Here is a 57,671-nt window from a genome sequence, read left to right as displayed (position 1 = left end):
AAATTGATTCCCTCGATGATTTCGTTGTGTTATGCAGTTCCACCAGTTTACTCGCCACGCAAAAAATTTTCACACTATCTCACTATTATGCATTACCCCATGCCGTATATGGCCACAGCGATATTCAGGCAAAAAAGCTCATTTCGATAAATAACCCTCATACCCACAGTGATAATTTCAACACAAGAAAAGTCGTCTATTACTCATCGTCACTCAACGGGATCATCGCTGCTATCGAGCGCAGTGAGATGATCGCGATATTCCCCACCAAAGTGGCGGAATATTTTATTGATAAGCGCCACAGTAAATTAACGACTTTTGCGTTACCTGATGATATTCACCACGAAGCATTAAAAACATATGCAAACTTTGTCACCCGCACGACTAAAATTCGCGGCGTGAACAACATCATTTCATCACTGAAATCCGTAGAGGTCTGTCAATAAAATTCATTAATTTAATTAGCACGCAGGGAAACATCATCGGTAATTTTATATAAAAATGTTCTTATTTTAATCGTTAATTCATCAGGTGAGCACTAGTCTTGAAATGTTAGTTAACCCCTAACAGATATAACACCCACTCGCAGAGCGTCGTATTTCTGTATTTAATGTAATCCATTAAGAGTATTGACTATGCAAAGATTAAAGCCGAATTTCAGCCTCAATATAATGACTATTTTCTGTCTTCTGGCAATCGCTTCGATGGCGCATGCAGAAGAAACCCCGACCGCTTCAGAACCCTACGTAATTAAGGAAAGTGATCTGGTTAAAAAAGAAAATTCACTGACACAAAACCCGTTAATGCAGGAAGTCAAAGCATCTATCCGCACCCTTGATAACGACTCCGTTGAAAAAATTGCCCCCGCGCGGGCGGCGAACCCGGATAATGTGAAACGGGTAGAGAAAATCCTCAGCAAAGCGCAGTGGGATTACATCTTCCCGCTTCGCGCCCCCGAATACAGTTATGAAAACTTCCTCAAAGCGATAGGTAAATTCCCGGCAGTCTGTGGGACGTATACCGACGGACGTGATTCCGACGCCATTTGCCGCAAAGGTCTGGCAACGATGTTTGCTCACTTCGCTCAGGAAACCGGCGGGCATGAAAGCTGGAGACCTGAGGCGGAATGGCGACAGGGATTGGTGTGGCTGCGTGAAATGGGCTGGGCCGAGGGCCAGAAAGGCGGTTACAACGGCGAATGTAATCCTGATGTCTGGCAGGGGCAGACATGGCCTTGCGGTAAAGATGCTCAGGGAGATTTCGTCAGTTACTTTGGTCGTGGCGCGAAACAGCTTTCCTATAACTACAACTACGGTCCGTTCTCCGACGCCATGTTTGGCACCGTCAGAACCCTGCTCGATAAACCGGAACTGGTGGCCGATACCTGGCTGAACCTGGCCAGCGCCGTGTTCTTCTACGTAACCCCGCAGGCACCTAAACCGAGCATGTTGCATGTGATCGACGGCACCTGGAAGCCAAACGATCATGACAAAGCCAACGGCCTGGTTCCGGGTTTCGGCGTCACCATCCAGATTATTAATGGCGGCGTGGAATGCGGCGGGCCGACCGAAATTGCTCAGGGCGAAAACCGTATCTCTTACTACAAAAGTGAAGCGGAATATCTGAAAGTCCCAGTCGCTGCCAGTGAAGTGCTGGGTTGTAAGAACATGAAACAGTTCGATGAGGGCGGTTCGGGCGCGCTGCCGCAATATTGGGAACAGGACTGGGGATGGGATCCAAACACGCCAACGGGTTCAACGTATTCGTGCCAGTTGGTCGGTTACCAGACACCGTTCTCCGCCTTCAAAGAAGGGGATTATAAACGCTGCGTCCAGCACTTCTTCAATGTCTCTATTGTCGATGATGCAGGCAAAGTGGAGCCAGTACCGGTACCAGATCCAACGCCGGATACAACCCCGGTCCCAGATACCACACCGGTTACGGATACCAACGCTGCGCCGGTCGCCAGATTAACCGGGCCGATTGGTGATGTGGAAAGTCAGGCTAACGTAACGCTTAACGCCGCAGCCTCCAGCGATGCTAACGGTGACAAACTGTCTTATACGTGGCTGCTGCCAAACGGCACCACGCTGGCGGGCACCGACCGGGACAGCATCAGTTTTGTGGCTCCAACCGTGACCGTGAAAAAACAGTACACCTTCACACTGACGGTCTCTGACGGTAAGAAAAGTGATGTGACCTCTTATACGCTGACGGTAACACCACAAGTTCAGCCATTGCCTGACAGCGGCACGGGAAAAACGTGCGCGAACAACTGGGACGCACAGAAAATTTATTACGGTGGTGAAAGCGTTGTGTGGAAAGGCAAGGAGTATCTGGCTAACTATTGGACCCAAAACAATGAACCCGGAGACCCCGAGTTCACTGGCGAATGGTCACAATGGAAGGAAATTAAAGCCTGTAAGTAGTTGCAGTTATTGATACTGCGGTCAATCCTGACCCGGGAAAATCAAATGGGCGATCGGTGATCGCCCATTTTTTCCTCCTCAGCTTGCCGCCAGCAGCGGTTCCCGTTCCGTCGTGGCCTGCTCAAAGACAAGCGACAACAGAATTTTCTTCACTGCCGCCGCTTCCTGCGACAGGGCCAGCGTTTCTGAAACGCACAGTGAAAGTGGAACCTGAATCGCCGGACTGCTGATGCACGACATCCACGCTTTCGCCGGGCCAATCATGGCGCGGGCGGCGGATCCCGGCAAAATGGTGGCGCCCAGACCGCTGGCAACGGCGGCCGTCAGCGTGGCGGAAGACTCAATTTCACCAATGATATTCGCCGTCAGGCGGCGGACGGCCATCGCATCGTCCACCAGACGGCGCATCACGTTATATGAACGCGGCATGAACAGGTTGAGCTTCGCGACATCGCTCAGCTCGACATATTTCCCCGGATTGGGTACGGCATGCGTCCCGACCAGATACAAATCTTCTTTCATCAGGGGCTGACTGCTCAGCCCGACATCGTTATTGCTGCCGTACAGCACCGCCATATCCATGCGGCCGTTGAGCACTGAATCCCCGAGCGCTGTGCCGAAATTTTCGTTGAGATACAACAAAATGCCCGGATGTTGTTTGCGTACGGCCTGCAATAACGGCAGCGCAAGTTGTGAAGCCGCCGTGCCCGGCGCAAGTCCGACAGAAACCTGCCCGCTCAGCGACTGGCCTGCGCTGTTCACCGCGCTGTGAACTTGATCGCACTGACGCAAAATTGCCTGCGCATGGGAATAAAGAATGTTTCCTGCCTCGGTGGGCGTCACGCCGCGCTTGGTGCGAATCAGCAATTGTTGCTGCAATTCCCCTTCCAGCGTCGCCAGTTGCTGGCTCAGTGCCGGTTGTGCAATATGCAGAACATCGGCGGCCTGCGTCAGGCTGCCGATATCGACGATTTTCACGAAGTACTTCAGACGTCTGAGATTCATCTCTGTCTCCATTTGGCCCGGAAAGGGAACACCCTACGGTAATGATTAGCGTGACTGATAAAAGCAAGATCTACGCCAATCTCCGTCGTGCAGATGAAATAGCCGCTTGCCGCGCGCTAATGCCACGAAACATAAGAAAAAACGATTGCAGAACGCGGCGAGACAACCGGCGGGGTTCAAAAACTTAAGTTAAATAAAACCGAAGCGTCCGTTTCGGTGCACCAACATAACGCATACTTATGGGCCACGCGGCAAGATTAGCCGGGTTAATATCAGCAAAAGCCACGAGAAAATACCTGGCCTTTGCCGCTGACCCGCGTCACCCGGCTTTGCTGACTTTATTAAGCACCATCTGGTAAGCCGATTGCAGGTGGCTGCGCATCATTTCTGCCGCCTCCTGCATCCGCCCTTCCAGCACGGCATCGATGATAGCGACGTGTTCGCCGCACCATTCGCGCACACGCTGTTTATTGGTGTAACTGCCGAATTCGAGCAGGCGTCGCAGCCGGTTTTGCTGCTGAATTGACTGTAAGACAAAAATATTGCCGCTGAATTCCGCCAGCATTTCGTGGAACGTGGCGTCCGTTTCGAAAATCTGACGGCCATCAACAGCGAGAATATCCGGGTGAGTAATCAGATAGATATGCTGCATCCGCAACCGCCGCAGCGCACTTTTATCGGCGTGAAAGCTCGCGCCCAGCATCGCGCCCGGCTCAATCATCAGGCGGAATCCGTAGCCGTTACTCAGCGCCACGTCGGTGTTTAGCGTCGGTAAAAATGACCAACCGTGCCCCTTGTTGCGGGCGATCAGCCCGTCCTCAGACAACCGCAGCAACGTGCGCGCCAGTACGCCGCGGTCGGCGTCGTAGCGCTGGGCGATTTCCGTTTGCGTCAGGGAATCCGGCAATTTTCCGGCGATACGGTCTTTCACCAGTTGCTCGTACAAGTCCTGATCGCTGGTGGCCGGGATATCAATGCTGATGCGCTGAAGCTCATCGAAGGCTTTCAGCAGGAAAAAACCCTGATTGCGGCGCGCCTCGATAATTCCCAGTTCACACAACAATTTCAACGCGGTACGCACCGGTGTGCGGGAAACACCGAGCATATCGGCTAATTGTTGCTCCCGCAGATGATGACCTGGCTCAAATTTTGCTTCACGTATCAGGTCAAGGATTTGGTTTGCCAGACGCCTTCCGCTGGCTGTCGTAGTTTGGGTCATGGAAGAGCAACACCTGAAAGTATTTATTGTTTAGGTTTGTACAATATCACAAGCCTTGAGGATGGTGAAGCCTGGTTAAAAAGCCCCCAAATCGTGCAACAAATGCACCAAAAAAGAGCCTTGACTCACAAACTTAATTGTATTTAATGAGACACAAAGAGCAATCCTGCTCGTGGGAAACTGGAGTCTGTCATGTCAAAAAAAGCTTTTTTGCGCCGATACGCCACCGTCTCTCTGGCTGCAATTTGCCTGAGTGCCCCGCTGTTCAGCCAGGCCGCCGCGCCTGCTCTGGTCACTAAAGGTCATCTGACCTACGGCACCGCCGCCACGTTCATGCCGTTTGAATTTACGAAAGACGGCAAACTGACCGGTTTCGATATCGACCTCATCACCGCTTTGTCGAAAAAACTGGCGCTGACCCCGGAACCGATGTCGATGGAATTCAAAGGACTGATCCCCGCGTTGCAGGGCAAACGTCTGGATATCATCAACTCGGCGATGTACATCAACCCGACCCGCGCTGAGCAGGTTGATTTCGTGCCTTACCTGAAAATCGGCAGCCGCGTGATTGTGGTGAAAGGGAATCCGCAAAAAATCACTGGCCGCGATTTATCCCTGTGCGGCAAAAACATCGCCGTCACACTCGGCGGTATCGAAGAAAGTCAGGCGCGGGCGGATAACCAGAAATGTCTGGATGCCAAAAAACCGGCCATTACCGTGCTGACCTTCCCGGCAGCAACGGATTCTGCGGTGGCTGTCGCGCAGAAACGGGCTGACGCCGAATTTATCTCCACGCCGGGCGCCGTTGCGCTGCTGAGCGAAAAAGGCGACACCTTCGAAGCCGTCGGCGCGGAGTTTGAAACCGACACGCACATTGGTTTTGCCGTGCGTAAAGGCGATGCAGAAATGAAATCCCTGCTCGAGAAAGGCTTGCAGGACGTAGTGAAAGACGGCACGTACCAGAAGCTCATTACCAAATGGCAGTTCCCGGCTTCAGTGTCTATTTTCTGAGGTTGTGAAGTCCGGCCTTAAAGCGTTGCCCTGACGTTGAGGAAAGTTCATGTCGCTTGATCTTGTTTGGCAGTACCTGTTCTCACCGGCGTTCTTTCAGGGCGCATTAATGACCTTGTTGTTAACGGTGTGCTCGTTGTTCTTCGGCATTATTGCAGGGCTGATCCTGGCCCTGCTTCAGGAATCCCGCTTCCGGGCGGGTTCCGTTCTGGCGTTCTTTTATCTGTGGCTGTTTCGCGGCACGCCGGTGCTGTTCCAGATTATTTTCGTCTACAACGTTCTGCCGACTTTTGGCCTGCGTTTTTCGGCGTTCACCTGCGCCGTCATGGCGCTCTCCTTAAATGAAGGCGCGTACATGGCTGAAATTCTGCGATCCGGTTTGCAGGCCGTGCGCAGCGGGCAGCGCACCGCCGGGATGGCACTCGGCATGACCCAAAGCCAGATCATGCGCAAAATTGTGTTGCCGCAGGCCGCGCGCATTGTGCTGCCGCCGATGGGCAACCAGATGATCAGCATGTTGAAATCCAGCGCGCTGGTTTCGGTGATTGCCGTGCAGGAGTTGCTGCTCATCGCTAACCAGACCGCCAGCGCCAGTTTCCGTTATTTCGAGGCGCTGTGCGCCGCCGGGATTTATTACCTGGTGCTGACCTCCATTTTCATGGTCGGACAGGCCTGGCTGGAACGCTCGCTTGACCCGAAAAAGCGCAAGAAACCTGCGCTGTCTTTGACCGAACGCCTGCTGCGCAGCAGCACGCCAAACTGAGGAGAAGCCCGTGAGTAAATCCAAACCGGTTCTGGAAATCATCGGCGTCGATAAACATTTTGGCTCGCAGCACGTTCTGAAAAACTGCTCCCTGAACGTGTCACAAGGGGAAACCGTGGTGCTGATTGGCCCGTCGGGCTCCGGGAAATCCACCCTGCTGCGCTGCATTAATTTGCTGGAGCCGGTTCAGGGCGGTGCGATTTTCTTCCGCAATAAAGACATCACGCACGCCAGCGTTCAGCCACACAAACTCCGGCAGGACATTGGCATGGTGTTCCAGAACTATGAACTGTTCTCGCACCTGACGGCAGCGGAAAACATCATGCTCGCGCCGATGACCGTGCTCGGCGTCAGCCGCAGCGAGGCCGAAGCGCAGGCGCTGGAACTGCTGATCAAAGTGCGCATTCCCGACAAAGCCGATGCGTTCCCCGATGAACTTTCCGGCGGCCAGCAGCAGCGTGTGGCAATTGCCAGAGCCTTAGCCATGAAACCGAAACTGATGCTGTTTGATGAGCCGACATCGGCGCTGGACCCGGAGATGATCCGCGAAGTCCTCGACGTGATGGCCGATCTCAGCGCGGAAGGCATGACCAGTATTGTCGTCACGCATGAAATGGGTTTTGCGAAACGTGCCGCCAATCAGATCGTCTTTATGGAAAACGGCGAGATTATCGAAAACGCGACCGGCGAAAAATTCTTCGGCGGCGACGTCAGCCTTCGGGCACAACGCTTCTTAGATCAGATTTTACATTGATCCTTTAACCCGCATCACCGCCGTATTGCGCCCTCACCAGGGGCCAGTTTTGCCAAAAAAAAGATATTCCAGGAGACATCGATGAGCCTTTCATCGCCCGATATCAGCAGAATGAAACGCGATCTGGCCGCACTGGTCGCGATCAACACCGAAAACCCGCCGGGGCGCGAACGTGAAGCCGCCGAACTCATCAGCCAGATGCTGAGTGAAATCGGCTTCGACTTGACGCTCAGCGAATACGCGCCGGGGCGCACCAACGTCATTGGCCGTCTGGAAAACGGGTCGGGCCCCTGTTTTGCGTTTAACACACATATTGATGTGGTGCCCGCCGGTGACGGCTGGGCACAGGATCCGTTCACGCTGACCGAGCGCGACGGCAAGTTATTTGGCCGCGGCGCCTGCGACGCCAAGGGCCCGCTTGTCGCCATGATTGAAGCCATGCGCTGGCTGGCGGCCAACCGTAACGACTGGCGCGGCACGCTGATGGCGATTTTTGTCGCCGATGAGGAAGTCGCCAGCGAGGGCGCGAAGTTTTATGTCCGCGAAGCGCCTGCTCATATCGATTACGTGGTGATTGGCGAACCGACCTCCAACACGACTTATTCCGCGCACAAAGGCAGTTTGCGCCCGCTGGTTCGCGTTCATGGAGTGACCGCACATTCCGGCACCCCGGATCTGGGTGAAAACGCCATTTTCCGCGCCGCGCAGTTACTCGGTCTGGTCGAAGAAACCCACAAGCAGAGCGTACGCTGCCACTGTCATCCGCTGGTGGGTAACGCCAGTCTGACCGTCACCCGCATCAGCGGCGGACACGCCGATAACGTATTGCCGGGGGCCTGCGAATTACTGCTCGACCGCCGTATGGTGCCGGGCGAAGACGAAGACGCGGTAAAACAGGAAATTCAGGATTTGCTGCAACTGGCTCACGAGAGATTTGGCGTGCGCAGCGAAATCATCACCTTTAAACCGACCACCGGCGGCGCCACCGAGACCGATTCCGAAGATCCGATTGTGCTGGCGGGCGTTGAAGCCTGCGCCGCGCAAGGCAACCCGGAACCCGGCCCGTTCGGCTTCCAGGGCGGTTGCGATCTGGTGCATTTTCGCAGTCTCGGCACCAAAGGCATCATCATCGGCCCCGGTTCTCTGGCAGTGGCACATAAGCCCGATGAATTTATCCCGATCGACGAATTCATTGCGGGCAGCAAAATCTACTGCGACGTCGCACTGAAAATGCTGAAACGCTGAGGAGCCGCCGGTGAAAGCCACCCTGTACCGCGCCGATTTACGCTATCCGCACCTGCAATTGCACACGGCGTCCTCCGGCCATGTTCCGGGATTAGACACGTTGTATCTGTTACTCGAGGAGAAAAACTTCAACGGCATCGGCGAAGTGCGCATCAACATTGCTTACCTCAACGGCTACAGCGCCGAAGGGGTGTTAAGCGATGTGATCCGCGCCCTGCGTCAACTCGATCTCAGCCAGTCTGCCAGCACGTTACTGCTCAATCTTACGGCGCTGCTGGCCGATTTTCTGGCGCCGACGCGGATGCTGATCGACATCGCGCTGCATGACCTGATTGCGCGACAGAACGGGCTCAGCGTGGCAGAACTGGCGGGCGCAGAAAACGCTGAAACGGTGAGTTATCACACGAATCAAACGCTGTTCTGGACGCCCATGCATGACATGCTCGAACAGGCGACGGGGTATGTCGAACGGGGCTTTACGCAACTGAAACTGCGCGTCGGCGTCGCGTCATTTCACGAGGACGAAGCCCGGCTCAGCGCCCTGCGCCGCCGTTTCGGCCATGAAATCAGCTTATCGGCGGATGCGAACGGCCAGTGGCAGCCGGAAGAAGCGCGCCACCATTTGCAGGCGCTGGCGAAGTTCGAGATGCGCTACCTCGAACAGCCGGTTTCTGATGCCAACGCGCACTTTTATCCGGCACTGGCCGCCGCCAGCCCGGTGCCGCTGATGCTCGATGAAAGCATGAGCAGCGAGACCGATTTAGAACGCATTTTGCAGCTCGAAGGCAAAATCATGGCACATCTGAAACTGGTCAAAATGGGCGGCATTGCCCCCACGCTGGCGGCCGCCAAACGGCTGACCGCCGCCGGTGTGCCGTTCATGATCGGCCAGATGAATGAAGGCGGCGCCGCGACTGCCGCTGCCCTGCACGTCGCCCGCGCCAGTCAGCCGCGTTACGCCGAACTTTACGGCGCCGACGGACTGGGTAATGACCCGGTTCACGGCCTTTCCTATCACCAGGGGATGCTCAGCAGCCCGTCCGGCGCAGGGCTCGGCGTCAGTTTTACCCCTTCTCAGGCAGAATTTATTCAGGAGTTTGCACAATGAAAGCACAGCCAGTTTCTCTTCCCGATCTCGGCAGCGTCATCCCCGGCGCAGAATCCGCATTTCAGGAAGCCGAATATCAACAGCGCATTGCGCGGGCGCGTCAGTTGCTGGTGAAAGCCGGTCTCGACGTCATGGTCATCACCGGCCCGGAAAACATCTTTTATCTGACCGGCCAGCAGACGCCGGGCTATTACACCTTCCAGACGCTGGTGTTGCCGGTTGAAGGCGATCCGGTGTTTGTTATCCGCCAGCTGGAATATTTTAACTTCATCTCCAACACCTTTATCCGCGACGCGGCGATTTACACTGACGGCGATAATCCGGTGAATTTCCTGCTCGATGTGCTCAAAGCGCGTGGCTGGATGAAGAGCCGGATTGGCATCGACAAACGCGGCTGGTTCCTGCCGATTGCGGTTTATGAAGCCTTGCAGGCTGAGATCGGCACAATCCACGACGCCGCGGGCGTTATCGAACAACTGCGCGCGGTGAAATCCGCCGCCGAGCTGGAAAAAATGGCACATGCCGCCCGTTACGTTGATGCCGGAATGCTCGCCGGACGCGCCGCGATTGCCGCCGGAGCCACAGAAAACGATCTGGTTTCGGCCATGATGGGCGCGGCCATTGCCGCCGGTTCAGAATACATGGGCATGGAACCGCTGGTTTCCACCGGTCCGCGCACCGGCGTGCCGCACGGAACCTGGCGTCGCCGCAAAATCCTCGACAATGACCCGATTTTCCTCGAAATGGCCGCTACGCATGACCGCTATCACGCGGCGCTGATGCGTTCCGCCTGGCTGGGCAAACCGCCCGTCGTTGCACTGGAAATGGAAAAAGTGTGTCAGGAAGCGCTGCAAGCCGCACTCGACGCCATCCGTCCGGGTGCCACTTGCGAAGCCCCGCATCTGGCCTGTCAGGCCGTGATTGACCGCGCCGGATACACCGATAATTTCAAGAAACGCACCGGTTATTCCATCGGCATTTCGTTCGCACCTGACTGGGGCGAAGGCGCCATCCTCAGCCTTTACAGCGGCATCACCACCGAATTACAGCCGGGCATGACCTTCCACATTCCGCCTGCCCTGCGCATCTACGGCGAATTTACCGTGGGCGTCAGCGAAACGATTGTGGTGACTGAAACAGGTTATCGCGTGCTGGGCACGGTAGATCGCCCGTTGTATTTACTTTGATTTTGCCAACAGCTTCGTTTTTACAGGAATTGAATAAATGAAAGACATCAGTGAAAGCCAGGCCCGTCTGAAAGGCATTTTTAACATCACCGTGACGCCTTTTACCGCCAGCGGCGAGTTCGACTTCGCCGGGATATCGCGCAATATCGAACGCGTCATCGGCCTGGGTTATGACGGCATTTTGATCGGCGGCACCTACGGCGAATTCCCGGCGATGACCGCTGACGAACGCGCCATATTGTTCCGCCACGTCATGGACGTGGTCGGCAACCGCGTGCCGGTCATGCTGTGCAGCGCAGGCTCCGACGCCCGTGTGGTGCGGGATTTAACGCAACTGGCCGGGGATCTTGGCGGCCTGCCGATGGTGACACCGCCGTTTGTTTCCGAAGTCACCGACGCGCAAATCATCAGCTTCTTCAGACAGATGGCACCGCTGTCACGCACCGGAATTCTGGTGTACAACGCGCCGGGCATTGGCATCACGTTGCCGCCGGTCGTGCTGGAGCAACTGGCAGATATCGACGGCGTTGTCGGCATCAAACAGGGCGATTTAAACCCGACGGCGATCGACCAGATTGCTAACCGTCTGGGCGGGCGTCTGCGCCTTTTCTGTGCCTCGGACCTGGCGTTCTTAGGCCCGATGATGTGCGGTTTTGACGGCATCAGCACCACCAACAGCGGCGCGTTACCGGAAATCATTCTGGCGTCGTACCGTGCGCTGGAAAACGGCGATGCGAATACCGCCCGCGCGCTTCACCGCCTGTGGTATCCGTACCGCGCTCTCGCCCGCCGTTACGGCCAGCCGCAGCTGGTCAAAGCGGCCATGAACCTGCGCGGCTTCGACGGCCACCACGTTCGTGCCCCGCTGGTTGATCTGGAGCCGGAAGTGATTGCTCTGATTGAGCAGGAATTACAGCGTCTGGCTGCCGACCCACGTTCCGGCATCACGTTGAAGTAACCCTCGTTTTCCACGAATCCCCGTAAATGTTGCGGGGATTTTCTTTTGTTGCAGCCTTTTCTCCGAGCCATCGCGCAAAATCCAACATCCGCCGGTTTCTTTCGTTGTCTTTCACATCTGACGTATATACCTTTGCACTATATTTTTCAGGCGCGTAAACTTTAGCCAGGAATTGTCGGGCCAAAGTCACGTAACTGGAGAAAGCACCATGTCAAAAGGGTCAGTATTTTTAAATAACCGGACGCAGAGCGTCCGTATTCCGGCGGAGTGCCGTTTTCCTGATGAGGTAAAAACTGTGACGATAAGAAAGGTAGGAAACTCGCTGGTGCTCACACCAGCCGAAAGCACATGGGATAATTTCTTCCACAGCGAACTGAGCGTTTCCGCTGATTTTATGGAAGAACGCAGCTCACAACACCAGACGGATCGGGATACGTTTTAATGCTGACTTACCTGCTGGATACCAATATTGTCATTTATATCCTGAAGCGGAGACCGATGAGCGTGCTGGCAAAATTCAATCAGCACGCTGATCACATGGCGATCTCCATGGTGACGTATGCGGAGTTACTGCATGGCGTAGAGAAAAGCGCCAGCCCGCAAAAAAACAGGCAGGTGATTGAGGATTTCGTCTCCCATTTGCGCATTGTTGATTACGACCAGAAGGCTGCGGCGCACTACGGGCATATCCGCGCCATGCTGGAAAAAAACGGCAGCCCGGTCGGCGTAAACGACATACATATCGCCGCACAGGCTCGCAGCGCAGGTATGGTTATGGTGACCAACAACCTGAAAGAATTCTCACGCATCGACGGGCTGCTCATGGAGAACTGGGCCGGACCGGTGCTAACCGCGCTTTAACGTCGCTGCGTTAAGAAATGCTGTCAGCAGAGGATGCGGTTTTATACGCAACGACGACAGCTCCGGGTGCCCCTGTACGCCCAGATAAAAAGGATGTCTTGGGAATTCAATGCCGTCTGCAATCTGCCCGGTGAGGTCTGTCCCGGTGATGCGCAGCCCGTACTCTTCCAGCCCCGCTTTCAGCGCCGGTTCAAGATGAAAACGGTGGTTATAGCGCACGGTAAACGCCTCACCCAGGATCTCCCGCAATTTGCTGCCCGGCTCAGTCAGCATCGTGTGATTCCCCAGCCGGTGAACGGGGAACGCTGGCCTATTGCTCAGCGGCACAAAGGTTTTAATCGTCGCGTCTGGATCAGCTTCGGCAAGATTAGCCAGTAAAGATCCCACCATTTTCTGAACGATAGCCGTGGTCATGGTCTGCATGCCGAGACACAACCCGAGGATCGGAATATTACGGTTCAGCGCATAGTGCGCGGCGCTGATTTGCCCGCTGACGTTGCACATCGCCGCACCGCCCGGCAGCAAAATACCGTCCACGTTATCCATCACTTCGTGGAGATGATCTTCCAGCGCCATGGGCGCGGCGTAAACGATATCCAGAGAAAGCGCCAGCGCGTCCGCCGCATCACCCAGTGCCGCCAGCGTCGCCGGATAAACACTGCACTGGTCAGATTGCGCGCCCACCAGCGCGATCCGCAGCGTCGTGCGGGTCTGCGGCGGCGTATTTTGGCTTATCCAGCGCCCGTAGTGATCGCGCCACCAGCAACCGAGCGATTCATCTTCCAGGCCGTGGCGGCTGAACGCATACCCCTGATTCGAGCGTTCAACGTTGATCAGCTCATAATCAAACGTACTTTCACGCACACACCGGGCAATTCGCGGGAACTGAACGATCTGCATCGGGCCGAGCGGGATGATGACATCCTGCGTGCCGTAGGTTTCCAGTAACTCGTCGAGCTCCATCGCCTTACCGGCGCTTTGAGGATTGAGCCGCTCGGTCCATAACAACCCGCTGGTCATCAGTTGCCCTTCCCCGATGACGTGCTGACAAGCATCGGGATACCGCGCGACGTCCCAGTTCACCGGCAGATGTGCCAGTGGTAAATTTTTTTGTGCAGCCAGTATTGCCGCCATCGCCCCGTACAAAGAAGGCTCAGGCGTGTCATGCGCTACAAAAATAAAAGCCATAAGAGAACCTTGAAAAATAGAAGGAAAGATCAAGTCATCCACTGACCCCAGAGTCAGTTTAGGGATTGCCGTACCCTTTCCACCGGCAAAAAAGCGGCTCTGTACGAAGAAATTATGAGCATCGCAAAAAGAAGAATGATAAGTTTAAATTGATTTTAATGATTCACATAATACAATTTTGTTATTGTTCAAACAGGGGAAACAATGTCTGCTGATTTTCTTGCACCTCGTTTACGGCGTGTGCGCCCTTCGCCGACAGCGGCGATTTCCGATCAGGTTCGCTCGCTAAGTGCGGCGGGCATAGATGTCATTAATCTTGGTGAAGGCGAGCTCGATTTCGACACTCCGGCACACATTAAACAAGCCGGCATCGACGCGATTGTACAAGGTGACACAAAATACACGGCTGTTGCCGGTACTGCTGCGCTCAAACAAGCCATCATCACTAAGTTTAATCGCGAAAATCAGATAGGCTACCGCGCGGATGAAGTGATTGCAGGCAGTGGTGCCAAGCAGTTGATCTTCAATGCCCTTTTAGCCACTGTTTCTTCGGGCGACGAAGTCATCATTCCTGCGCCGTATTGGGTGTCTTACCCTGATATGGTGGCGCTGGCAGAAGGCGAACCGGTCATTGTGCCCTGCCACGAAAAGAATGGCTGGAAATTACAGCCGGAGGATCTGGCGGCAGCCATCTCGCCGAAAACCCGCTGGGTTATCCTCAATTCGCCGAACAATCCGACCGGTGCGATTTATTCCTCCGCCGAATTACGCGCGCTGGCCGTCGTTTTGCGGGATCAGCCGCATGTACTGGTGATGGCCGACGATATTTATGAGAAAATTTGCTTTGTACCGGGCATCTTCGCCACGCTGGCGGACGTTGAACCGCAGCTGAAAGACCGGATTCTGACCGTCAATGGCGTATCGAAAGGTTACTCCATGACCGGCTGGCGTCTCGGCTACGCAGGCGGCCCCGCGTGGTTGATTTCAGCGATGCAAATTCTGCAATCCCAAAGCACCTCCAACCCGAGTTCCATTTCCCAGGCCGCTACGGTCGCCGCGCTGGAACAGGACAACGATTTCATCAGTGGCTGGATAGAAATTCTGCAACGCCGCCAGACGGTGATCATGAACTGTGTGAATGCCATCGACGGCCTGAGCGCTGATACGCCGCCGGGCGCCTTTTATGTCTTTGCGAACTGTCAGGGGATGCTGGGGAAAACAACGGCTTCGGGCGAAATTCTACGAACAGATGAAGATTTTGCTGCATACCTGCTGAAATCCGCCCATGTCGCCACGCTTCAGGGCTCCGCTTTTGGTGCATCGGGCTATCTGCGCATCGCTTACGCCATTGACGACAGCCGTTTGCAGGAAGCCTGCGAGCGAATTACACGTGCCTGCGCTGAGCTGCGTTAGCCTCTGAAAGGCCTGTCTACCTGCAAAAACGGGCCTTTTTGACACTATTCTCAACAACTTGCCTAAAGTATCAGCAAACGCACGCATTTATGCAGTTTCCCCTTTGACATGCCCACGGGCAGTCGCTATTATTCGCCCCGTTCACACGATTCCTCTGTAGTTCAGTCGGTAGAACGGCGGACTGTTAATCCGTATGTCACTGGTTCGAGTCCAGTCAGAGGAGCCAAATTTGTGTTTTCATGCATCTTCACGAATCTTTATACGATTTAGATTCAACGAGTTAGTGTGAAAAGTCTTCCCGATGCATTTTCATTTCTTCCTCCGCATCGGGAGAATCTGGTGGTCAGATTTAGGGCCAGTCTTGTTCGATAATGAAGTGCCTCCCATATGTTTCATTACGACTCAAATAATTCGCCACTTATCCCTCTGTCAGAAACCCTGCAAGACGTCTGCTTAACAACATAAACAACCCTAGCTTGCTGGTAATGGGCAAAAAAGACCGTATGCCATCACAACATGATGAAAATTAAGTATTATTAGAATTCTCAACCAGTTAAACCCAACCCCTTACTGTCGATTAATTCAGCTATGGCAATCAATGCTTGCTGGAGGTGTTTATCATTACGCCTGTCGGGATGTTTTGCTGTCCAGATATCAAGGCTTAGCATCGGTTTCGTCGTTTCAAGCTTTATCAGCCGTTCATCATTATCGCCAAGAAAACAGGGTATTCCCGCAATACCGATCCCTGAACATGCAGCTTCAAACTGGTTACTCAGGTCAGCAACTTCGCATATCACAGGTTTATTCCCTATTGTCTCGTAAAGCCATCTCTTATGGTCAAAATCTGTGTGACGCTCAGGGTAAGCGATAAATTCCCATTTATCAGGTTCTTTAAGATGGCAATATTCTCTACCCGCATAGAGTGCAAACTCCATCTGCCCTATCTTTCTGATGATATCCGAGTCTTTTATGCCAGGTGATAATCTCACCGCAAGGTGCGCTTCAAGTCGTGCCAGTGAAACAAAATGAGCATCGCTCAGTATTGATAACTGCGCCATCGGCAATCGCTGAGATAACGCCAACATATTGGGTGCAAAAAAGTGTCTGGCGAGCACAGGCGGCGCGGAAATTGTGATTTTTGATCGCTCTTGTTTGGAGGTAATCGACATCTGTTCAATCTTAAGCGTGCGGGTTTCAATGTCGCTGGCCTCCTGTAAGATTTTTTGACCTAACTCTGTTACCCGTGCCTCGCGAGGCAAACGCTCTATAAGTCGAACGTCAAGTTGCTCTTCAAGAGAGGCCAGGCGCCTGCTCACTGTAGCCTGATCAATATGTAAAGATCGCGCTGCGCTGGATAATGTTCCCGTTCTGGCTATAGCCAGAAAAATCCTCAAGTCTTCCCAATTCATAAAGTATGCATTTTTGCATGGAGTGGTGGCATATTTTAGTATTTATACATGGAAATACAATGGATACCCTGATCGGATTATCTTCTTAATCAGGGTTCACTCATGTCTACAATGTCTCCGTCTCTGAAGGCCATTCAGTTCGCTACGTGTTTGGGATTTTTAGTGGTTCAACTTGACGTAAGTGTGGTTAACGTCGGACTCGGATCCCTGAAAGTTGCCTTTAATACCGATCTTACTGGTCTTGAATGGGTGATTAACAGCTATGCACTGGTATTTGCAGCCCTGTTGATCACCGGCGGCGCACTCGGCGATAAGTTCGGCGCTCGCAATATTTTTACCTGGGGATTTGTTTTTTTCACGCTGGGTTCTATCGGCTGCGATCTTGCCAACAGTATGTCCATGTTAACCACAATGCGAGGAATACAAGGTCTCGGTGCTGCCCTTCTGGTTCCGACTTCACTCACGTTAATCAGAATATCTTTTGCTGATCTTGTCATGAGGCGAACTGCAGTGGCCTTATGGGGAGCATGCGGTGGGATCGCGCTGGCAGCGGGACCTGTTTTGGGGGGATTTTTAATACAATACCTCGGTTGGCGTAGCGTGTTCCTTATTAACGTTCCTCTGGGTTTATTGGCAATTTTTTTAATACAACGTTATGCCTCACCCTCTCCCCGTGTGAATAAAAAGATCGACATTTTCGGGCAGGTCAGTATTGCCATCTGTATTGCAGCCCTGACTTATGGCCTGACTGAAACGAGTGCAGAAGGTTGGACAGGTGGGACTCTGGGCATGATGTTTACTGCGGCAGTGTTCTTAGTTGTTTTTGCGATAACCCAAAGGTTCGTCAGGTTCCCAATGTTGCCTGCGCGTTTAGCAAAAAATAAAGTGCTGGCGACGACAGCGCTTTGCGGAGCAGTCATCAACCTGACATTTTACGGTACAGTGTTTGACCTCAGTATCTACTTTCAAAGCATCCTTCATTACGATGCGATTAAAACAGGTTTGTCATTCATCCCATTGACGGCAGTGCTGACGATTTCAACCCTGGTTTCATCACATGTGGCCAAAAAAGTGAGTGATATACGGATCATTATTACCGGTTTCAGCGTCCAAATTATCGGTTTCATTCTGTTGTCACAGTTAATCGAGAACAGCTCATGGTGGTTTCTTAATGGTGCACTGATGATGGTGGGTATCGGTAGTGCAATGTCAGTCCCTTCCATCACCAATTCGATGCTGGCATCTGTTTCACAACACGACGCGGGGATGGCTTCCGGCCTGATGGCGTCTGCAAGACAACTGGGAGGTGTCATAGGGGTCGCACTCTTCGGCGCAATGATTGCCCACACCGGCCTCATCAATTTTTCTTCCGGCATGGCGCATGGCATGTGGTTATCTGTGTTTTGTTTACTGCTGTGCATTATGGTGAATATGCGGGTATTACGTCGTAAAAGCCTGCCTGCTCAGGGTTAATCAAACAGATATCAATATGATGATGCGTCAAAATTATCGAGAGCAAAATCGATGAAGCTCGGTAAGTTTCATAACAGATCTCAGATTAAAATTTCTCAGAAGAAAGAATTAACGGGTAAAGCCATCGAAAGGCGTCATGTACACAGCGCCAAACGGATCAAGTTTTGCTCTGGTGGCAGCATCTGGCTTGCCGTAAACGGTCAGACTCGTTACATCGACCAAAGACAGGAATTCCTCAGCGAAAGGAGAAAATGTCTGTTCAACATGGCTGACTACAGAATCTGCTTTATAACGTTCAACAATATGAGCGATTTTCTCATCGTCACTCACACTGTAAATATAGGCAAGAGTTCCTGGTTCTTTATTTGTCTCTTTGACAATTTTCTCGACCAGACTTTTAAAAGCAGGGAAATTATTTCCTTTAATAGCCAGGGTAAAGACGTTGATAACTTCACTTTCCATTTGATGTTCCTTGATAATCAGGTGCGTTAAAAATGGAGCATTTGATTAATTATGAAGAGAAACAGGCTCAAAAAAATTAATAAGCCTGTCTTCATTTGTTTTTAAATAGCAGCAACTGCACGTTTTGCTTTGCGGGTGAAAAGACACAGGCAGCGGCGTGCTAAATATATGCTGGTATGCGGTAGAAAATGAGGGTCAGCTTATTTTTTCAATGTTTCTGAAAATAGTTCACCGGAAATGGCCCAGTTTTCAGTCTTAACGTCATTGAAAATAACGTAGATATATTGTGGGTCAACTTTTGCTTCAGTAGAAATAGCATCAGTGACTGCTTTAGCGATAGCGGCTTTAGCATCATCACGGCCTTCAAACATCTGAATATTAACAACTGGCATGGTGTGTCCTCATCAAGGTGAACTTAATTGTGTTGTCAGGTCTGTCTGACCTTGAGAACATCTTAGTCCAACCTTAAAAGTTGATAAACACCCTAAAAGTGCACGTAGAGTAGTAATGCCAGTCAGTTAAGCAACTGACTGGCTTTTTTCCTGTGCTTTTGGATACTTCCGGGGTCTTTCCTTCACCACTCTCGGAAAGGCCCTTTCTCTTCTTATCGGCAGCTTCACCATCTGCGCCATACTCTCCAGATTACGCAACAGTTCGGGGATCCGGCCCGGAGATGCGCCCTGAAGCGTCATTAACATCCTCATCACCAGACTGCACGAGTCTGAGAAGCTTAGCTGATTCGGCCAGTAACCCTTTAGGGTTTTAGACATCTTAATCATCTGATAACGAACAAGATTATAGGCTAGTAATACCCCCATAACTCCTGCTCGACAAGTTCTGGTTTTTTACTTCTCAGCGTTAACCGACTCAGTAACATCGTCTGCTTAATTTCACGATAACCCAGTTCGATTTCCCAACGGTGGCCGTAGAGATCGGCCATTTCCCCCCCCGGGTACCGCATGGCATCTGTCATTGAGGTCAGCAGATGGCAGACTTTGCCTTTACGGGTAAACGTCAGAAGGCGAGCCGTCATTTCCTCCCCCAGATCAGGCCACTTTTTCCGGGCCTGAGGACTGGTTTTCATCCTTATCAGATGATCGCCTTTACCGAGTTTTCGCACCTCTTCGTACTGCGCTCCTTTTTTCAACGGGATCATCCAGTGACGGCTCTCTCCCGCCTGATGCCAGGCATTCAGCAGCCCCAGAGAATAATAACCTTTATCGAGTAAAGTCAGTGTGTTATCGCCTGTTTGTTCTATCAGTTTTTCTGCCAGCGTATATTCGCTTTCTTTCATCGTACCGAAGGCGGCAGCCGTAAGCAGGTGGCTGGTCAGTTCCATCTGGCAGACCATTTTCACCTGCGGATAAAGCCCCGGTTGCCCGGCATAGGTCTGTCGCGGGAAAGCCACATCATTTTCTGGTGTATCCTGGGTTCGCCAGACGACACCGTCCACCGCCAGTAATGTCAGACCACACCAGTGTGGATGGGTGACGGAGTTGTGCCACACCTGTGCCGTTTGGGTAAACACGCGGCGAACGGCATCACTTCCCAGGCGCTGGCGGGCCTGGATAACGGCGCTTGGGGCAACGAAGGGCCGGTTGCCGGGGAGCATAATATCCAGACGGTTCACGATTTGGTGGAGGGGTTCTTCGCGTTCGAGCGCCATGCCAATGATGCACCAGACCATCATTTCCAACGGGAGACGGCGTTTACGCAGCGTGACGGAACCTGACTCGGCCAGACAGCGGGAGACAAGGTCGGGATCCAGAACATCACCGAGAGAAGTCAGAGGGTTACGGGTAGAGTCGTAGCAGGAAACGAGCTCAAGAGCCTGAGCAATGCGCATAAAAAAAATCCAGAAACGAAGAACGTTTCTGGATTTTTACACAGCCACTGGATCGTTCAACTGATCCTTAACTGATCGGCATTACACGTAGAGTAGACTTTATTTCGTCAATTAGCAGAAGGCATTTTGTTCAGACAATTCAGAAAGCTGGTCAATAATAAAACGGACACCCGGCAATAAAAGGCGCGACCTTGGACAGATAACGTTGAGTTCGGTAGCGCTGGGGGTGAGTTCCGGGAGTATCAGAACAAGCTCACCTTTTTGTACATAGGGTCGCAATAGGGATTCAGGAAACTGGATAATACCGGCTCCGGATACACAAACCCCCACCATCGCATCCCCGTCGCTGATCTGATGAAATGGGGTGGGATGAATGCGAACATCTTCTTTTGCTTTTCTGACCAACCAACTCAATGGCCTCCCCCGCGCCAGGCCATAATGCAACGATGCTGTGTTAAATCTTCGAAAGTTTTTGGGCTGCCGTAACGTTGAAGATAAGCCGGTGAGGCAGCGAACACTAAATGTTGCTCATTGAGTTTTTTGGCGACCAGATCCGCACTGTCTTTCATCGGTCCAAAGCGTATAGCCAAATCAAAACCCACATCCAGTGGATCAATGATCTTGTCATTAAATGTGATGGTCAATTTTAATTGCGTAAATCGTTCAGCCATATCTAACAATATTGGCATCATTACCGAACGCCCAAATGCTGCAGGCATATCGATCCTCACGGTTCCGGAAGGTTCAGTCATTTTTGAACGCAATGAATTTTCTGCCGCCTGAAGGGTTTCAAGCGCAATTAAACAGCTGGCGAGATAGGACTCGCCTTCCGTGGTCAGGCTGATTTTTCGCGTCGTGCGATGAAAAAGGGCCACCCCCAGATTTTTCTCCAGTAGCGTAATGCTCTTTCCAATCGCCGATTTTGAAATACCAAGTTGCCCGGCAGCTTCCGTAAAACTCAGGACATTTGCCGCTGTCACAAAATGAATAATGCTGCGGAAGGACTCTACCGCGCCAGCTGGGGTTATCATGTGTGAGGTTCTCCCTGAGTCATGATGCATACAGTATCCGAATTATGCTTATTCGCACCGTATCAGATCGTGGTTACGGTCAAAAGCAGACCTGCCAATCCCCTGACAAAAAATATCTTACTGAGAGATGATTATTCTGACGTCACCGAGCGTGTAACATCCCTGACAGCGCTCTCCACCCGTTCTGAATCATTCTGAATGCTGGCCATCACCTCACCGGCTTTGCGCATCAGCGTTACCCCGAGCCCGGTGTTTTCCAGGCTATTCTCAATACCTTTCAGAACGTCTCTCGCCAGCTGGTTATTGCCGGCTACAACTCTCTCGATTTCCTCTGTAGCCCCGCTGACGCTGGCCGCTAAATTACGCACTTCTGCTGCAACAACCGCAAAACTTCTGCCCGATGCGCCTGCCCGTGCGGCCTCAATCGCCGCATTAAGGGCGATGAGCCGGGTCTGGGTAGCAAAGCTTCTGATGGTTTCGACCATCCCATCAATGCTGTCTGACTGACTGTTGAGTTTTGATACGTCTGCGGATACCACGTTCATCCCCTCCTCAATCCTGTCAATTATTCGGATACTGTCCTTTATGACCGCCGCGCCTGCCTGCGCACTTCCCCGGGTCTGGACCGCCATATTCCAGGCATGTACGGCCGCATCATGCTCCTTCTGATTTCGCATGACCTGCTCAGTCACGTCAGCTGCAAATTTGACTATCTTGTAAAGCTGCCCGTTGCTGTTAAATACGGGATTGTAGGTGGCCCGAAGCCAGATGGGGTCACCCTGACGGTTCAGCCGCGGAAACTGGCCTGAAAAAAACTCCCCCTGATTCAGCCTTAACCAGAAGTGACGGTACTCTTCGCTATTGTGCAGTGCTTCAGAACAGAACATCCGGTGATGATGGCCCAATACTTCCTTGCTGTCATAGCCGGTGGTTTTAAGAAAGTTTTCGTTAGCGTCAAGCACTTCACCTGCAGGTGTAAATGAAATCACCGCCATAGAACGGCTGATGGCATTGATAATCGACTCCTGCTCAAGTGCTGACTGTACCCGCCCGGAGATATCTGCAGCTATTTTAATGATTTTGAATACTCTGCCGCGCCGGTTAGTGACGGGGATGTAGCTGGCCTCAAGCCACACAGGATGCTGTCCACTGGCCAGTCGCAGATATTTACCACTGAAACTTTCACCCGCCGCGAGGCGCTGCCAAAAGCGCCGATAATCGGGTGAGCTTACAAATGAATCCGGACAGAACATGCTGTGATGGCGGCCGATGATTTCGTCAGCCCGGTAATTCATGGTTGCCAGAAACGACGGACTGGCTCTCTCAATTATACCTTCAGGGGAGAATTCGATAACCGGCATGGCATGATGAAGCGCCCTGAACGAAGCCGCAGACCGCGGACGGGTAAAGTAAGAAAAAGCGTGTGTTAGAAAATGAAAGCGCATCAATTATACCGAGTGATGTTAGGGAAGCTGTATATATCGGCAGAGCTGCCTTCAGCATTAAGTATCACTGTGATAGGTCTGGCTGATTATCAAATCAAAGCCATAAATTGTTTTGTAGAGGCAGGTTCAGAATCTGGCTTATCTACCGCGAGCGGTAAAATCGGTCTTATAACATATTGTCCAGAAGATGTTCGGGAGTGCCTTTTGCCTTTGAGAACATGAAGATGGTATGTCACCGTCTCGAGATTTGTCTGCGGGCCCGGGCACTCCACGATAAACTTAATGCTGTCAGTGATAACAGAGAGCCGGTCGGGTTAACTGTTATCGTCACTTATCTTAGTGTCAGAGGGTAAAAACAGTGCGGCAACGGCTGTCATCCTCATTCCAGGCAACATTCACTTCGCTTAACGGGCGTTCATGGAAAGGGATGGAGAAATCACTCTTTACCGCAGCCTGCAAAAGTTCACCGACAGACGCCACCAGCTCAGCATTGGATACACTACCCAGACCACTGCCCATCAGGGTCAAACCTGATGAACGCAGCAATTTACTGTGCAATGAAATTTCTTGTCCGCTCAATGAGCCAATCTGAACAAAACGCACTACCCTGGCGCCGCCGGCAACAGCAGACATCATAATATCGAGTGCGCTCTGCCCCCAGAGATAATCCAGAACGACGTCGATCCCCTCGGCCATCAATGCGGGCAGTTCTGCTGATAATGCATCCAGCGTAAGCGTAATATCTGCCCCCTGTGTGCGGAGTTTTTCCAGTGCCTGAGGATTACGTCCGGTTGCAATGATTTTCCCTGCACCCAGATGACGGGCGATACGGACAGCCAAACCGCCGGAGGTGCCGGTCGCACCATTAATCAAAACCGTTTCGCCTTTGCGCAATTGCGCCCGACGGGTCAGTGCCGTCCAGGATGACATGCCGGGATTACCGATTGCTGCCGCCATCGTCAGATCAAGCGTTGCTGGAAGCGGGACGACACTTTTGGGGGTCACCAGCGTCATTTCTGCCATACTGCCAAAAGGAGAGTTTAGCGCGAAAAAAAAGACCGGATCACCGTTAGCCAGGTAACCGGCACCATCAATTCCGGGTATAAACGGATACTCAATTGCCGAACTGTAATGGGTTCCCGCAGCCCGTGACTTGGCCAACTGGCTCATCGCGGCCGCTTTCACATTGACTACGCTGTACCGGTCATCGGCCTCAGGCGCGCGGAATTCGCCATAGACTGGCGTCTCACCTTTCCCACTGATAATCGCTGCTTTCATTGATATTTCCTTCTGCCCGTTAAAAATAAGTGTATAATGCACACATTATTCCCGATTCTGGATACCGTCAATGAAAAAAGTGCAAAATACACATAAATCTACCGATTTCGATGATTTGCATGATGCCCTGCTCGCCATCGTGGGGGCCTTCAACCGCCCGCAACGTGATGAAATAATGATCGAAGATTCAGGCATTACTCTTGATCGTGCGTTATTTCCGCTGCTGGTACTGATAAGCCGCTACGGCCCGATGGGGGTTGGCGAACTCGCCGACCGTGTAGGCCGGGATTACACGACGGTGAGCCGTCAGATTGCGAAACTTGAGCAGATAGGGCTGGCTCGTCGGCAAAAAAATGCCAAGGATAAGAGAATTAACGAAGCGATCATTACTTCTGAAGGAAAAGGAATGACCGATAAAATTGATGAAACGCGCGCCCGCATTTATGACAGCATTTTCCGGAACTGGTCAGGCAACGAAAGCGCTGAACTGGAAAGACTGTTGAAGAAATTTATGAACGATTTCGCCACGCTGGAACAAAACCATAAGGCCATTTAGCCTGAGACAACGGCCTGGCACGTAATGTATACGGCAAGTGAAACCGCGTGTTTCGACCAAATAACCCTGAGGCAGGCCCTGCCGGAACAGCGCCACGCGTGACTTAAGGCGTTGCACAACGGTTGCCGGTTGAATGTCCCCGGTAACGCCCGCTTTCAGCGTAATGGTAGCTGCGCGGTCGCGCCGCCAGAGGGTCGGTTGCTCAAGCTGATGGCTGAATCATTTACTTATAGAGATCTTCCGACATACTGATCATGTCCCCGGAGGATTTCCCACATAAAGACGTATTTTAACCACGCTCAGAGAGCCCGTTTTCTATACTGCAAGGTTCATTCTAATGACTAAAAACCGCCGGTTGTGCCTGGTCCTGGGCGATCAGCTCTCGTTTGGTCTGGCTTCTTTGAACGGGCTGGATGCCCAAAGTGATGCCGTTCTTTTGGTCGAAGTCATGGAGGAAGCATGCCATGTCCCTCACCATCCGCAAAAAATTGTGCTTATTTTCAGTGCAATGCGTCACTTTGCACACGCGCTGAAGCAGCAAGGTTTTTGCGTGCATTACGTCAGCCTCGATGATCCGCTCAATACCGGATCTGTACCGGGCGAATTACTGCGCTGGCAGTCGCAGTTGCAGTCTGAAGAGGTTCACCTGACAGAATGCGGGGACTGGCGTCTTGAGCAGTCACTCAGAGAGTGTGGCCTGCCCATACAGTGGCATTCCGACACCCGCTTTTTGTGCTCGCGTGATGAGTTCTCATCCTGGGCCAAAGATAAAAAGCAGTTGCGCATGGAGTTTTTCTATCGGGAAATGCGCCGCAAAAGCGGGCTGCTGATGAATATCGATGGTACTCCCGCAGGCGGCAACTGGAATTTTGATGCAGAAAACCGCAAGGCGCTCCCCAAAGGCGTGGCAGCGCCCTATCCGGCGCGCTTTAGCCCGGACACGATCACTCAGGACGTGCTTCGACTGGTACGTGAACATTTCGCCAACCATTACGGTTCAGTGGACGTGTTCGATTATCCGGTGACGCATGCCGATGCACAGTCACTGTGGGATTATTTTCTGGATTTCGGCCTGGCCGCGTTCGGGGATTATCAGGATGCAATGGCATGCGACGAACCTTATTTATTTCACGCACGTATCAGCGCCGCCCTCAATATTGGTTTGCTGGATGTGCGGCAGTTGTGCGGCGATGTGGAGTCCGCCTATTTGTCTGGCAGAATTAAACTCAATGCGGCCGAGGGGTTTATTCGTCAGCTGATTGGATGGCGTGAGTATGTGCGCGGGGTCTACTGGCTGAGGATGCCAGACTATGCAGGCGGCAACGTCTTTGGTAACAGCAGGTCGCTTCCTGAATTCTACTGGACCGGTAAAACCCGGATGAACTGCATGCGACAAGCCATCGGCCAAAGCCTTGAATATGCCTATGCGCACCATATACAACGGCTGATGGTGACGGGTAACTTCGCGCTGCTTGCGGGCATTGCGCCGGCTGAAATATGCGAATGGTATCTCGCCATTTATATGGATGCCTTCGACTGGGTTGAGTTACCCAATACGCTCGGCATGGTCATGCACGCCGACGGGGGGTATCTGGGCTCTAAACCTTATTGCGCAAGCGGTCAGTATATAAACCGCATGTCCGACTACTGCCGCAGTTGCGAGTATAAGGTCAGTGAAAGCACGGCGGATAACGCCTGCCCTTTCAATGCACTCTACTGGCATTTCATTATGCGACACGGCGAACTTCTGCGCGGAAATCACCGCATGGGCATGACGTATAAAAATCTTGATCGCCTGTCGGAATCTAAGCGAGAAGCGCTCTGGCAACGCGGCCAGATGCTGCTGGCGAAACTGGATGCGGGGGAATCACTTTGAAAAAAAGCGAACTTCCGTCAAAAATTTGTACAGTGTGCGGACGCCCTTTTAGCTGGCGAAAAAAGTGGGAAAAATGCTGGGACGACGTGCGTAAGTGCTCAGAACGATGTCGGCGTAAAAAAGAGGCGAGCTGACCGGGTGGTATAAAAACCGAGGGTTATGCAGCCTCAGTGAGCGGTAACAACGGACAAAAAGCAGCCTGTTTCTTTATTTTTATTGCTGCCCGTTCAGGCTCCCTGAGGTTTCGCCTGTGAAATCTCTTACCTGGAAATACGTCAGTCAGGTTATCTCCAGGCGAAAGAATAAGAAAAGTCTTAGAGCAAAACCACATGGGTGGCTTAAATAGCTGCTGTAAATAAAAACATGTTATTAAAAACAGTATTGACAGTGTTTTTAAAATCCGTAAATTAGCTTTCAACGGCGCTGAAATGATACCTCGCTGTTTAAGTTAAGAGTCTGAGTAATGTACAAAATGTAATTTGCGAAAAAGGCTACGAAGTTTGTTGTATGGGATAACTGACGCACAAAGTTTAATACGTCAGTAAAGTTTAACCGTTATGCAGTAGTAATAGTTAATCGCAAATTTGTAAAAGTTAGCGCGACGATGTAACGCCATGTTTTATGAGTCATTATTTGCGATAGAGTGTGTTAACAAGTTGAGTTAGATTATCGCAACGAAAGTAAGGCAACGCATCAATAGTTTATGTCGCGAGGGGAGATGTACTTGTTTAAATTGCCATTATCGTAATGCAGTCATATGGCATAATAGTTTTTCTGGAAAAATAGAGGGAGGTTTTAGTTAGTTCTTAGTACCCAATATTATCTGTGTTAAACGTGTACATTTAAAAGCAGTATCATTAGCAGTACTCAATATTAAGTCCATTAATGTTAAATCTGAAGTCCATAGTACCTTAAAAGCCCTGGCTGCAATGGTCAGGGCTTTTATTGTCTCTCGCGTGAACGTCATCCTTTTTTGATAGTCCCTCGCCACTCCATTTCGCCTGACGGTTTTTTCACATAGCCATAACATTAATAAAATTAATACTTGCCAAGCAAACAAAAGCCAGGCTAATATAAAGTCATCGGTTTGGAACACAGACCTTATGAAAGCAGTTTTAGTCAAGCAGTCCTCAGTTCAGGCGTTATCTTAAGATACCCTTCTTCATGAGCCTTCTCCTAAGTGCCCCATAAGTAAAATCTGCAAAACAGGCCATGTTCGCCACATCAGTGGCTCAAAAATGAAAAGGAAGTATCTATGTCTAACAAAATGACTGGTTTAGTAAAATGGTTTAACCCTGAAAAAGGTTTCGGTTTCATCACTCCTGAAGATGGCAGCAAAGATGTGTTTGTACACTTCTCCGCCATTCAGAGTAGCGATTTCAAAACCCTCGACGAAGGCCAAAAAGTGGAGTTCTCTATCGAGAACGGCGCGAAGGGTCCGTCAGCAGTGAATGTTACCGCGCTCTGATTGCCGGTATTCACATTGCCACTTAGCGTAGCGATAAAGGCCAACGCTCGAGCCGGTAAGTGAAGTGAAAAAAAACCGCCGCGGCGGTTTTTTTTATTCAGGCGATCAACTGAAACACCTCGTGAACGTGTTTGGTTACAGTTGCTGTACTGAAAAAATAAAGCCAAATACAGCACATCCAATGACAGTGAAAGTCAGCAGACCCACCAGTAATTTCCAGCCAAACACCTCATCCTCCGTTCCTATAACGTGTGATGTAAGAAGCATCAGGGTTCACTATCATCATGATTATTCGATACCTGACCTGCCAGTCTGATCACAGCAAAAATACCCACAGCGATCAACGCAATGATGAGAATAACCGCGACACACTCCATAAAACTCATTGCCTAAAACCTTGATTTACCGTTATATTCATCTCAGATATTTTCTGCGGATCAACAGGTCAGATTGGCGATAAGCGAACCGCCCCGCGCGCTGCACCAGCATCCCACTGACCGGATGCTGTTATAACGGAGAAAATATAATTTTCTCTTTTCGCGGTGTCAAGAGTCGTACCGGCCAGCATGCAGACCCGCAGGAAAATCCCCCAGCATAAAACCGAACCTGCGGCGTAATGGAAAAGAATGCCCCTTGCATCCTGATGGCAACTTTTCCTTTCGCATGTCCTTGTGCAAATTTCCGGGTAATTACCCTCCCCGCCGTTATCATGGGAAACGGCCTGATCGTATTGCGTAAGGAAATAGCCCGTGCTGAAAGAAAACTTTAATGAATTACAGATGTTTCTTGTCGTGGCGCGGGAGAGAAGTTTTACCAAGGCGGCGAGTAAGCTTGATGTTTCGCAATCGGCGATCAGCCACGCGATAAAGGCGCTTGAAGAACGTCTGAACATCCGTCTACTGACGCGCACCACCCGCAGCGTGACACCGACGCAAGCGGGTGAACGCATTATTGCCTGTCTGGAACCACGCCTTGCGGATCTTGAACAGGAGCTGGAAACGCTGCTTCATCTCAACGGTAAGACATCGGGAAATATTCGTCTTTCAGCGGGAGAACATTCCGCGCGCAGCCTGGTGTGGCCGAAGCTCAAGCCTTTTCTGAAACAATACCCGGAAATCAGTATCGAGCTGTTGGTCGATAACGGGTTTGTGAATATCGTTGAGGGACGTTTTGACGCGGGCATTCGTCTGGGTGAAAGCGTGGATAAGGATATGATAGCGGTAAAAATCGGCCCGGAGCTCCGTATGGCGGTGGTCGGTTCACCAGCATATTTCGCAGAGCATCCCCTTCCGCAAACGCCACATGATTTGCAAAATCATCAGTGCATTAATATGCGTTTACCGACCGCCGGTGGCGTGTATCACTGGGAATTTGAGAAAGACCGAAAGCCATTGCGCGTGCGCGTTGAAGGGCAACTGACGTTAAATTTACTGTCAGAAAGAATCGATGCCGTGCAGTCCGGGTTTGGTATTGCCTGCGTACCAGAAGATATGATTGTGGATCTCGTGAAATCGGGCGAACTGGTACAGATCCTGGAAGAATGGTGCCCGTATTTCCCCGGTTATTATCTTTATTATCCAAGCAGAAAACAGCACCCGCCCGCGTTTGCGCTGCTGATCGATGCGCTGCGTTATTCAGAATAAAAGGTTCACGGCGGGGGCGACTTCATTAAAATCCGCCAGAGGCATTTCAATACCGTTATTCAGTTTTACTCTTTGCATGACACCATCCTTGATGGTGCCCGCGTTATTTACGTACCCGCGTAGTCAGTGCCATCACGGCGCTCGCCAGGGTAAATACGGCGATAATCCAGCCCATGGTCCACGGCGTTCCGTCGCTCAGCAGCGCCAGTAACAGCGAAGAGATAATCCCGCTGCCGTACTGCAACGAGCCCATCAGCGCAGAGGCCGAACCGGCTGCATCAGGCACAGCGTCCAGTGCAGCGGCGGTTGACGTCGCGGCAATAATTCCGTTCATCGAGAAGAACACAAATACCGCCGCCACAATGAGGCCGATTCCGCCGATCCCCGAGCCGGTGGCGAGCGCCAGTACCAGAGCGGCCAGCATGGCGATGCACGCAGCGAACTTGAGCAAGGTCTCCAGCGGATAGCGGTGCACCAGACGCCGGTTCACCATACTGACCGCCATCAGCCCGGCAACATTGACGGCAAACAGCCAGCCGTAATGCTGCGGCTCAACGCCAAAATAGGTGATGTAAACAAAAGGCGAACCGGTGATAAACGCATATGCCGCGACGTAATAGAACGTCAGGCATAATGTAAAACGCATGTACTGCGTGTTGCTCAATAATGTGGCGTAGTTGCGGAAGGCGCTGCCCAGCGACGCTTTGACCCGTTTTTCTTCCGGTAAAGTTTCCGGCAGCCAGAACAGCGAAATCCGCATCAGTGTGCCGATCACCGCCAGCAGCCAGAAAATGGAATGCCAGGAGGTCACTTTGATCATCTGCCCACCCAGCAACGGCCCGGCAATCGGGGCGATCGCCATGATGATCATCAGCGTCGACAGCATTTGCGCCGCACGGGTACGGCTGAACAAATCGCGGATCATCGCACGCGCCAGCATCGGGCCAGTGCATGCCCCCATCGCCTGAAAGACGCGCCAGAAAACAATCTGTCCGATATCCGAGGATAACGCGCAACCGGCAGAACCGATAACAAACAACACCATGCCAATAAACAGCGGCAGACGACGGCCAAAGTGGTCACTGACCGGCCCCCAGATCAGTTGCGCAATACAAAAACCGATTAAAAATCCGGTGATCGTCAGTTCCGCGTCGCCCTGTAAATCTGTCGCCATCTGCGGCATGGCAGGTAAATATATGTCGGTCGATAACGACGTGAAAGCCATTAATGCGCTGAGAATAAGCACAAACGTGAGGCCGGTCGTTTTTGTGGTTACGATCTGCGATCGTGCCTGAGAACCAGTCATGGTGTTCCATCGGGAAATAAGGAGAGGACTTTATACTAGCGGGTTCAGGGCGGGAGATAATGGCAGGGAATCGGATAGAGATTATGAGCTGTATTCATGAATGCGGGCTTTTGCAGACCCGCCAGAGACAAAAATGCCCGCTCTGGAAAATCCGGCAGGCATTGTCTGTTTTACTGCTTACAGGTTGATTTCAGCGGGTTCAGTCGCGCCAGCCCATCGCCGGAGCCACATGTTTCAGGATCGATTCGATAACGTGAACGTTGTAATCCACACCCAGCTGATTCGGCACGGTCAGCAATAACGTGTCTGCTTCAGCAATCGCTTCATCCTGTTTCAGCTGTTCAATCAGCCTGTCCGGCGTCGCCGCGTAACTGCGCCCGAAGATGGCGCGGGTTTTCTCATCGAGATAACCCACTTTATCGCCATCGTTGCCACCACCGCCGAAATACATGCGGTCGCGATCATCCATCAGCGCAAAGATACTACGGCTGACAGAAACGCGCGGCGCACGTGTATGCCCCGCTTCGGCCCACGCCGCGCGATACGCCCGGATTTGCGCCGCCTGCTGAACATGGAACGGTTCGCCGGTTTCATCATCTTTCAGCGTCGAACTTTGAAGGTTCATGCCCAGCTTCGCCGCCCAGACGGCGGTTGCATTCGAACCTGCGCCCCACCAGATGCGGTCACGTAAGCCTTCAGAATAAGGCTCCGGACGCAGCAATCCCGGCAGGTTAGGAAACATCGGCTGAGGATTCGGTTTCGCAAAACCTTCACCACGCAGCACGTCCAGAAACTTCTCCGTCGTGCGGCGTGCCATATCCGCCTCGGTTTCACCTTCTTCAGGCTGATAACCAAAATAGCGCCAGCCATCAATCACCTGCTCCGGTGAACCCCGGCTGATCCCCAGCTGCAAGCGCCCGCCGGAAATCAGATCCGCCGCGCTGGCATCCTCCGCCATATACAGCGGATTTTCGTAACGCATATCGATAACGCCGGTACCGATTTCAATCTTGCGGGTCTTCGCGCCAATCGCGGCCAGCAGCGGGAACGGCGAACTCAGCTGTCGCGCAAAGTGATGCACCCGAAAATACGCGCCATCCGCGCCCAGCTCTTCAGCGGCGACTGCCAGATCGATAGATTGCAGCAAAGCGTCAGCCGCCGAACGGGTGCCGGATTGCGGCGATGGCGTCCAGTGACCAAATGATAAAAATCCAATATTTTTCATCGAGTATTCATCCTCATAGACAGGGAGATAATCCGCAAAGGGGCCCTTTCCGTCAGGCCACAATAATAGATTCACTCTACGCGTTTCAGGATGAGAATAAATATCATTTGTTTAACATAAGGATTCAATTAATTTGAAGGAGAACAGCTTTTTTGCTTGTTTTATAATAACCTGAACAAATAGTCGCCATAAAAACGCCGATGTAAAAAATCCTTTGCCAACGACGTCATCTCCCGTTATTATGCGCCCCGTTCACACGATTCCTCTGTAGTTCAGTCGGTAGAACGGCGGACTGTTAATCCGTATGTCACTGGTTCGAGTCCAGTCAGAGGAGCCAAATTTTTGTTTTCATGCCGCTTTGCGAATCCCTATGTGGTTTCGATTCAATAAGTTAGTGTGAAAAATCTTCCCGATGCATTTTTAGTTTGCTTCCGCATCGGGAGAATTTGGTGGTCACCCCCCCTATATCTCTGCACGACACTAAAATCCGCAGTATGAAACCTTCTAAAAAACCTTCCTAAGTTCCCGGTTCATATGCCCTGTACTTCTTAGTCAATCCAGGCGGTTCACGTCTCTGGTATCTCAAATATCGCATCAGCAAAAAAAGAATCCCGCATCACGTAACTGTAGCTGCTGAAGCATGGCCAGCGAGCGGCAGCGCGCAGTGAAAGCCGGAGATTTTCAAGAGGCGCGGCGACAGGCACCTCTTAAAGCCAGTTTAGGTGGCAACCCAAGGTTTTGACGTTTGGGCGGCGAGCACCAAAATTTAGCTTATGGAAAGGGTTCCGAACGCCTCCTGCCAGTCGGCATCAAACTTTTGCACCGCCGCCTGAACAGCGGGTGTGCCGAGAAGCTGTTCCGCGACATCCACCGGCAAAGTAATGGACTGACACCCCGCCAGCAGGCAATCCACCGCCTGGCGCGGCGTTCTGAAACTGGCCGCCAGCACTTTCGATTGCGGTACGTGCAGGCTCAGCAGCGTCTGTAATTCTTTGACCATCGCGATGCCGTCGCCGCCCTGCGCGTCCAGACGGTTCACGTAAGGCGCAACGTATTCGGCTCCCGCCAGCGCGGATAACAATCCCTGACCCGCGCCGTAAACAGCCGTACCGAGCGTCGGAATATTCAGGCTTCTTAAGGCCTTAATCGCCGCCAGCCCTTCCGCCGTCACCGGGATTTTCACCACTAAACCGGGCACCCGCTGCGACAGTTGCAGGGCTTCGGCGATCATCCGTTCTGCATCCGCCGCCATGACCTGTGCAAACAATTTGCCGGTTCCGCCTAGTGCGTCACGCAGCGCGGGCAGCACTTCCCAAAGGGATTTTCCTTCTTTTGCCACAATGCTCGGATTCGTGGTGACCCCCTGCAACGGCAGAATGCGTGAAAGACGTTTCACCGCAACGACATCAGCAGTATCGAGATACAGCTCCATAACCTTCTCCTTAAAACCTGTGAGCGAATGCAAAGTATTGAAGAGTGTACCTCGGCAAGCGGCGGGTTTATTGATCATCATCAAAATGACTTTCAAATGAAAGTATTTTAATTGCGAAAGAAAATATCAAAGGAAGCATCGCGATGATTTTTAATGTGCAACGTTATTCCACCCACGACGGGCCGGGGATCCGCACGGTGGTTTTTCTCAAGGGCTGTCCGCTGAGTTGTACCTGGTGCCAGAACCCGGAAAGCCGTTCAGATAAACCCGACGTGTTGTTTGATTCGCGGCTGTGTACCGCGGGTTGTCAGCACTGTGCGCAGGCATTTCCCCTTGCGGTGACCGCAGAGAATGGCGAAGTCAGCCTGCGTCGTGAAGCGTTTTCCCCGCAAGATTTGTGTCAGATGGAGCAGGTTTGCCCTTCCGGTGCGCTGAGCGTTTGCGGTGAAGACGCTGATATGGAAAGCCTGATGCAAAAGATCCTGCGCGATAAGCCCTTTTATCAGCGCACGGGAGGCGGCGTTACGCTTTCCGGCGGCGAGCCATTTATGCAACCGCAGACTGCGCTGAATTTGTTGCAACGCTGCCACCACGAGGGGTTGCACACGGCGGTGGAAAGCTGTCTGCACGTTCCGTGGAAATACATCGAGCCTTCTCTCGGCGCGCTGGATTTGCTGCTGGCGGATTTAAAACACGTCGCCGATGCGCCGTTCAGACGTCTGACCGGTGGCTCGGCAAAACGGGTGATGGACAATTTCCGTCGTCTGGCGGCAGCCGGTCAGAGGCTGATTGTCCGCGTGCCGCTGATCCCTGATTTCAATGCAGACCGGGATTCCATCCGCCAGATTGTCGATTTCGCTGCGACCGAAACCGGTTGTGAAGCTATCCACTTTTTGCCTTATCACACGCTGGGTATCAATAAATACGTCCTGCTCGGCGAACCCTATCTGGCCCCGCGCCAGCCATTAAATGACCCGGATCTGCTGACGTTTGCCGAAGAGTACGCCGCCGGAAAAGGTCTTTGTGCCCAGTTAAGAGGATAAAAATAATGACCACGTTGAACCTGAATACCCTCTCCGCACGCATCCGTGCGCATAAAGAAGCGCTGATCCACATCGTGAAACCGCCGGTGTGTACCGAACGCGCACAACATTACACGCAGATTTATCAGCAACATGCAGATAAACCGCTGGCCGTCCGCCGCGCGCTGGCACTGGCTGAACATCTCAGGCAACGGACTATCTGGATCAAACACGACGAGCTGATCGTCGGGAATCAGGCCAGCGAAGTGCGTGCCGCGCCGATCTTCCCGGAATACACCGTCGGCTGGATTGAAAACGAAATTGATGCGCTGGCCGACCGGCCGGGTGCCGGTTTCGCGGTGAGTGAAAAGAACAAGGCTGTCCTGCACGAAATTTGCCCGTGGTGGCGCGGGCAGACGGTGCAGGATCGTTGCTACGGTATGTTTACCGACGAACAAAAAGCGCTGCTCGACAGCGGCATCGTGAAAGCTGAAGGCAATATGACCTCCGGCGATGCCCATCTGGCGGTGAATTTCCCGCTACTGCTCGAACTGGGGCTGGACGGATTGCGCCATAAAGTCGATGAACGCCGTAGCCGTATTAACCTGACCGACTGGGAAGATTTGCACAAAGAACAACTGCTGAAAGCCATTGATATCACGGTGGCTGCCGTCAGCGATCATATTCTTCGTTTCGCCGATCTGGCGCATGAAATGGCCGCCGCCGAACCGCGTGAAAACCGTCGCGATGAGCTTCTGGCAATTGCTGCAAACTGTCGCGCAATTGCCCATCAGCCACCGGCTAACTTCTGGCAGGCGTTACAGCTGTGCTATTTCATCCAGCTCATTTTGCAGATCGAATCCAACGGCCATTCCGTTTCCTTTGGGCGTATGGATCAGTATCTCTATCCGTTCTACCGCCGTGATGTCGAACTTGAGCAAACGCTGGAGCGCGATCACGCCATTGAGCTGCTGCAAAGCTGCTGGCTGAAACTGCTGGAAGTGAACAAGATCCGCTCAGGCACGCATTCCAAAGCGTCGGCGGGCAGCCCGCTGTATCAGAACGTCACCATCGGCGGCCAGAAACTGCAATACGGCGTGGCGTCCGACGCGGTTAACCCGTTGTCATACGCCATTCTTGAATCGTGCGGTCAGCTGCGTTCCACACAACCCAACCTCAGCGTGCGTTATCACGCGGGCATGAGCAGCGATTTTCTCGATGCCTGCGTGCAGGTGATCCGCTGCGGTTTCGGGATGCCTGCGTTTAACAACGATGAGATTGTGATCCCTGAATTCATCAAACTCGGCGTTGAGAAAGAAGATGCCTACGATTACGCCGCCATCGGCTGTATCGAAACCGCCGTCGGCGGGAAATGGGGCTACCGCTGTACCGGCATGAGTTTCATTAACTTTGCACGCGTTATGCTGGCCGCGCTGGAACAGGGTCAGGACGCCAAAAGCCATACGCAATTCCTGCCGCAGGAACGCGGGCTGTCTAAAGGCAACTTTGAAAACTTCGAACAGGTATTCGCGCAGTGGGATGAGCAGATCCGCTATTACACCCGTAAATCGATTGAAATCGAATGCGTCGTTGATACCGTTCTGGAAGAGAACGCGCAGGATATTCTGTGTTCTGCGCTGGTCGATGACTGCATCGAGCGAGGCAAAACCATCAAACAAGGTGGCGCGAAATACGACTGGGTTTCCGGTTTACAGGTCGGGATTGCCAATCTCGGCAACAGTCTGGCGGCGGTCAAAAAACTGGTCTTCGAGCAGGGTTCTGTCGGCCAGCAGGAACTGGCGGATGCGCTGGCTTCTGACTACGACGGGCTGGACGGCGAGCGTTTACGTCAGCGGCTGATCAACGGCGCGGACAAATACGGCAATGACCACGACGGCGTCGATAATCTTCTGGTAAGCGCCTATCAGTGCTACATCGACGAGCTGTCGAATTATCACAACACGCGTTTCGGGCGCGGCCCGATTGGCGGCACGTATTACGCCGGCACCTCGTCGATTTCTGCTAACGTGCCGTTTGGCGCAGCGACCACGGCGACACCGGACGGGCGTAAAGCGTTCACCCCACTGGCCGAAGGCGCAAGCCCGGCGTCCGGCACTGACCATCTGGGGCCAACGGCGGTGTTTAACTCGCTGGGGAAATTACCCACGGAGGCGATTCTCGGTGGCGTACTGCTGAATCAGAAACTCAATCCGGCTTCGCTTGAAAATGAAACCGACCGCCAGACGCTGATGCTGATGCTACGGACGTTCTTTGAAGATCATAAAGGCTGGCATGTGCAATACAATATTGTGTCCCGCGAGACGTTGCTGAAAGCGCGTGAGGAACCGCAAAACTACCGGGATCTGGTGGTGCGCGTAGCCGGTTATTCGGCATTCTTCACCGCTTTATCGCCGGAAGCGCAAGATGATATTATCGCGCGAACCGAACATACGTTGTAATCTTCGACACTGAATTTTCATCAGCTGACGGGCAGCCTGCGCTGCCCGTATTTTGGGCAATTATGAACGACAGACAGCAAATTATTTTGCAATGGGTAAACGATAAGCAGCGGATCAGTGTGAGTGAGTTGTCGCAGATTTGTCAGGTTTCAGAAGTGACGATCCGTCACGATCTCAATCAACTGGAGCAGCGCCATTATCTGCGCCGAGCGCACGGTTTTGCCGTCGCGATCCAGACCGATGACGTCGATACCCGCATGATGTCTAACTTCGCACAGAAGCAAAAACTGGCGAAATTCGCGGCCTCATTAATCCACGATGGCGAAACGGTATTCTTCGAAAGCGGCAGCAGTATCGCCCTGCTGGCGCAATATCTGGCGGACAAAAAGAATCTCACGGTGATTACGGTCAGCAGCTATGTGGCGTCGTTACTCAAAAGTATGCCCTGTGACGTGGTGCTGCTCGGCGGCATGTATCAGAAGACCAGCCAGACGGTGGTCGGCCCGCTGACCAGATTGTGTTTGCAGCAGATGAATTTCAGCAAAGCGTTTATCGGAATTGACGGATTTACTGACACAACCGGTTTTACCGGCCGTGATATGTTGCGCGCCGACGTGGTGAATACGGTCGTGGCGAAGGGCGCGGAAAATATCGTGCTGACGGATTCCTCCAAATTCGGCCAGATCAATCTCAATCCGCTCGGTCCGGTCAGCGCTTTCAGCCATGTCATTACGGACGAAGCACTGCCGGAAACGTTCCGTCAGCAACTGACCAATTCAGGCATAAAAGTCAGCCTGGTAGGCTGACTATCTCATTTTATCCACGAAGTCCGGCGAGGATTACTGCCCGTAATAGGCATTCTTACCGTGCTTGCGCAGATAATGTTTATCCAGAAGCTGCGGCTGCATATCCGGCAACTGCGGCGTTAGCTGGCGGGAGAAAATGCCCATGTAGGCGATTTCTTCCAGTACCACCGCATTGTGTACGGCGTTATCGGCATCTTTCCCCCAGGCAAAAGGCCCGTGCGAATGCACCAGCACTGCCGGGATATCCGCCGGATCCAGATGGCGTTCTGCGAACGTTTTGACGATTACTTCACCGGTTTCCCATTCGTAGCGCCCGGCGATTTCGGCTTCGGTCATTAACCGTGTACAGGGAATGTTGCCGTAGAAATAATCCGCGTGCGTGGTGCCCCAGGCCGGGATATCAATGCCTGCCTGCGCCCAGATAGTGGCGTGGCGAGAATGGGTATGCACAATGCCGCCTGCCTGCGGGAAGTTGAGGTAAAGCACGCGGTGGGTGTCAGTATCCGAAGACGGCTTTTTACTGCCTTCCACGATTTTTCCGGTTTCCAGTTCCACCACCACCATGTCATCGACACCCATATGATCGTATTCCACGCCCGACGGTTTGATGACGACCAGCCCCTGCTGGCGATCCACGGCGCTGACATTTCCCCAGGTGAAGGTCACCAGATTATGACGTGGCAGTGCCAGGTTGGCCTCGAGCACCTGCTCTTTTAGTTGTTTAAGCATCTTGGTTTCCTCATCTGTCGAGGCTTTATTGTCTGGTTGGCGGGCAGGTGCCGGTATGGGGCAAATCGCTAAAGAGTGCGTAAGGATCTGCTGCAAACGCGAAAGTGCCCGTTTATGCCACATTTAGGACGATCGGGTGCGATGCTTTAGTTAATTGTGTGGTGAGAGCGTGACCTGTTGGTGAATTAAGATTATTCACCTAGTGAATGGGTACTAATTTCACTATTTTAAATCAACGGATGCAAAAGTGCGTCCGGATGAGTCGAATTATGAATAAAGGTTCGGAACAGCTCAGAAACTCATAAGTCGCGTGAAGGATCACGAGGTGAAATACGGTGAGAACGCTGCATTTTACCTATACTTATCGATGATGCTGAACGTTAATCCTTTGAGGAAGATAACTATGATGCTCGTGAATAAACGCGTTGCCAGTATTGCACTGGTTTTGACTCTTGCGATGTCTGTTACCGCGTGTGGTAACTGGTCTAAACGTGACCGAAACACGGCGATTGGTGCCGGTGCCGGTGCACTTGGTGGTGCGGTTCTGACTGACGGAAGTACTTTAGGTACGTTAGGCGGCGCAGCAGTAGGTGGTATTGTGGGTCATCAGGTCAGTAAATAAGAACAGATAAAAAACAGTAAGACGCTGCGCTTATCAAAGGCGCAGCATCTTGTTTGATCAGCCGCCCGCCAGTTTCACTTTCATGCCTTTCGCTTCAAGCAGTTGTTTCAGTAAATCGCGCTTATCTCCCTGAATTTCGATGACACCGTCTTTCAGCGCGCCACCGCAACCGCATTTTTTCTTCAGCTCGGCCGCCAGTTTTTCCAGCGCAGCATCGTCCACATCGACGCCAGTAATAAGACAAACGCCCTTCCCTTTGCGCCCACTGGTCTGACGCGCAATGCGAACAATGCCGTCACCTTTCGGACGCGCCACGACGGCTTTCGGCTCGTCAATTCTGCCGCTGTCGGTGGAATACACTAACCGGCTGTTGTTGTCATTACTCATAAATTCTCCTGCTTATCGCAGTGATGCACGGATATCACGAAGGGTCTGCGCCGGATCGGCGGACTGCGTAATCGGACGGCCAATCACCATGTAATCCACCCCCGCCGCCAGCGCTTCCTGCGGGGTCATCACGCGGCGCTGATCGTCGGCTTTACTGCCTGCCGGGCGAATTCCCGGCGTCACCAGTTTGAATTTCTGGCCCAACGCGGCTTTAAAGCGTGTCGCTTCCTGCGCGGAACACACAACGCCGTCCAGCCCGCAGTCACGGGTCAGGCGCGCCAGACGTTCAGCGTAATCTGCCGGAGATAAAGTGATGCCCAGATCCGCCAGATCGCTGCCTTCCATGCTGGTCAGCACGGTGACGGCAATCAGTAACGGCGCGTCTTTACCAAATGGCTGCAACGCTTCTTTTGCCGCGGTCATCATGCGCGCCCCGCCGCTGGCGTGTACGTTGACCATCCACACGCCCAGATCGGCTGCCGCAGCAACCGCGTGCGCCGTGGTGTTCGGAATGTCATGAAACTTCAAATCCAGAAAAACGTCAAAACCGCGAGTCTGCAAATCTTTCACTATCTGCGGGCCGAAATGCGTGAACATCTCTTTGCCAATTTTAAGACGGCAATCACGGGGATCGATTTTGTCTGCAAAAGCCAGTGCGGCAGATTTATCCGCGTAGTCGAGGGCGACAACAATAGGTGATGAATTCAAGTCGTTGTTGTTAATGTTATTTTCTGACTTCATGTCTTCAGCCTCTTGTGTATTTTCATTTCCGGAAGGGTGAGCATATTTTCTGCCGCCCGCATTTTACATGGCAAAAGGCTGAATTCACAGCTACACATTATGTGACAGTTTTATTAAATTTTTGTGATGCACTAGACGCCGACACAACGCTGGCATAGTTTGTAACTTTACTCTAAGGAAAGGCTGAAAAATGAGTGAGATAACAACCCTGACCGTCAAAATTCCGGTTGAATTGAAAGAACTGATCAAGAACGCCGCCGCTGAGGCTGAGCATTCTTTAAGTGCGGAAGTGGCTGCACGTCTGGAAGAGAGCTTTAATCCAGAGGCACCAAAGGGGAAAAAGGCGGCAAAAGCCACTGAACATGAGATTGATAATCAGCATCTGGAAGAAGATTCCGAACCTGCTCTGACCGCCAAAGAAATCAAGAAACTGCGGACATTGCTTAACACCCGTAAAGCCACAGGTAAGAAGAAGTAATTAAAACCTCTGGAATCGCCTATTTTTCCTAAATGATTCGTGTTGCAGGAAAGTGGCAGTTGAAGAAACCCGATGAACTTACTTGAGTAAGTGATTCGGGTGACAGAAAGCAGCCTACGCCTCTGCAACCCGAAATATGAAGGAAAAAATTACTGACCGTCGAGACCGCGTATCGGTTTGATCGTCGCCCAGCCCCGGCATGACGGGCAATGCCAGTAGAGTGAATGCGCGGTAAACCCGCATTTGTGACAACGGTAACGCGGCTTGGTACGGATCTGTTCGCCCACCATGTCCCGCAGTAAGACCAGACTCTCTTTCGCCCTGCCTTCTTCCGCATCGGCCAGATGGTAATCCATCAGGTGATGGAACACGCGCATGGTCGGATGGCGTTGCAACTGGCGGTTAATGTAGTTCTGCGCTGTTTCACGCCCTTCTTCCTGCTGGATGATTTCCGCCAGCATCAGTTCAGCTGTTGCACCGGTGTTTTCGTCGACACAGCGCTTGAGAAATTCTGCCCAGCCCAGCGTATCTTTCAGGTTCTGATAGCATTCCTGCATCATAGGCAGTGCTTCACTGACCAGTTCTTTATCCTGTTCAAGGACACGTTGCAGTACATCAACCGCTTTACGATATTCGCCCTGCGCCAGGAAAATACGCCCCTGCATGACAGATACACGGGCGCAGAGTTTATCTGCGGCTGCGGCTTTTTTCAGTAAACCGGTCGCTTTATCAAAATCGTCAGCCACCATCGCCTGCAATGCCAGTTCACACCAGAAATGCGCGATTTCCTTGCGGCGGTTCTCTTTGCCCAGTTTGACCAGACGCTCGGCCACATCGATGGCATTCTGCCAGTCGCTGGTCGCCTGATGGATGATGAGCAACTGTTCCAGCGCAAACAACTGGTAGTCCTGCTCTTTCACCAGCTGATTAAACATGTCTTCCGCGCGGTCATAGAAACCGGCGGCCATGTAATCGCGCCCCAGTTGCTGCACGGCCAGCAAACGCTGCTCAAAGGTCAGCGACGCACTTTCCATCAGCGACTGGTGGATACGGATGGCGCGATCGACTTCGCCACGGGAGCGGAACAGGTTCCCCAGAGTCAGGTGCGCTTCGACCGTACTGCTGTCCTCTTTCAACATCTCAAGGAACAGGTCGACCGCTTTATCCTGCTGGTTGGAAAGCAGGAAGTTAACCCCTGCGACGTATTCACGCGACAGGCGGTTAGCATTTTCCTGTTTGTCCTGCTGAGAACTTCTGCGCCCCATGTACCAGCCATAGGCGGCCGCAACGGGCAACAACAGAAACAGCAGTTCTAACATAGAGGGTTATTCCTTGCTGACATCATAAGATGTTGCTGGCGGCGTAACGGCAGCCGCGGGTTCAATTTGTTGTTCAAGGCGTTTGATTTTCCGCTGAGCACGTCCGAGGGACAAACGAACACGCAGGTAGAACAAACCGCAGATGACCCAGCCCAGAATAAAACCGGTGGCAAAGAGCACGGCAAGCAGTGTGGAAACGCGATAATCACCCTGCGCCAGCAAATAATTGAAGGTCACAGTCTGATCGTTATGGGCACCCAGAGTGATAGAAATCACCACGATGACCAGCAAAAATAAAAAAATCAGCAGATATTTCACATTCATTCCTGTAATGCCGGATGTACCGGATGAATTATGCCAAAAACTCTCGTCCCGACCTAATAAGTTAGCATTTCCAAACAAAGCAGGGAAACATTGCGGAGGCTTTACATGCAGGTTGTTGGAACTTCGTGCAACTTTTGCGGCGTGTCGCAAATATCGCTGCAATTTATGATATGGAAAAGATATGGGGGCGGAAAGCGATGAATTAAAGGGGTTTTGTCAAACCCCTTTGAAATTAGCGGTGTTTATCTTCACTCGCGCTGGGCGATTTCCTGATTCTCCGCCGGCGGTGGCGTCAGGGGGCCGATGTAGCGTTCGGTCAGCCAGCAGGCCAGCGTCACCAGGATCCAGCTAATCCCCACCGACGCCATCAGGTCACGCGGCCAGTGCATGCCCAGCATCAGGCGGCTGCCCATCACCGTGACCGCCCATACCATCAGGAACGTGACGGTTTTGTAGTGTTTACGCCGCCACAGCAACCCGATGCCTAACAATGCCCAGGATGCGGCAAACATAGTATGACCGGAAGGAAACGCGTAGCCAGTGTCGTTTTGCCAGCTCTTGTTCAGCCAGTGCGGAATCTGCACGTTATCGCCCAACAGCGTTTTCACCTGTTCTGCGCGCAGTTTGCTTTTCTGCGCGTAAAACGCACTGACATCCATCTCATGCGATGTACCCAGCCAAGCGACGTAAGGACGGGGTTCACGGACTTCACCCTTGATATAATCTTTCACAAACTGCCCGGCCAGAAGGGTGACTGAGAGGATCAGCAGCAGCCCGATAGCGGGTTTGAGACGAAAACGCAGACACCACAAAAACCAGGCGCAAAGCAGCATGGTCGTCAGGATCCCCCAGGGTTTGCTGACTGTTTCGGTCACCCAAAATAATGCCCGTAATACCGCTGAGTTTTCCCCCGGCGTCCACAACCAGCCACTGAGCCAAACCGCTGCGGGCATCAGTAACAAAAGAACAGCCCCGAATGCGGTGCGTCTGGCGATATCCAACATAGTCGTCCCTTCCGTCATTTATAAAAGTGGTGGAGTGTAGCAACGTTGTTACCGCTTCACATTCCTTACGCGGGAATTGTTGAGGAAGCGGTTATAATTCATAAGTTATGAACTAATCGTTCAAATATTCGCGCTAATAAGTAAACCAAACTGTGGCAAAATAGTGCCCTGTCGTGATGGAAAGGCACCGATTCCCTATCCGGAGACCGCATCTGAACGTAGGATGCGCATCAACAACTAAAATACTCACTGTAAATGAAGACACTTTGTGGTTTTTTTGGAGCGTAAAATGCAGCTGAAACGGGTGGCAGAAGCCAATCTGCCAACACCTTGGGGCGATTTCCTGATGGTGGGTTTTGAAGAATTGGCCACCGGGCACGACCACCTGGCGTTAGTTTTTGGCGACATCAGCGGTGAAACACCGGTTCTCGCGCGTGTTCACTCGGAATGTCTGACCGGCGATGCCTTATTCAGCCTGCGCTGTGACTGCGGTTTTCAGCTTGAAGCTGCACTCAATCACATCGCCGAAGAAGGCCGTGGCATCCTGATGTATCACCGTCAGGAAGGCCGTAACATCGGTTTGCTCAACAAAATCCGCGCTTACGCTTTGCAGGACAAAGGCTATGACACCGTCGAAGCCAACCATCAGCTTGGTTTTGCGGCGGATGAACGCGACTTCACCCTGTGCGCGGATATGTTCAAGTTACTGGGCGTTGATTCTGTCCGCCTGCTGACCAACAACCCGAAAAAGGTCGAAATCCTGACTGAAGCCGGCATTAATATCACCGAGCGCGTGCCGCTGATCGTGGGCCGTAACCCGGAAAATGAACGTTACCTGTCGACCAAAGCGGCCAAAATGGGCCATCTTCTCGATAAGTAATTTTTTCAGGATATGACAGAAATATTAAGGGCACCTTAACGGTGCCCTTTTTCATGGATTTTTGGCGGGAAATGGATTCAGAGCATTTCGCGGATCCATTAAAGCATTTTGCGGATCACGTAATGCAGAATGCCGCCGTTCTGGAAATACGTCAGCTCGTTGCCCGTATCAATACGGCAGCGCGCATTCACCGTTTCAGTATGTCCGTCGGCAAAGGTGATATGTACCGCGACGTCCTGCCCCGGCGTCAGGGTTTGTAATCCCCGGACGCTGATCTGCTCATCGCCAGTCAGTTTCAGCGTTTTGCGCGTCACGCCCTGTGGGAATTCCAGCGGTAAAATCCCCATGCCGATCAGGTTAGAACGGTGGATACGCTCGAAAGATTCCGCAATAACCACGCGAACGCCCAGCAAACGTGGCCCTTTCGCCGCCCAGTCACGGCTCGACCCGGAACCGTACTCTTTACCGGCAATCACCGCCGTCGGTACGCTTTCATGCTGATAGCGCATCGCGGCATCGTAAATCGCCAGCTGATCCTGCGACGGAATATGGCGGGTAAATCCCCCCTCCACGCCCGGCACCATTTCGTTTTTGATACGGATATTGGCGAACGTCCCGCGCATCATTACTTCATGGTTCCCGCGCCGCGAACCGTAAGAGTTAAAGGCTTTCGGTTCCACGCCGTGCTGTTTCAGATATAACCCCGCCGGGCTTTCGGCTTTGATATTCCCGGCAGGCGAGATGTGGTCGGTGGTGACGGAATCGGCCAGAATCGCCAGAATCCGGGCGTCGTTGATGTCTTCCAGCGCGTCCGGCTCTGCCTTCATGTCACTGAAGAACGGCGGATGGCGGATGTAGGTCGAATCCTCCTGCCAGGTATACGTCGGGGTGCCTTCGACCTGAATCGCCTGCCAGCTGGCGTCACCGTTGAAGACTTCAGCATATTCTTTATGGAACATGGCCGTGGTCACCTGCCCGACCGCGTTGGCAATTTCTGCCGCCGACGGCCAGATATCTTTCAGATAAACCGGTTTACCGTCAGCATCTTCACCCAGTGGATCCCGGGTAAGATTGACGTTCATGTTCCCGGCCAGCGCATACGCCACCACCAGCGGCGGTGAGGCCAGCCAGTTGGTTTTGATCAACGGATGAATGCGGCCTTCGAAGTTTCGGTTCCCGGAAAGCACCGCGCCGACAGTTAAATCTCCGGATTTAATCGCAGATTCAATCGGTTCCGGCAGCGGCCCGGAGTTACCAATACAAGTCGTACAGCCGTAACCCACCAGATTGAAGCCGAGTTTTTCAAGGTACGGCATCAGACCGGCGGCATTCAGATAATCGGTCACCACTTTAGAACCCGGTGCCAGTGAGGTTTTCACCCACGGCTTGCGGGTCAGCCCTTTTTCAGCGGCATTTTTCGCCAGCAAACCCGCCGCCATCAGCACGCTGGGGTTTGAAGTGTTGGTACAAGACGTGATAGCCGCAATCACCACCGCGCCGGTGGTAAGCGAATAATGCTGGCCTTCCAGCGTGAAGCTTTCTTTGTCACTGCGCCCCGGCTTGCTGTTGCCCAGTTCCAGTTCTGTGGCCGCTTTGAAGGCTTTTGGGACATCCGGCAGCGCGACCCTGTCCTGTGGGCGTTTCGGCCCGGCCAGACTCGGCTCCACACTGCCCATATCCAGCGATAACGTACTGGTGAATACCGGCTCATCGCCCGCGTTGCGCCATAATCCCTGCACCTGCGAATAGGCTTTGACCAGTTCGATTTGCTCATCGCTGCGCCCGCTCAGTTTCATATAACCCAGCGTGACGTCGTCCACCGGGAAGAACCCGCAGGTTGCCCCGAATTCCGGCGACATATTGGCGATCGTAGCGCGGTCTGCCAGCGGTAAATCCGCCAGGCCGTCGCCATAGAATTCAACGAATTTGCCGACCACGCCGTGCTTACGCAACATCTGCGTGACGGTTAAGACCAGATCGGTTGCGGTGATGCCTTCACGGAGTTTGCCGGTCAGTTTGAAGCCAACAACATCAGGGATCAGCATGGAAACCGGCTGGCCCAACATCGCTGCTTCCGCTTCAATCCCGCCACACCCCCAGCCCAGAATGCCCAGACCATTGATCATGGTAGTGTGTGAATCGGTGCCGACCAGCGTGTCCGGGTAGGCGACCGTTTTGCCGTTCTGTTCTTCGTACCAGACGGTCTGCCCGAGATATTCCAGGTTGACCTGATGGCAAATCCCGGTGCCCGGCGGCACGACGCGGAAACGGTTGAAGGCTTTCTGACCCCAGCGGAGAAACTGATAGCGCTCGTTGTTGCGTTCCATTTCCAGCCGGACGTTTTCATCAAACGCTTCGTTATCCCCAAACTCATCTACCGTGACGGAGTGGTCAATAACCAGATCGACAGGCGACAGCGGGTTCACCTGATCGACATTCCCCCCGAGACGTTTTACCGCCTGCCGCATAGCGGCTAAATCCACCACCGCCGGCACACCGGTAAAATCCTGCATCAGGACGCGCGCTGGCCGATAGGCAATTTCACGATCGGCGTGGCCGGTTTTTTGCCAGCCAACCAGTTCGTGCAAATCGCTTTCCGTTACAGTGTCACCATCAACATGGCGCAGTAAATTTTCGAGTAAAACTTTGAGGGATTTTGGCAGGCGCTGGATGTCACCCAGCGTTTGAGCTGCGAGCGGCAGGCTGTAGTAATGAAACTCCTTGTTCTGGACTGCCAGTTTATCCAGACTTTTCTCACGAATATCGGACGACATAGCTTCTCCTTTTACTGCTCATTTCTCGCGCCTGCGAGGCTATCAGGGAATAACCCGCACGCTTATAAGTGAATACTTAAACATAACACAAAATACAGTTAACATTTTTATAACAACACGAAGTGTTCATCAGGCAAAAAAAATCCCGCCGAGTCATGAGAGACGGCGGGAGGATTAATCCACAGAGAAAATGCTGAGGATTATTTTGTCGGTAGCTTGATGTCTTTAAACATCTCTTCGATGTCTTCGTTCGAGCGCAGGGCAATGGCGGTATCCACCACGTCGCGCGTCAGGTGCGGCGCAAAACGCTGGATGAAATCGTACATGTAGCTGCGCAGGAAAGTGCTGCGGCGGAAACCGATTTTGGTGGTGCTGTAGGTGAAGATATCACGCGCATCGACCGTCACCAGATCCGGATCCTGAATCGGATCCACCGCCATGCTGGCAATAACGCCGACACCTAATCCGAGGCGGACGTAGGTTTTGATGACGTCGGCATCGGTCGCGGTAAAGACGATGCGTGGCGTCAGCCCGGCGCGGTTAAACGCGGTATCCAGCTCAGAACGACCGGTAAACCCGAAGGTGTACGTAACAATCGGATACGCCGCTAGCTCTTCAATGGTGACTTTGTCTTTGCCTGCCAGCGGATGATCCGGCTGCACCACAACCGCACGGTTCCAGTGGTAGCACGGCAGCATAATCAGGTCGTCATAAAGATGCAGCGCTTCAGTGGCTATCGCGAAATCCGCATTGCCTTTGGAGACGGCTTCGGCGATTTGCGTTGGCGAGCCCTGATGCATATGCAGCGAAACACGCGGGTAACGTTCGATGAAGCCTTTGATGACGTTCGGCAGCGCGTAACGTGCCTGAGTGTGTGTGGTGGCGACGTACAGCGAGCCTTTATCAGGATAAGTATGTTCGCCCGCTACCGCTTTAATCGCATCAACTTTTGACAGCACTTCACGCGCAATGCGGATAATTTCCTGCCCGGCGGGCGTCACCTGCGTCAGATGTTTACCGCTGCGGGAGAAAATCTGTATCCCCAGCTCATCTTCCAGCATACGCACCTGCTTACTGATCCCTGGCTGCGACGTGTACAGGCCTTCTGCCGTCGAACTGACGTTCAGATTGTGATTAACAACCTCTACGATGTAGCGCAGTTGCTGCAATTTCATATCTCATACCACCCTGGTTTCATACCCTGTCACCCTCCCTGTTCGCCGGCTGGCTGAACAGACTGGAAATGATTTTTATTGAATGCCCGAAGTCTGTGAATACATTGCACTATGTCGCTGATGCACTAGCTTATTACAAATGTGAATAAAAATAAATTTCATATAACAATTATATCAATAATTGACACATTGTATAGCCAGATAACATAAGGATTACAGCAGGCAGCAATACCCTGAGAAGATATTCGCGGGGAACAAGTCGATGATAGTTCTTAATGCAATAAAAAAACCAGCCCGAAGGGCTGGTTTTTTACAATCGAATAACAACAGGTTTCTGGCTTCGGCTAAATAAAACTACTTTTTGCCTTCAACCCATTTGCCATCGACAAAGAACGCCGTCCAGCCGGTGGCTTTGCCGTCTTTTTCTGAAGACACATACTGCTGCTTCGTTTTACGGCTGAAACGCACCATCGATTTATTGCCTTCCGGGTCAGCGACTGGCGCATCGGCCAGATAGCTCAGTTTTTCCGGCAGACGATCTTTGAAGCGCTTCAGTTCTTCCACCAGCGGCGCACGGGTTTCGCGCGATTTAGGGAAAGTATTGGCTGCCAGGAAAACACCTGCCGCGCCATCGCGTAATACGAAATAGGCGTCAGACTTTTCACACTGCAGCTCCGGCAGCGGAACCGGATCTTCTTTCGGCGGCGCAACGTCACCGTTACGCAGGATCTTACGGGTATTTTTACACTCGTCGTTGGTACAGCCCATGTACTTACCGAAACGTCCCATTTTCAGGTGCATTTCAGAACCACATTTTTCACACTCAACGATCGGGCCGTCATAACCCTTGATACGGAATTCGCCTTCTTCGATTTCGTAGCCATCACATTCCGGGTTATTACCACAGACATGCAATTTGCGCTGGTTGTCGATGAGATAGCTGTCCATCGCCGTGCCGCATTTGCCGCAACGACGCTTGGCGCGCAGGGCGTTGGCTTCCGCCTCATCACCTTCAAGGATGTTCAGAACTTCAGCATCTGCAATCAGGTTGATGGTGGTTTTGCAGCGCTCTTTCGGCGGCAACGCATAACCGGAACATCCGAGGAACACACCGGTGCTGGCGGTACGGATACCCATCGGGCGGCTGCACGTCGGGCATTCGATGCTGGTCAGCACCATCTGATTCGGGCGCATGCCGCCTTCTTCAGGGTCTTTCTCGGCGGTTTCCAGCTGCTTGCTGAATTCTGTGAAGAATTCATCCAGCACGGCTTTCCACTCGGCTTTGTTATTTGCCACCTGATCCAGGCCGTCTTCCATACGCGCAGTGAAGTCGTAATTCATCAGTTCGCGGAAGTTTTGTTCCAGACGGTCTGTGACGATTTCACCCATTTTTTCCGCATAGAAACGGCGGTTTTCAACGTGCACATAACCTCGATCCTGAATGGTCGAAATGATCGACGCATACGTGGACGGACGTCCGATACCGCGTTTTTCCAGCTCTTTCACCAGTGACGCTTCGCTGAAACGCGCAGGCGGTTTGGTGAAGTGCTGAGTAGGCAGCAGTTGTTGCAACTGGAGCTCGGTACCCACTTCGATGGCAGGCAAAATACGGTCTTCGTCGCCCTTACGCAGCGCAGGCATGACTTTCGTCCAACCGTCGAAACGCAAAGTACGGCCTTTGGCACGCAGGGAATAATCGCCCGCTTTCACCGTCAGCGTGGAAGAATCGTATTGCGCCGGTGTCATCTGGCAAGCGACAAACTGACGCCAGATCAGCTGGTACAGACGCTGCGCATCCGCTTCCATATCTTTGAGTTGCTCAGACACTACGGCAACGTCAGAAGGACGGATTGCTTCGTGCGCTTCCTGAGAGTTCTCTTTGTTGCTGTACTGCAACGGCGCTTTCGGCAGGTATTTATCGCCAAAGTTTGTGCCGATGTAGCCGCGAACCATTTCTACTGCATCCTGACTCAGATTAGTGGAGTCAGTACGCATGTAGGTGATGTGACCGGCTTCATAGAGACGCTGCGCCATCATCATGGTTTTCTTCACGCCAAAGCTCAGACGGGTACTTGCCGCCTGCTGCAACGTGGAGGTAATAAAAGGTGCACCCGGTTTGCTGCTGGTCGGTTTATCTTCACGATCAACCACCTGGTAACGCGCTTTTTCAAGCAGCGAAACCGCAGCGTGGGTTTGCGCTTTATTCACCGGTTTGAAGGGCTTATCGAGGTGATGCGTCACTTCCATTTGCAGGGCCGTTTCTTTCTGCGCCAGCAAATCAGCGTGCAACTCCCAGTATTCTTCCGGCACGAACGCTTTGATTTCTTTTTCGCGCTCGACCACCAGACGCACCGCTACGGACTGAACACGCCCTGCGGATAAACCACGGGCAATTTTCTTCCATAACAGCGGGGAAACCATGTAACCCACCACGCGGTCCATAAAGCGACGCGCCTGCTGAGCATTAACACGATCGATATTCAGCTCACCCGGTTCTTTAAACGCATTCTGGATCGCGTTCTTGGTAATTTCGTTAAATACGACGCGGCTGAAACGTTTTTCATCACCACCAATCACTTCCCGCAAATGCCAGGCAATCGCCTCTCCTTCGCGGTCAAGGTCGGTTGCGAGATAGATATGGTCAGCTTTTTCCGCTAACGCTTTTAACTCAGCAACGACTTTTTCTTTACCGGGAAGTATTTCGTATTGTGCTTCCCAACCATGATACGGATCGACGCCCATGCGATTAACCAGCGCGGTTTTCTCATCCTTTTTTACTTTTTTCTTTGTTTTTTCTTCGGTTGAGTTGGCGGTCTTTTTAGCGGCGGATCCACTGGTCGGTAAATCACGGATATGACCGACGCTGGACTTAACCACGTAGTCATTTCCTAAATATTTATTAATCGTTTTGGCTTTTGCCGGGGACTCAACTATTACGAGAGCTTTACCCATAATTACCTTTACCTGAATGATTCTTCATCATCTGAAGAAGATTTTGTCTAGTTATGCCGCGGCACAATATCACGTCTTTTTTTATATTGCGGCAGTGAGTCAGAACGTCAACTCATTTCTTTAAAAGAACGAGCGAACTGACTTCCCGAGGTTCAAAACACTGATTCTGCGAGGGATTAACCAGACAGGGTTCAGCAGAATGTGCTCTTTCCTATGTCAAATAATGACCAAGCGTAAACAAAACATTCCACCTGAAGCCACAAAATCCCACACTCTACCTGATAAAAATCGACACGCAAACTAATTAACACGGAAACGCCCTTTTCGCCAATGCGTTCAATCTTTACGGCGAATCGTTCAAATAATCACCACATTTTATAACCATTACCCACAGCCGATTTGCGGTTTTATCAGCGGCAGGATTACAATAACGTCAGCAATTATAGTGGGGAGTAAATATCATGCACGAAAATACATCGGCAGTGAGTCGCGAAGCTTTACTGGCAGAAGCGAATAAGGTTATCCGTGAGCACGATGAGTATCTTAGCGGAATGATCGCAACCGGGGTTGAACAGAAAGGCAATGTGCTGGTTTTTCGCGGTGAATTTTTCATGGATGAAAACGGTTTACCGACGCGAAAAACCACAGCGGTATTTAATATGTTTAAACACCTGGCCCATCTTTTTTCAGAAAAATACCATCTCGAAGATTGAGATAAAAACGCGGCAATAAAAGAAGGCGCAACCGGTTAACTATAGCGGTAAATCGACGCGATCAAAAAAGGGACCAAAGTCCCTTTTTCTTTGCACGTTTTATACGGTGAGGCGTTTACAGAAGCGGCTTCTGACTGCGCTGCAACCAGCGCAGGAACAGACGGTCTGCGCTTTCAGCTGCACTGCCCGTGAACCGGTCCATCATGCGTTTACGACGGGCATAACGAACCGCAATCACCTCATGATTTTTCATTTCCGCAATCAGCAAATCATCACTGGTGCCGATGGCGTCAATCAGGCCATTTTCACGCGCCTGCGTCCCAAACCAGTGTTCGCCGGTTGCCACGCTATCGATATCCAGCGACGGACGATTCTGATGCACAAATTCCTTGAACAGGACGTGCGTTTCGTTGAGATCCTCGCGGAATTTCTCACGCCCTTCTTCAGTGTTTTCACCGAGCAGCGTCAGGGTACGTTTGAATTCCCCCGCCGTGTGCAGTTCAATATCAATATCGTTCTTTTTCAATAAGCGGTTGAAGTTAGGGATCTGCGCAACTACGCCAATCGAACCGATAATGGCAAACGGCGCGGCGACGATGCGGTCGGCCACGCAGGCCATCATATATCCCCCGCTGGCGGCGACTTTATCTACCGCCACCGTCAGACGGATCCCACTCTGGCGCAAGCGAACCAGCTGCGAAGCGGCCAGACCGTAGCCGTGAACCACACCGCCCGGGCTTTCCAGACGCAACAGCACTTCATCTTCCGGTGTCACCACCGCAAGCACCGCAGAAATTTCTTCACGCAGTGAAGTCACTTCATGGGCATCCATACTGCCTTTGAAATCGAGAACATACAGGCAAGGTTTGGATTTAATGCCGCCCGATCTGGCCTGCTGCTTTTTCTGTTTCGCGTCCGCTTTATCCTTTTTCTTCAGTTCTTTACTGCGGATTTTCAGCTCCGCAGGACTCAGACGCGCGCTGCGCATTTCGCGCTGCATTTCGCGGTACTGCTCCCCTAAATCGACCAGCTGCAACTCACCTTTTCCGTGAGATTTGCGATGACGAAGGCCGACCACCAATACCACCAGCGCACCAATGGCGATCACTACGGTCACTACTTTGGCTAAAAACAGCCCATAAAGAGAAAGTAAATCCACAAAAAACCGCCTTTTCGATGTGGTAATAAAACCGTTATGAAAGATGCTGAACATTCTAGACAATCGGCGCTGCGGCGTCTTGTTCGAAGATGACATCATGCCAGAGACTAAAAGTGAGTGCGCCATTGTTCCAATTTTGTTACAAAAGAGCTGTCCGTTTTTGGGTTAATCGTTGAAACTCCTGCCCATTTAAGGCATATAACCGGTGATCATTCCCGAAAAACGCCGAATTCACGTCAAAATGTCGGACTCAGGTCGAGCGCAATTTCTCCCGTTTCCGGCATTTTTGATATTCATCGCGCCTGATGTGACGCCGGCCATTGCCGCCACATCCTGGCCCGAATTATGAGGACCGACCATGCATTATCATCCGAAATCTGACTTGCTCAACAACCGCATTATTCTCGTCACCGGCGCGGGTGACGGCATCGGCCGCGAAGCGGCGCTGACCTACGCCCGCTTTGGGGCACAGGTCATTTTACTCGGCCGCACCGAAAGCAAACTGGCCAGCGTTCAGCAGGAAATTGCCGCCAGAAATCTGCGCCCTGCCTTTATTTATGCGCTCGATTTACTGACCGCCAGCGAGCAGGATTGCCAGCACGTCGCCCGCCAGATTGCCGAATGGGTGCCGCATCTCAACGGCGTATTGCACAACGCCGGGCTGCTGACAGAAATTACGCCGATGGCCGACATTGAGTTGCAAGACTGGATGAACGTTATGCAGGTGAACGTCAACGCGACGTTTATGCTGACGCAGGCCTTATTGCCGCTGCTGCTCAAATCCGCCAGTGCCTCGCTGGTGTTCACCACCTCCAGCGTCGGGCGCGAAGGCCGCAGTGGCTGGGGCGCTTACGCGGTATCGAAATTCGCCACCGAAGGCATGATGCAGGTGCTGGCCGAAGAGCATAAACACACCGGATTGCGCGTGAACTGCATCAATCCGGGCGGAACCCGCACCGGCATGCGTGCGTCGGCGTTCCCCGATGAAAACAAAGATAAGCTCAAGACACCGGCTGACATTATGCCGTTGTATCTCTATCTGATGGGCGATGACAGCCGTCGTAAAACCGGCATCAGCTTTGATGCCCAGCCAGGTCGTAAAGCCGGTCCAGCTGAATAACGGAGCCAAAAATGACTGAAGATCGCCACAAACAGCGCCAGCAAAAGCTGAAAGAACAGGTCGATGCACGCATTGACGCGGCAAAAGAACAGCGCGGAATTTTGATTGTGTTTACCGGCAACGGTAAAGGCAAAACCACGGCCGCTTTCGGGACCGTCACCCGCGCGGTCGGGCACGGAATGCGTGCGGCGGTGATTCAGTTTATTAAAGGTGAATGGCCGAACGGCGAGAAGAATCTGCTGGAACCGCACGGCGTCGAATTTCAGGTGATGGCGACCGGTTTTACCTGGGAAACGCAGAATAAAGAAACGGATACCACCGCCTGTCAGGCCGTCTGGCAGCACGGAAAACGGATGCTGGCCGATACCTCTTTAGATCTCGTGGTGCTCGATGAACTGACGTACATGGTCAGTTTCGGCTATCTGGATTTACAAGAAGTGATTGATGCTCTGAATGCGCGTCCGGCGCACCAGACGGTGGTGATCACCGGCCGCGGCTGCCATCGGGATCTGCTGGAGCTGGCGGATACCGTCAGCGAACTGCGTCCGGTGAAACATGCTTTTGATGCGGGCATTATGGCGCAGCAGGGCATCGACTGGTAACACCCTGTTTTGCTTTTAAACGTAAGCTTTAAATCTAAGTTTCAAAGCGTTATCTGACACTCCGCCAGCGTCGCCATTTCATTGTGAATCGCGCAGGCGGCATCAATCAGCGGTAATGCCAGCGCGGCACCGCTGCCTTCGCCCAGACGCAGACTCAGGTCAAAATACGGTTGCAGACCCAGCGCCTCAAGGGCAATTTTCGCGCCCTGCTCTGCCGAAAGGTGCGACGGAATAAGATACGATTTCAGCGCCGGTGCAATCTGGCAGGCCGCCAGCGCCGAGGCGTAAGACAGGAAACCATCCAGCACCACCGGGATCCCCGCTGCGGCCGCGCCGATCATTGCGCCCGCCATACCGACAAGCTCAAACCCGCCGACTTTCGCCATGACATCCAGCGCATCCGCAGCGTCCGGCTGATTCACCTCTATGGCTTTTTCCACCACGCTGATTTTATGAGCCAGCCGATCCGGCGGAAGATTTGCCCCCAGCCCGACCGTTTGCGCAGGTGCCGCGCCGGTCAGCACCGCGACCATCGCGGCGGCAGGAGTAGTATTCGCCATGCCCAGCTCACCGACCGCCAGCAGAGACAACCCGCTTTCGGCCTTCGCAATGACGCGCTCAGCGCTCCAGATCAGCAACGATTCAGCCTGTTCACGGGTCATCGCCGGGCCGGTGGCAATATTGCCGGTGCCCTGCGCGACTTTGTGGCTGAGCGTGCCGGGAATATCCGGGCCGAGGATCCCGCAATCCACCAGCGTGACCTGCGCACCGGCGTTACGCGCCAGCACAGAAACACCGGCTTTACCCTGCACAATATTGACGGCCTGAATCGCGGTCACGACTTGCGGCGAAGGCGTCACGCCTTCCTGCCACACACCGTGATCGGCGGCCATTACCAGAATTTCTTTGCTGGGGAACTTCAGCGGTTCTTTGCCGCGAATCGACGCCAGCTGTATAGCCAGTTGCTCCAGACGCCCGAGACTGCCCAACGGTTTAACCAGGCTATCCAGACGTTGTGCGGCAGACCGTGCGGCGTCTGCATCGGGTTGTGCAATCTGACGGATGATATTTGCCAGCGAAGCCATCGGTGTTCCTTATCGTAATTAAAAAGTTAAATGCCGCTGTCGTTAAAGCGCTGGATAACACAGGCACCCGGACTTAAATCGATTTCGCACAGGCAGCCTTGTTTAAACGGAAAGCGCCACATGTCGGCGGGAGCGAGTTTCAGCATCATCGCCAGCAACAGGCTGAGTGAACCCTGATGCGCCACAATGGCCACGCGATTTTCCTGCGGACGCAGATGAATTTGCTGCAACGCCTGACGGATCCGCCCGGTGAATTCAGTGAACGATTCGCCCTGAGGCACGGCGGCCTTCTGCCAGTCCTGACACCATTGCTGATAGCCCTGCGCCTCCGAGGCTTCCAGCTCTTTATGATGGCGCATTTCCCATTCACCGAATCCCATTTCTCTCAGAAGCGGCTGGGCTTCCACGGAGATTCCACGGCCATTAACAATAAATTCTGCCGTGGCCTGACTGCGCCGCATACCGGAGTGAATCACGCAATCGAGCGGCGTTTCAGCCAGCTGGCAGGCGACGTGCTGCGCCTGTGTTTCGCCTTGTGCCGTCAGCGCGATATCGCTGCTGCCGCAAAAAACGCCATCGACGTTAGCCTGAGTTTGTCCGTGTCTGATCAGATACAGTTTCATTTATTTTTCCGGGTCTCAGTGCCATAGAAGGAAGAACAAAAATGCCAGTTCGCTTAATTCACAGGCCGCGCCTAACGTGTCACCGGTTTGTCCGCCGATCCGGCTGGCGACAAAACGGCGGAAGGCGAAGGTAAAGCACAGCGTCACCAGCAGGGCAAACAGCGTGGTGAAACCGGCAATGAACAGAACCAGCGCGGTCATCAGCACCAGCGTTGCATAAAAACGCCCTTCGCTGATTTTGCCGATAAACAGATTGCCCATGCCCGATTCACGGGCGTAAGACTGCCTGAACATCATGACGGATATCATTCCCCGCCCGACAACCGGCGTCACGACCAGCACCGCAAACACTGCCTGCCCGTCGGCGCTTAACTGATAAATCAGCACCGTACGCAGCAAAATCGCGACAATCAGCGCCAGTGCGCCGTTAGTGCCAATGCGGCTGTCGCGCATAATCTCCAGAATGCGTTCACGGCTGCGCACAGAAAACAGCCCGTCGCAGGTATCCGCCAGACCGTCAAGATGCAGTGCGCCGGTCAGCAAAATGTGAGCGATAACGGCCGCAACCGCCGCCGTAAATCCGCCGACGTGCAGCACCAGAATCCCCCAGACCAGCGCGGAAAGCAGGCCGACAACCAGCCCGACGAAAGGGAAACACACAATGCCGCGCGGATAATCTTTCATTTCAACGCCGTCACACCAGCGTTCTTTTACCGGTATGCGGGTGAGGAACTGCAACGTCGCGAGAAACAGACGCCATGTCATCATCGTAATATCCTTTTTTACGCAGAAGTTTTTACCGGCACCGGGATCCCGGAAACCACCAGATAAACGTCATCTGCCGCAGCCGCCAGTTGCTGGTTCACCCGCCCGGCGATGTCACGAAAGCGCCGCGACAAAAGATTATCCGGCACAATCCCCATGCCGACTTCATTGGTGACAATAATCACTTCCGATTCACAATGCTGCGCGGCATCAGTCAGATCAGCGATTTGCGTCAGAATATGTTGTTCGATGGCGATGAAATCCATCGCTTCCGGATCGGATTCACCGCCTATATCAAACAGCAGATTGGTAATCAGCGTTGTAATGCATTCAATAACGAT

54 protein-coding genes, 2 tRNA genes and 2 pseudogenes (2 of these 58 cut by a window edge) are annotated in these 57,671 nt (G+C 52.5%); 30 read left to right on the top strand and 28 right to left on the bottom strand.

Translation table 11 applies throughout. The annotated features are described in order from the left end of the window. Together ACM5QY_RS13865 and ACM5QY_RS13860 are read left to right on the top strand one after the other, a co-directional pair. Positions 1-446: the final stretch of a LysR family transcriptional regulator gene (locus tag ACM5QY_RS13865; protein WP_416121354.1), read on the top strand. The gene continues 499 nt to the left of window position 1, outside the view; the window shows 446 of its 945 coding nt (coding positions 500-945); the start codon falls outside the window, past its left edge; its stop codon occupies positions 444-446. A gap of 189 nt (positions 447-635) precedes the next feature. Further along, positions 636-2,429 (top strand): glycoside hydrolase family 19 protein, encoded by a 1,794-nt coding sequence (locus ACM5QY_RS13860; protein ID WP_463366390.1) that lies wholly within the window; start codon positions 636-638, stop codon positions 2,427-2,429. 78 nt (positions 2,430-2,507) lie between these two features. Here the strand turns inward: ACM5QY_RS13860 and nac are convergent, their stop codons facing one another. Continuing rightward, a complete protein-coding gene (gene nac, locus ACM5QY_RS13855; RefSeq protein WP_416121353.1) occupies positions 2,508-3,434 on the bottom strand; it encodes a nitrogen assimilation transcriptional regulator NAC in 927 nt (308 codons plus the stop codon). A 319-nt stretch (positions 3,435-3,753) separates the two neighbouring features. Further along, positions 3,754-4,653, bottom strand: a complete 900-nt coding sequence (locus tag ACM5QY_RS13850) for a GntR family transcriptional regulator (protein ID WP_416121352.1) — start codon at positions 4,651-4,653, stop codon at positions 3,754-3,756. A 192-nt stretch (positions 4,654-4,845) separates the two neighbouring features. Between ACM5QY_RS13850 and ACM5QY_RS13845 the strand changes: the two genes are divergently transcribed. The 9 genes from ACM5QY_RS13845 to vapC all read left to right on the top strand — a co-directional run bounded on the left by ACM5QY_RS13845 (position 4,846) and on the right by vapC (position 12,540). After that, a complete protein-coding gene (locus tag ACM5QY_RS13845) occupies positions 4,846-5,664 on the top strand; it encodes an ABC transporter substrate-binding protein (protein ID WP_416121351.1) in 819 nt (272 codons plus the stop codon). A 49-nt stretch (positions 5,665-5,713) separates the two neighbouring features. Then, positions 5,714-6,427 carry an amino acid ABC transporter permease gene (locus tag ACM5QY_RS13840; protein ID WP_101078755.1) on the top strand — a complete coding sequence of 238 codons (714 nt, stop codon included), beginning with the start codon at positions 5,714-5,716 and terminating at the stop codon, positions 6,425-6,427. A 10-nt stretch (positions 6,428-6,437) separates the two neighbouring features. Then, entirely contained in the window at positions 6,438-7,181 is a 744-nt protein-coding gene (locus ACM5QY_RS13835) for an amino acid ABC transporter ATP-binding protein (protein WP_416121350.1), read from the top strand. 81 nt (positions 7,182-7,262) lie between these two features. Then, a complete protein-coding gene (locus ACM5QY_RS13830) occupies positions 7,263-8,426 on the top strand; it encodes a M20 family metallopeptidase (protein ID WP_416121349.1) in 1,164 nt (387 codons plus the stop codon). Between the two features lie 10 nt (positions 8,427-8,436). After that, positions 8,437-9,534 carry a mandelate racemase/muconate lactonizing enzyme family protein gene (locus tag ACM5QY_RS13825; protein ID WP_416121348.1) on the top strand — a complete coding sequence of 366 codons (1,098 nt, stop codon included), beginning with the start codon at positions 8,437-8,439 and terminating at the stop codon, positions 9,532-9,534. Next, a complete protein-coding gene (locus tag ACM5QY_RS13820; RefSeq protein ID WP_416121347.1) occupies positions 9,531-10,721 on the top strand; it encodes a M24 family metallopeptidase in 1,191 nt (396 codons plus the stop codon). The genes ACM5QY_RS13825 and ACM5QY_RS13820 overlap by 4 nt, the downstream gene beginning before the upstream one ends. A 37-nt stretch (positions 10,722-10,758) precedes the next feature. After that, positions 10,759-11,679, top strand: a complete 921-nt coding sequence (locus tag ACM5QY_RS13815; RefSeq protein ID WP_416121346.1) for a dihydrodipicolinate synthase family protein — start codon at positions 10,759-10,761, stop codon at positions 11,677-11,679. Positions 11,680-11,887: 208 nt separating this feature from the next. Next, positions 11,888-12,121 (top strand): type II toxin-antitoxin system VapB family antitoxin, encoded by a 234-nt coding sequence (gene vapB, locus ACM5QY_RS13810; protein ID WP_416121345.1) that lies wholly within the window; start codon positions 11,888-11,890, stop codon positions 12,119-12,121. Further along, the gene (vapC, locus tag ACM5QY_RS13805) at positions 12,121-12,540 is read left to right on the top strand and encodes a type II toxin-antitoxin system tRNA(fMet)-specific endonuclease VapC (protein ID WP_416121344.1); all 420 of its coding nucleotides are present in this window, start codon (positions 12,121-12,123) and stop codon (positions 12,538-12,540) included. The genes vapB and vapC overlap by 1 nt, the downstream gene beginning before the upstream one ends. Here vapC and ACM5QY_RS13800 read toward each other — a convergent pair. After that, a complete protein-coding gene (locus tag ACM5QY_RS13800) occupies positions 12,526-13,728 on the bottom strand; it encodes a glutamine amidotransferase-related protein (protein ID WP_416121343.1) in 1,203 nt (400 codons plus the stop codon). The genes vapC and ACM5QY_RS13800 overlap by 15 nt on opposite strands. Before the next feature lie 204 nt (positions 13,729-13,932). Here ACM5QY_RS13800 and ACM5QY_RS13795 point away from each other — a divergent pair, with 204 nt between their 5' ends. Together ACM5QY_RS13795 and ACM5QY_RS13790 are read left to right on the top strand one after the other, a co-directional pair. Beyond that, on the top strand, positions 13,933-15,141 hold the full coding sequence (locus tag ACM5QY_RS13795) for a pyridoxal phosphate-dependent aminotransferase (RefSeq protein WP_416121342.1): 1,209 nt from the start codon (positions 13,933-13,935) through the stop codon (positions 15,139-15,141). Between the two features lie 150 nt (positions 15,142-15,291). After that, positions 15,292-15,367: transfer RNA gene (locus tag ACM5QY_RS13790), tRNA-Asn, on the top strand. A 319-nt stretch (positions 15,368-15,686) separates the two neighbouring features. Here ACM5QY_RS13790 and ACM5QY_RS13785 read toward each other — a convergent pair. Beyond that, the gene (locus ACM5QY_RS13785) at positions 15,687-16,550 is read right to left on the bottom strand and encodes a LysR family transcriptional regulator (RefSeq protein WP_416121341.1); all 864 of its coding nucleotides are present in this window, start codon (positions 16,548-16,550) and stop codon (positions 15,687-15,689) included. 102 nt (positions 16,551-16,652) lie between these two features. On the opposite strand from ACM5QY_RS13785, the gene ACM5QY_RS13780 reads away from it, so the two are divergent. Continuing rightward, on the top strand, positions 16,653-18,023 hold the full coding sequence (locus ACM5QY_RS13780; protein ID WP_416121340.1) for an MFS transporter: 1,371 nt from the start codon (positions 16,653-16,655) through the stop codon (positions 18,021-18,023). Between the two features lie 108 nt (positions 18,024-18,131). Here the strand turns inward: ACM5QY_RS13780 and ACM5QY_RS13775 are convergent, their stop codons facing one another. The 7 genes and pseudogenes from ACM5QY_RS13775 to ACM5QY_RS13745 all read right to left on the bottom strand — a co-directional run bounded on the left by ACM5QY_RS13775 (position 18,132) and on the right by ACM5QY_RS13745 (position 24,085). Beyond that, the gene (locus ACM5QY_RS13775; RefSeq protein WP_416121339.1) at positions 18,132-18,485 is read right to left on the bottom strand and encodes a hypothetical protein; all 354 of its coding nucleotides are present in this window, start codon (positions 18,483-18,485) and stop codon (positions 18,132-18,134) included. Positions 18,486-18,685: 200 nt separating this feature from the next. After that, a complete protein-coding gene (locus tag ACM5QY_RS13770; protein WP_416121338.1) occupies positions 18,686-18,877 on the bottom strand; it encodes a tautomerase family protein in 192 nt (63 codons plus the stop codon). Between the two features lie 126 nt (positions 18,878-19,003). After that, positions 19,004-20,331, bottom strand: a pseudogene (locus ACM5QY_RS13765) (IS4 family transposase). 111 nt (positions 20,332-20,442) lie between these two features. Next, positions 20,443-20,745, bottom strand: coding sequence for a LysR substrate-binding domain-containing protein (locus tag ACM5QY_RS13760; RefSeq protein ID WP_416121337.1), 303 nt, complete (start codon positions 20,743-20,745; stop codon positions 20,443-20,445). Next, on the bottom strand, positions 20,742-21,362 hold the full coding sequence (locus tag ACM5QY_RS13755; RefSeq protein ID WP_416121336.1) for a LysR family transcriptional regulator: 621 nt from the start codon (positions 21,360-21,362) through the stop codon (positions 20,742-20,744). The genes ACM5QY_RS13760 and ACM5QY_RS13755 overlap by 4 nt, the downstream gene beginning before the upstream one ends. Before the next feature lie 131 nt (positions 21,363-21,493). Further along, positions 21,494-22,807 carry a methyl-accepting chemotaxis protein gene (locus ACM5QY_RS13750; RefSeq protein WP_416121335.1) on the bottom strand — a complete coding sequence of 438 codons (1,314 nt, stop codon included), beginning with the start codon at positions 22,805-22,807 and terminating at the stop codon, positions 21,494-21,496. 342 nt (positions 22,808-23,149) lie between these two features. Beyond that, positions 23,150-24,085, bottom strand: coding sequence for a quinone oxidoreductase family protein (locus tag ACM5QY_RS13745; RefSeq protein WP_416121334.1), 936 nt, complete (start codon positions 24,083-24,085; stop codon positions 23,150-23,152). A 70-nt stretch (positions 24,086-24,155) separates the two neighbouring features. Here ACM5QY_RS13745 and ACM5QY_RS13740 point away from each other — a divergent pair, with 70 nt between their 5' ends. The 5 genes from ACM5QY_RS13740 (at position 24,156) to ACM5QY_RS13720 (ending at position 29,628) form a co-directional block, all read left to right on the top strand. Further along, on the top strand, positions 24,156-24,641 hold the full coding sequence (locus ACM5QY_RS13740; protein ID WP_416121333.1) for a MarR family winged helix-turn-helix transcriptional regulator: 486 nt from the start codon (positions 24,156-24,158) through the stop codon (positions 24,639-24,641). A 337-nt stretch (positions 24,642-24,978) separates the two neighbouring features. After that, positions 24,979-26,517: a cryptochrome/photolyase family protein gene (locus tag ACM5QY_RS13735; RefSeq protein WP_416121332.1), complete on the top strand. Its 1,539-nt coding sequence runs from the start codon at positions 24,979-24,981 to the stop codon at positions 26,515-26,517. Next, a complete protein-coding gene (locus ACM5QY_RS13730) occupies positions 26,514-26,651 on the top strand; it encodes a DUF2256 domain-containing protein (RefSeq protein ID WP_416121331.1) in 138 nt (45 codons plus the stop codon). The genes ACM5QY_RS13735 and ACM5QY_RS13730 overlap by 4 nt, the downstream gene beginning before the upstream one ends. A gap of 1,121 nt (positions 26,652-27,772) precedes the next feature. Beyond that, positions 27,773-27,985, top strand: coding sequence for a transcription antiterminator/RNA stability regulator CspE (gene cspE / locus ACM5QY_RS13725; RefSeq protein WP_416121330.1), 213 nt, complete (start codon positions 27,773-27,775; stop codon positions 27,983-27,985). A gap of 749 nt (positions 27,986-28,734) precedes the next feature. After that, positions 28,735-29,628, top strand: coding sequence for a LysR family transcriptional regulator (locus ACM5QY_RS13720; protein ID WP_416121329.1), 894 nt, complete (start codon positions 28,735-28,737; stop codon positions 29,626-29,628). Between the two features lie 103 nt (positions 29,629-29,731). Here ACM5QY_RS13720 and ACM5QY_RS13715 read toward each other — a convergent pair whose 3' ends face one another. Both ACM5QY_RS13715 and ACM5QY_RS13710 read right to left on the bottom strand, forming a co-directional pair. Continuing rightward, positions 29,732-30,934, bottom strand: a complete 1,203-nt coding sequence (locus ACM5QY_RS13715) for a multidrug effflux MFS transporter (RefSeq protein WP_416121328.1) — start codon at positions 30,932-30,934, stop codon at positions 29,732-29,734. Positions 30,935-31,133: 199 nt separating this feature from the next. Further along, entirely contained in the window at positions 31,134-32,159 is a 1,026-nt protein-coding gene (locus tag ACM5QY_RS13710; RefSeq protein WP_416121326.1) for an LLM class flavin-dependent oxidoreductase, read from the bottom strand. A 261-nt stretch (positions 32,160-32,420) separates the two neighbouring features. On the opposite strand from ACM5QY_RS13710, the gene ACM5QY_RS13705 reads away from it, so the two are divergent. After that, a tRNA-Asn gene (locus ACM5QY_RS13705) sits at positions 32,421-32,496 on the top strand. A gap of 127 nt (positions 32,497-32,623) precedes the next feature. Further along, positions 32,624-32,764: pseudogene (locus ACM5QY_RS13700) on the top strand (Arm DNA-binding domain-containing protein); the annotation flags it as partial. Between the two features lie 161 nt (positions 32,765-32,925). Here the strand turns inward: ACM5QY_RS13700 and fsa are convergent. Beyond that, entirely contained in the window at positions 32,926-33,591 is a 666-nt protein-coding gene (fsa, locus tag ACM5QY_RS13695; RefSeq protein WP_416121324.1) for a fructose-6-phosphate aldolase, read from the bottom strand. Between the two features lie 143 nt (positions 33,592-33,734). Here fsa and ACM5QY_RS13690 point away from each other — a divergent pair, with 143 nt between their 5' ends. The 3 genes from ACM5QY_RS13690 to ACM5QY_RS13680 all read left to right on the top strand — a co-directional run bounded on the left by ACM5QY_RS13690 (position 33,735) and on the right by ACM5QY_RS13680 (position 37,878). Further along, positions 33,735-34,634 carry a glycyl-radical enzyme activating protein gene (locus ACM5QY_RS13690; RefSeq protein ID WP_416121322.1) on the top strand — a complete coding sequence of 300 codons (900 nt, stop codon included), beginning with the start codon at positions 33,735-33,737 and terminating at the stop codon, positions 34,632-34,634. Between the two features lie 5 nt (positions 34,635-34,639). Next, complete coding sequence (locus ACM5QY_RS13685; protein ID WP_416121320.1) at positions 34,640-37,072, top strand: formate C-acetyltransferase/glycerol dehydratase family glycyl radical enzyme; 2,433 nt, start codon at positions 34,640-34,642, stop codon at positions 37,070-37,072. Between the two features lie 62 nt (positions 37,073-37,134). Then, a complete protein-coding gene (locus ACM5QY_RS13680) occupies positions 37,135-37,878 on the top strand; it encodes a DeoR family transcriptional regulator (RefSeq protein WP_416121318.1) in 744 nt (247 codons plus the stop codon). Positions 37,879-37,911: 33 nt separating this feature from the next. Here the strand turns inward: ACM5QY_RS13680 and araD are convergent, their stop codons facing one another. Next, complete coding sequence (gene araD / locus ACM5QY_RS13675) at positions 37,912-38,607, bottom strand: L-ribulose-5-phosphate 4-epimerase (protein WP_416121316.1); 696 nt, start codon at positions 38,605-38,607, stop codon at positions 37,912-37,914. A 403-nt stretch (positions 38,608-39,010) separates the two neighbouring features. Between araD and osmB the strand changes: the two genes are divergently transcribed. Continuing rightward, positions 39,011-39,229: an osmotically-inducible lipoprotein OsmB gene (osmB, locus tag ACM5QY_RS13670; protein ID WP_056780657.1), complete on the top strand. Its 219-nt coding sequence runs from the start codon at positions 39,011-39,013 to the stop codon at positions 39,227-39,229. 57 nt (positions 39,230-39,286) lie between these two features. Here osmB and yciH read toward each other — a convergent pair whose 3' ends face one another. Both yciH and pyrF read right to left on the bottom strand, forming a co-directional pair. Continuing rightward, the gene (gene yciH, locus ACM5QY_RS13665) at positions 39,287-39,616 is read right to left on the bottom strand and encodes a stress response translation initiation inhibitor YciH (RefSeq protein WP_416121313.1); all 330 of its coding nucleotides are present in this window, start codon (positions 39,614-39,616) and stop codon (positions 39,287-39,289) included. A gap of 12 nt (positions 39,617-39,628) precedes the next feature. After that, complete coding sequence (pyrF, locus tag ACM5QY_RS13660; RefSeq protein ID WP_416121311.1) at positions 39,629-40,357, bottom strand: orotidine-5'-phosphate decarboxylase; 729 nt, start codon at positions 40,355-40,357, stop codon at positions 39,629-39,631. Between the two features lie 190 nt (positions 40,358-40,547). On the opposite strand from pyrF, the gene ACM5QY_RS13655 reads away from it, so the two are divergent. Next, positions 40,548-40,835, top strand: a complete 288-nt coding sequence (locus tag ACM5QY_RS13655; RefSeq protein WP_416121309.1) for an Arc family DNA-binding protein — start codon at positions 40,548-40,550, stop codon at positions 40,833-40,835. Positions 40,836-40,984: 149 nt separating this feature from the next. Here ACM5QY_RS13655 and lapB read toward each other — a convergent pair whose 3' ends face one another. From lapB to pgpB, 3 genes are all read right to left on the bottom strand, one after another. Then, positions 40,985-42,154, bottom strand: a complete 1,170-nt coding sequence (lapB, locus tag ACM5QY_RS13650; protein ID WP_416121307.1) for a lipopolysaccharide assembly protein LapB — start codon at positions 42,152-42,154, stop codon at positions 40,985-40,987. Between the two features lie 6 nt (positions 42,155-42,160). After that, positions 42,161-42,472, bottom strand: a complete 312-nt coding sequence (locus tag ACM5QY_RS13645; RefSeq protein WP_416121305.1) for a LapA family protein — start codon at positions 42,470-42,472, stop codon at positions 42,161-42,163. Positions 42,473-42,726: 254 nt separating this feature from the next. Continuing rightward, a complete protein-coding gene (pgpB, locus tag ACM5QY_RS13640; protein ID WP_416121303.1) occupies positions 42,727-43,482 on the bottom strand; it encodes a phosphatidylglycerophosphatase B in 756 nt (251 codons plus the stop codon). Between the two features lie 289 nt (positions 43,483-43,771). Between pgpB and ribA the strand changes: the two genes are divergently transcribed. After that, positions 43,772-44,362, top strand: coding sequence for a GTP cyclohydrolase II (ribA, locus tag ACM5QY_RS13635; RefSeq protein WP_101076876.1), 591 nt, complete (start codon positions 43,772-43,774; stop codon positions 44,360-44,362). A 98-nt stretch (positions 44,363-44,460) separates the two neighbouring features. On the opposite strand, the gene acnA is transcribed toward ribA, so the two are convergent. The 3 genes from acnA to topA form a co-directional block, all read right to left on the bottom strand. After that, the gene (gene acnA / locus ACM5QY_RS13630; protein ID WP_416121301.1) at positions 44,461-47,136 is read right to left on the bottom strand and encodes an aconitate hydratase AcnA; all 2,676 of its coding nucleotides are present in this window, start codon (positions 47,134-47,136) and stop codon (positions 44,461-44,463) included. Positions 47,137-47,336: 200 nt separating this feature from the next. After that, positions 47,337-48,311, bottom strand: a complete 975-nt coding sequence (gene cysB, locus ACM5QY_RS13625; RefSeq protein WP_416121299.1) for an HTH-type transcriptional regulator CysB — start codon at positions 48,309-48,311, stop codon at positions 47,337-47,339. A gap of 354 nt (positions 48,312-48,665) precedes the next feature. Next, complete coding sequence (gene topA, locus ACM5QY_RS13620; RefSeq protein ID WP_416121297.1) at positions 48,666-51,263, bottom strand: type I DNA topoisomerase; 2,598 nt, start codon at positions 51,261-51,263, stop codon at positions 48,666-48,668. 461 nt (positions 51,264-51,724) lie between these two features. Here topA and ACM5QY_RS13615 point away from each other — a divergent pair, with 461 nt between their 5' ends. Further along, complete coding sequence (locus ACM5QY_RS13615) at positions 51,725-51,976, top strand: YciN family protein (RefSeq protein WP_416121295.1); 252 nt, start codon at positions 51,725-51,727, stop codon at positions 51,974-51,976. A gap of 115 nt (positions 51,977-52,091) precedes the next feature. Here the strand turns inward: ACM5QY_RS13615 and sohB are convergent, their stop codons facing one another. Next, positions 52,092-53,135: a protease SohB gene (sohB, locus tag ACM5QY_RS13610; protein WP_416121293.1), complete on the bottom strand. Its 1,044-nt coding sequence runs from the start codon at positions 53,133-53,135 to the stop codon at positions 52,092-52,094. A 358-nt stretch (positions 53,136-53,493) separates the two neighbouring features. Between sohB and ACM5QY_RS13605 the strand changes: the two genes are divergently transcribed. Beyond that, entirely contained in the window at positions 53,494-54,255 is a 762-nt protein-coding gene (locus tag ACM5QY_RS13605) for a YciK family oxidoreductase (protein ID WP_416121291.1), read from the top strand. A gap of 11 nt (positions 54,256-54,266) precedes the next feature. After that, positions 54,267-54,857 carry a cob(I)yrinic acid a,c-diamide adenosyltransferase gene (gene cobO / locus ACM5QY_RS13600; RefSeq protein WP_416121289.1) on the top strand — a complete coding sequence of 197 codons (591 nt, stop codon included), beginning with the start codon at positions 54,267-54,269 and terminating at the stop codon, positions 54,855-54,857. Between the two features lie 41 nt (positions 54,858-54,898). On the opposite strand, the gene cobT is transcribed toward cobO, so the two are convergent. The 4 genes in view from cobT to cobU are tightly spaced (at most 26 nt apart) and all read right to left on the bottom strand, a layout consistent with a single transcriptional unit that may run on beyond the window. After that, on the bottom strand, positions 54,899-55,942 hold the full coding sequence (cobT, locus tag ACM5QY_RS13595) for a nicotinate-nucleotide--dimethylbenzimidazole phosphoribosyltransferase (protein ID WP_416121287.1): 1,044 nt from the start codon (positions 55,940-55,942) through the stop codon (positions 54,899-54,901). Positions 55,943-55,968: 26 nt separating this feature from the next. Continuing rightward, entirely contained in the window at positions 55,969-56,565 is a 597-nt protein-coding gene (gene cobC / locus ACM5QY_RS13590) for an alpha-ribazole phosphatase (protein WP_416121285.1), read from the bottom strand. Between the two features lie 15 nt (positions 56,566-56,580). Next, positions 56,581-57,333, bottom strand: coding sequence for an adenosylcobinamide-GDP ribazoletransferase (gene cobS / locus ACM5QY_RS13585; RefSeq protein WP_416121283.1), 753 nt, complete (start codon positions 57,331-57,333; stop codon positions 56,581-56,583). 14 nt (positions 57,334-57,347) lie between these two features. Then, a protein-coding gene (cobU, locus tag ACM5QY_RS13580) for a bifunctional adenosylcobinamide kinase/adenosylcobinamide-phosphate guanylyltransferase (protein WP_416121281.1) crosses the window boundary here: on the bottom strand, positions 57,348-57,671 show its 3' portion. It continues 231 nt past the right edge of the window; only the last 324 of its 555 coding nucleotides appear in the window; the start codon falls outside the window, past its right edge; it ends in the stop codon at positions 57,348-57,350.

The organism is Rahnella sp. PCH160, from assembly GCF_047784855.1.
GTDB lineage: Bacteria > Pseudomonadota > Gammaproteobacteria > Enterobacterales > Enterobacteriaceae > Rahnella.
This window is presented reverse-complemented; position numbering and strand designations above follow the sequence as displayed.

Bases quoted from the DNA above. Each gene is read 5' to 3' on its own strand.
- ACM5QY_RS13690 (WP_416121322.1), top strand. From the start codon at position 33,735: ATGATTTTTAATGTGCAACGTTATTCCACCCACGACGGGCCGGGGATC.
- acnA (WP_416121301.1), bottom strand. From the start codon at position 47,136: ATGTCGTCCGATATTCGTGAGAAAAGTCTGGATAAACTGGCAGTCCAG.
- pyrF (WP_416121311.1), bottom strand. From the start codon at position 40,357: ATGAAGTCAGAAAATAACATTAACAACAACGACTTGAATTCATCACCT.
- ACM5QY_RS13710 (WP_416121326.1), bottom strand. From the start codon at position 32,159: ATGAAAAATATTGGATTTTTATCATTTGGTCACTGGACGCCATCGCCG.
- ACM5QY_RS13740 (WP_416121333.1), top strand. From the start codon at position 24,156: ATGAAAAAAGTGCAAAATACACATAAATCTACCGATTTCGATGATTTG.
- ACM5QY_RS13750 (WP_416121335.1), bottom strand. From the start codon at position 22,807: ATGCGCTTTCATTTTCTAACACACGCTTTTTCTTACTTTACCCGTCCG.
- ACM5QY_RS13840 (WP_101078755.1), top strand. From the start codon at position 5,714: ATGTCGCTTGATCTTGTTTGGCAGTACCTGTTCTCACCGGCGTTCTTT.
- ACM5QY_RS13830 (WP_416121349.1), top strand. From the start codon at position 7,263: ATGAGCCTTTCATCGCCCGATATCAGCAGAATGAAACGCGATCTGGCC.
- ACM5QY_RS13605 (WP_416121291.1), top strand. From the start codon at position 53,494: ATGCATTATCATCCGAAATCTGACTTGCTCAACAACCGCATTATTCTC.
- ACM5QY_RS13775 (WP_416121339.1), bottom strand. From the start codon at position 18,485: ATGGAAAGTGAAGTTATCAACGTCTTTACCCTGGCTATTAAAGGAAAT.
- ACM5QY_RS13745 (WP_416121334.1), bottom strand. From the start codon at position 24,085: ATGAAAGCAGCGATTATCAGTGGGAAAGGTGAGACGCCAGTCTATGGC.
- ACM5QY_RS13735 (WP_416121332.1), top strand. From the start codon at position 24,979: ATGACTAAAAACCGCCGGTTGTGCCTGGTCCTGGGCGATCAGCTCTCG.
- ACM5QY_RS13685 (WP_416121320.1), top strand. From the start codon at position 34,640: ATGACCACGTTGAACCTGAATACCCTCTCCGCACGCATCCGTGCGCAT.
- ACM5QY_RS13820 (WP_416121347.1), top strand. From the start codon at position 9,531: ATGAAAGCACAGCCAGTTTCTCTTCCCGATCTCGGCAGCGTCATCCCC.
- ACM5QY_RS13800 (WP_416121343.1), bottom strand. From the start codon at position 13,728: ATGGCTTTTATTTTTGTAGCGCATGACACGCCTGAGCCTTCTTTGTAC.
- ACM5QY_RS13795 (WP_416121342.1), top strand. From the start codon at position 13,933: ATGTCTGCTGATTTTCTTGCACCTCGTTTACGGCGTGTGCGCCCTTCG.
- yciH (WP_416121313.1), bottom strand. From the start codon at position 39,616: ATGAGTAATGACAACAACAGCCGGTTAGTGTATTCCACCGACAGCGGC.
- ACM5QY_RS13815 (WP_416121346.1), top strand. From the start codon at position 10,759: ATGAAAGACATCAGTGAAAGCCAGGCCCGTCTGAAAGGCATTTTTAAC.
- cobO (WP_416121289.1), top strand. From the start codon at position 54,267: ATGACTGAAGATCGCCACAAACAGCGCCAGCAAAAGCTGAAAGAACAG.
- cobS (WP_416121283.1), bottom strand. From the start codon at position 57,333: ATGATGACATGGCGTCTGTTTCTCGCGACGTTGCAGTTCCTCACCCGC.
- cysB (WP_416121299.1), bottom strand. From the start codon at position 48,311: ATGAAATTGCAGCAACTGCGCTACATCGTAGAGGTTGTTAATCACAAT.
- topA (WP_416121297.1), bottom strand. From the start codon at position 51,263: ATGGGTAAAGCTCTCGTAATAGTTGAGTCCCCGGCAAAAGCCAAAACG.
- vapC (WP_416121344.1), top strand. From the start codon at position 12,121: ATGCTGACTTACCTGCTGGATACCAATATTGTCATTTATATCCTGAAG.
- cobT (WP_416121287.1), bottom strand. From the start codon at position 55,942: ATGGCTTCGCTGGCAAATATCATCCGTCAGATTGCACAACCCGATGCA.
- fsa (WP_416121324.1), bottom strand. From the start codon at position 33,591: ATGGAGCTGTATCTCGATACTGCTGATGTCGTTGCGGTGAAACGTCTT.
- cspE (WP_416121330.1), top strand. From the start codon at position 27,773: ATGTCTAACAAAATGACTGGTTTAGTAAAATGGTTTAACCCTGAAAAA.
- ACM5QY_RS13615 (WP_416121295.1), top strand. From the start codon at position 51,725: ATGCACGAAAATACATCGGCAGTGAGTCGCGAAGCTTTACTGGCAGAA.
- vapB (WP_416121345.1), top strand. From the start codon at position 11,888: ATGTCAAAAGGGTCAGTATTTTTAAATAACCGGACGCAGAGCGTCCGT.
- ACM5QY_RS13680 (WP_416121318.1), top strand. From the start codon at position 37,135: ATGAACGACAGACAGCAAATTATTTTGCAATGGGTAAACGATAAGCAG.
- osmB (WP_056780657.1), top strand. From the start codon at position 39,011: ATGATGCTCGTGAATAAACGCGTTGCCAGTATTGCACTGGTTTTGACT.
- ACM5QY_RS13770 (WP_416121338.1), bottom strand. From the start codon at position 18,877: ATGCCAGTTGTTAATATTCAGATGTTTGAAGGCCGTGATGATGCTAAA.
- ACM5QY_RS13780 (WP_416121340.1), top strand. From the start codon at position 16,653: ATGTCTACAATGTCTCCGTCTCTGAAGGCCATTCAGTTCGCTACGTGT.
- lapB (WP_416121307.1), bottom strand. From the start codon at position 42,154: ATGTTAGAACTGCTGTTTCTGTTGTTGCCCGTTGCGGCCGCCTATGGC.
- ACM5QY_RS13715 (WP_416121328.1), bottom strand. From the start codon at position 30,934: ATGACTGGTTCTCAGGCACGATCGCAGATCGTAACCACAAAAACGACC.
- ACM5QY_RS13785 (WP_416121341.1), bottom strand. From the start codon at position 16,550: ATGAATTGGGAAGACTTGAGGATTTTTCTGGCTATAGCCAGAACGGGA.
- ACM5QY_RS13655 (WP_416121309.1), top strand. From the start codon at position 40,548: ATGAGTGAGATAACAACCCTGACCGTCAAAATTCCGGTTGAATTGAAA.
- ACM5QY_RS13850 (WP_416121352.1), bottom strand. From the start codon at position 4,653: ATGACCCAAACTACGACAGCCAGCGGAAGGCGTCTGGCAAACCAAATC.
- nac (WP_416121353.1), bottom strand. From the start codon at position 3,434: ATGAATCTCAGACGTCTGAAGTACTTCGTGAAAATCGTCGATATCGGC.
- pgpB (WP_416121303.1), bottom strand. From the start codon at position 43,482: ATGTTGGATATCGCCAGACGCACCGCATTCGGGGCTGTTCTTTTGTTA.
- ACM5QY_RS13755 (WP_416121336.1), bottom strand. From the start codon at position 21,362: ATGATAACCCCAGCTGGCGCGGTAGAGTCCTTCCGCAGCATTATTCAT.
- ACM5QY_RS13860 (WP_463366390.1), top strand. From the start codon at position 636: ATGCAAAGATTAAAGCCGAATTTCAGCCTCAATATAATGACTATTTTC.
- ribA (WP_101076876.1), top strand. From the start codon at position 43,772: ATGCAGCTGAAACGGGTGGCAGAAGCCAATCTGCCAACACCTTGGGGC.
- cobC (WP_416121285.1), bottom strand. From the start codon at position 56,565: ATGAAACTGTATCTGATCAGACACGGACAAACTCAGGCTAACGTCGAT.
- araD (WP_416121316.1), bottom strand. From the start codon at position 38,607: ATGCTTAAACAACTAAAAGAGCAGGTGCTCGAGGCCAACCTGGCACTG.
- ACM5QY_RS13845 (WP_416121351.1), top strand. From the start codon at position 4,846: ATGTCAAAAAAAGCTTTTTTGCGCCGATACGCCACCGTCTCTCTGGCT.